General features: G+C 60.2%; 54 protein-coding genes and 3 pseudogenes (1 of these 57 running past the window's edge). 34 read left to right on the top strand and 23 right to left on the bottom strand.

The annotated features are described in order from the left end of the window. The 3 genes from CVS27_RS18930 to CVS27_RS18920 all read left to right on the top strand — a co-directional run. Positions 1-163: the 3' portion of a glycerophosphodiester phosphodiesterase family protein gene (locus CVS27_RS18930; RefSeq protein WP_207767576.1), read on the top strand. The gene continues 62 nt to the left of window position 1, outside the view; only the last 163 of its 225 coding nucleotides appear in the window; its start codon lies off the left edge, out of view; it ends in the stop codon at positions 161-163. Next, on the top strand, positions 139-627 hold the full coding sequence (locus CVS27_RS18925; protein ID WP_103467404.1) for a glycerophosphodiester phosphodiesterase: 489 nt from the start codon (positions 139-141) through the stop codon (positions 625-627). Before CVS27_RS18930 ends, CVS27_RS18925 begins: the two co-directional genes overlap by 25 nt. Positions 628-812: 185 nt before the next feature. After that, positions 813-1,307: an SRPBCC family protein gene (locus CVS27_RS18920; RefSeq protein WP_133162995.1), complete on the top strand. Its 495-nt coding sequence runs from the start codon at positions 813-815 to the stop codon at positions 1,305-1,307. Between the two features lie 487 nt (positions 1,308-1,794). On the opposite strand, the gene CVS27_RS18915 is transcribed toward CVS27_RS18920, so the two are convergent. After that, positions 1,795-3,312, bottom strand: a complete 1,518-nt coding sequence (locus CVS27_RS18915) for an MFS transporter (protein WP_207767575.1) — start codon at positions 3,310-3,312, stop codon at positions 1,795-1,797. A gap of 157 nt (positions 3,313-3,469) precedes the next feature. Here CVS27_RS18915 and CVS27_RS18910 point away from each other — a divergent pair, with 157 nt between their 5' ends. Continuing rightward, a complete protein-coding gene (locus CVS27_RS18910) occupies positions 3,470-4,198 on the top strand; it encodes a TetR/AcrR family transcriptional regulator (RefSeq protein WP_103467401.1) in 729 nt (242 codons plus the stop codon). A 57-nt stretch (positions 4,199-4,255) separates the two neighbouring features. Here the strand turns inward: CVS27_RS18910 and CVS27_RS21695 are convergent. The 5 genes and pseudogenes from CVS27_RS21695 to acs all read right to left on the bottom strand — a co-directional run. Then, positions 4,256-4,923, bottom strand: a pseudogene (locus CVS27_RS21695) (FAD-dependent monooxygenase); the annotation flags it as partial. 93 nt (positions 4,924-5,016) lie between these two features. Next, positions 5,017-5,511, bottom strand: coding sequence for a CoA-binding protein (locus CVS27_RS18900; RefSeq protein ID WP_103467400.1), 495 nt, complete (start codon positions 5,509-5,511; stop codon positions 5,017-5,019). Continuing rightward, complete coding sequence (locus tag CVS27_RS18895) at positions 5,508-6,851, bottom strand: O-acetylhomoserine aminocarboxypropyltransferase/cysteine synthase family protein (protein WP_103467399.1); 1,344 nt, start codon at positions 6,849-6,851, stop codon at positions 5,508-5,510. The genes CVS27_RS18900 and CVS27_RS18895 overlap by 4 nt, the downstream gene beginning before the upstream one ends. Beyond that, the gene (gene sfnG, locus CVS27_RS18890; RefSeq protein ID WP_103467398.1) at positions 6,851-8,029 is read right to left on the bottom strand and encodes a dimethylsulfone monooxygenase SfnG; all 1,179 of its coding nucleotides are present in this window, start codon (positions 8,027-8,029) and stop codon (positions 6,851-6,853) included. Before sfnG ends, CVS27_RS18895 begins: the two co-directional genes overlap by 1 nt. Further along, on the bottom strand, positions 8,026-10,005 hold the full coding sequence (gene acs, locus CVS27_RS18885; protein ID WP_103467397.1) for an acetate--CoA ligase: 1,980 nt from the start codon (positions 10,003-10,005) through the stop codon (positions 8,026-8,028). The genes sfnG and acs overlap by 4 nt, the downstream gene beginning before the upstream one ends. A gap of 306 nt (positions 10,006-10,311) precedes the next feature. Here acs and CVS27_RS18880 point away from each other — a divergent pair, with 306 nt between their 5' ends. Further along, on the top strand, positions 10,312-10,890 hold the full coding sequence (locus CVS27_RS18880; protein ID WP_103467396.1) for a flavin reductase family protein: 579 nt from the start codon (positions 10,312-10,314) through the stop codon (positions 10,888-10,890). A gap of 640 nt (positions 10,891-11,530) precedes the next feature. Here CVS27_RS18880 and CVS27_RS18870 read toward each other — a convergent pair. Both CVS27_RS18870 and CVS27_RS18865 read right to left on the bottom strand, forming a co-directional pair. Continuing rightward, positions 11,531-11,647 carry an NAD(P)-dependent oxidoreductase gene (locus CVS27_RS18870; RefSeq protein WP_279325083.1) on the bottom strand — a complete coding sequence of 39 codons (117 nt, stop codon included), beginning with the start codon at positions 11,645-11,647 and terminating at the stop codon, positions 11,531-11,533. A gap of 454 nt (positions 11,648-12,101) precedes the next feature. Then, positions 12,102-13,166 (bottom strand): LacI family DNA-binding transcriptional regulator, encoded by a 1,065-nt coding sequence (locus CVS27_RS18865; protein ID WP_103467394.1) that lies wholly within the window; start codon positions 13,164-13,166, stop codon positions 12,102-12,104. A gap of 212 nt (positions 13,167-13,378) precedes the next feature. On the opposite strand from CVS27_RS18865, the gene CVS27_RS18860 reads away from it, so the two are divergent. The 6 genes from CVS27_RS18860 to CVS27_RS18835 are packed head-to-tail and all read left to right on the top strand — an operon-like array spanning position 13,379 to position 19,630. Further along, on the top strand, positions 13,379-14,710 hold the full coding sequence (locus tag CVS27_RS18860; RefSeq protein ID WP_103467393.1) for an extracellular solute-binding protein: 1,332 nt from the start codon (positions 13,379-13,381) through the stop codon (positions 14,708-14,710). Next, positions 14,707-15,696, top strand: coding sequence for a carbohydrate ABC transporter permease (locus CVS27_RS18855; protein ID WP_243399958.1), 990 nt, complete (start codon positions 14,707-14,709; stop codon positions 15,694-15,696). The genes CVS27_RS18860 and CVS27_RS18855 overlap by 4 nt, the downstream gene beginning before the upstream one ends. Positions 15,697-15,698: 2 nt before the next feature. After that, positions 15,699-16,589 carry a carbohydrate ABC transporter permease gene (locus tag CVS27_RS18850; RefSeq protein ID WP_103467392.1) on the top strand — a complete coding sequence of 297 codons (891 nt, stop codon included), beginning with the start codon at positions 15,699-15,701 and terminating at the stop codon, positions 16,587-16,589. Positions 16,590-16,611: 22 nt separating this feature from the next. Beyond that, positions 16,612-17,817 carry a Gfo/Idh/MocA family protein gene (locus tag CVS27_RS18845; protein WP_103467391.1) on the top strand — a complete coding sequence of 402 codons (1,206 nt, stop codon included), beginning with the start codon at positions 16,612-16,614 and terminating at the stop codon, positions 17,815-17,817. After that, on the top strand, positions 17,814-18,512 hold the full coding sequence (locus tag CVS27_RS18840) for a ThuA domain-containing protein (RefSeq protein ID WP_103467390.1): 699 nt from the start codon (positions 17,814-17,816) through the stop codon (positions 18,510-18,512). The genes CVS27_RS18845 and CVS27_RS18840 overlap by 4 nt, the downstream gene beginning before the upstream one ends. Beyond that, positions 18,497-19,630 carry a Gfo/Idh/MocA family protein gene (locus CVS27_RS18835; RefSeq protein WP_103467389.1) on the top strand — a complete coding sequence of 378 codons (1,134 nt, stop codon included), beginning with the start codon at positions 18,497-18,499 and terminating at the stop codon, positions 19,628-19,630. The genes CVS27_RS18840 and CVS27_RS18835 overlap by 16 nt, the downstream gene beginning before the upstream one ends. Positions 19,631-19,728: 98 nt before the next feature. Here the strand turns inward: CVS27_RS18835 and CVS27_RS18830 are convergent, their stop codons facing one another. Beyond that, positions 19,729-20,925, bottom strand: a complete 1,197-nt coding sequence (locus CVS27_RS18830; RefSeq protein ID WP_103467388.1) for an ROK family transcriptional regulator — start codon at positions 20,923-20,925, stop codon at positions 19,729-19,731. Positions 20,926-20,929: 4 nt separating this feature from the next. Then, on the bottom strand, positions 20,930-22,231 hold the full coding sequence (locus tag CVS27_RS18825; RefSeq protein WP_103467387.1) for an FAD-binding protein: 1,302 nt from the start codon (positions 22,229-22,231) through the stop codon (positions 20,930-20,932). 216 nt (positions 22,232-22,447) lie between these two features. Here CVS27_RS18825 and xylA point away from each other — a divergent pair, with 216 nt between their 5' ends. The 4 genes from xylA to CVS27_RS18805 all read left to right on the top strand — a co-directional run bounded on the left by xylA (position 22,448) and on the right by CVS27_RS18805 (position 28,211). Beyond that, on the top strand, positions 22,448-23,638 hold the full coding sequence (gene xylA, locus CVS27_RS18820) for a xylose isomerase (protein WP_103467386.1): 1,191 nt from the start codon (positions 22,448-22,450) through the stop codon (positions 23,636-23,638). Between the two features lie 6 nt (positions 23,639-23,644). Beyond that, positions 23,645-25,114: a xylulokinase gene (gene xylB / locus CVS27_RS18815; RefSeq protein WP_103467385.1), complete on the top strand. Its 1,470-nt coding sequence runs from the start codon at positions 23,645-23,647 to the stop codon at positions 25,112-25,114. 76 nt (positions 25,115-25,190) lie between these two features. Further along, entirely contained in the window at positions 25,191-26,372 is a 1,182-nt protein-coding gene (locus tag CVS27_RS18810; RefSeq protein ID WP_103467384.1) for an amidohydrolase, read from the top strand. 312 nt (positions 26,373-26,684) lie between these two features. After that, a complete protein-coding gene (locus CVS27_RS18805; RefSeq protein WP_370739535.1) occupies positions 26,685-28,211 on the top strand; it encodes a stealth family protein in 1,527 nt (508 codons plus the stop codon). A 33-nt stretch (positions 28,212-28,244) separates the two neighbouring features. Here CVS27_RS18805 and CVS27_RS18800 read toward each other — a convergent pair whose 3' ends face one another. Continuing rightward, positions 28,245-29,186: a phosphodiesterase gene (locus CVS27_RS18800; RefSeq protein ID WP_103467383.1), complete on the bottom strand. Its 942-nt coding sequence runs from the start codon at positions 29,184-29,186 to the stop codon at positions 28,245-28,247. A 304-nt stretch (positions 29,187-29,490) separates the two neighbouring features. On the opposite strand from CVS27_RS18800, the gene CVS27_RS18795 reads away from it, so the two are divergent. Beyond that, complete coding sequence (locus tag CVS27_RS18795; RefSeq protein WP_103467382.1) at positions 29,491-30,948, top strand: MFS transporter; 1,458 nt, start codon at positions 29,491-29,493, stop codon at positions 30,946-30,948. A gap of 121 nt (positions 30,949-31,069) precedes the next feature. Here CVS27_RS18795 and CVS27_RS18790 read toward each other — a convergent pair whose 3' ends face one another. From CVS27_RS18790 to CVS27_RS21400, 3 genes are read right to left on the bottom strand one after another with little or no spacing between them, the layout of a single operon-like run. Continuing rightward, positions 31,070-32,005 (bottom strand): carbohydrate kinase family protein, encoded by a 936-nt coding sequence (locus tag CVS27_RS18790; protein WP_103467381.1) that lies wholly within the window; start codon positions 32,003-32,005, stop codon positions 31,070-31,072. Between the two features lie 41 nt (positions 32,006-32,046). After that, positions 32,047-33,177, bottom strand: a complete 1,131-nt coding sequence (locus CVS27_RS18785; RefSeq protein ID WP_279325129.1) for a glycoside hydrolase family 32 protein — start codon at positions 33,175-33,177, stop codon at positions 32,047-32,049. Positions 33,178-33,195: 18 nt separating this feature from the next. Further along, positions 33,196-33,417: an oxidoreductase gene (locus CVS27_RS21400; protein WP_243400276.1), complete on the bottom strand. Its 222-nt coding sequence runs from the start codon at positions 33,415-33,417 to the stop codon at positions 33,196-33,198. Between the two features lie 168 nt (positions 33,418-33,585). Here CVS27_RS21400 and CVS27_RS18780 point away from each other — a divergent pair, with 168 nt between their 5' ends. Then, on the top strand, positions 33,586-34,188 hold the full coding sequence (locus tag CVS27_RS18780) for a TetR/AcrR family transcriptional regulator (protein WP_103467380.1): 603 nt from the start codon (positions 33,586-33,588) through the stop codon (positions 34,186-34,188). Positions 34,189-34,458: 270 nt separating this feature from the next. Here the strand turns inward: CVS27_RS18780 and CVS27_RS18775 are convergent, their stop codons facing one another. Then, the gene (locus tag CVS27_RS18775; protein WP_370739534.1) at positions 34,459-34,659 is read right to left on the bottom strand and encodes a hypothetical protein; all 201 of its coding nucleotides are present in this window, start codon (positions 34,657-34,659) and stop codon (positions 34,459-34,461) included. A 190-nt stretch (positions 34,660-34,849) separates the two neighbouring features. Here CVS27_RS18775 and CVS27_RS18770 point away from each other — a divergent pair, with 190 nt between their 5' ends. The 8 genes from CVS27_RS18770 to CVS27_RS18735 all read left to right on the top strand — a co-directional run bounded on the left by CVS27_RS18770 (position 34,850) and on the right by CVS27_RS18735 (position 42,165). Next, positions 34,850-35,323 (top strand): DUF6153 family protein, encoded by a 474-nt coding sequence (locus tag CVS27_RS18770; RefSeq protein WP_243400277.1) that lies wholly within the window; start codon positions 34,850-34,852, stop codon positions 35,321-35,323. Positions 35,324-35,429: 106 nt separating this feature from the next. Then, positions 35,430-36,029 (top strand): DUF305 domain-containing protein, encoded by a 600-nt coding sequence (locus CVS27_RS18765; RefSeq protein WP_103467377.1) that lies wholly within the window; start codon positions 35,430-35,432, stop codon positions 36,027-36,029. 138 nt (positions 36,030-36,167) lie between these two features. Further along, positions 36,168-37,007: a F510_1955 family glycosylhydrolase gene (locus CVS27_RS18760; RefSeq protein ID WP_306418516.1), complete on the top strand. Its 840-nt coding sequence runs from the start codon at positions 36,168-36,170 to the stop codon at positions 37,005-37,007. Between the two features lie 187 nt (positions 37,008-37,194). Next, on the top strand, positions 37,195-37,800 hold the full coding sequence (locus CVS27_RS18755; protein WP_103467407.1) for a helix-turn-helix domain-containing protein: 606 nt from the start codon (positions 37,195-37,197) through the stop codon (positions 37,798-37,800). Next, entirely contained in the window at positions 37,793-38,512 is a 720-nt protein-coding gene (locus CVS27_RS18750) for a B3/B4 domain-containing protein (RefSeq protein WP_103467375.1), read from the top strand. Before CVS27_RS18755 ends, CVS27_RS18750 begins: the two co-directional genes overlap by 8 nt. Then, positions 38,509-39,399, top strand: coding sequence for an EamA family transporter (locus CVS27_RS18745; protein ID WP_103467374.1), 891 nt, complete (start codon positions 38,509-38,511; stop codon positions 39,397-39,399). Before CVS27_RS18750 ends, CVS27_RS18745 begins: the two co-directional genes overlap by 4 nt. 105 nt (positions 39,400-39,504) lie before the next feature. Then, entirely contained in the window at positions 39,505-40,401 is an 897-nt protein-coding gene (locus CVS27_RS18740; protein WP_103467373.1) for a dihydrodipicolinate synthase family protein, read from the top strand. A gap of 912 nt (positions 40,402-41,313) precedes the next feature. Next, on the top strand, positions 41,314-42,165 hold the full coding sequence (locus CVS27_RS18735; RefSeq protein WP_103467372.1) for an NAD-dependent epimerase/dehydratase family protein: 852 nt from the start codon (positions 41,314-41,316) through the stop codon (positions 42,163-42,165). Between the two features lie 295 nt (positions 42,166-42,460). Here the strand turns inward: CVS27_RS18735 and CVS27_RS21395 are convergent, their stop codons facing one another. Together CVS27_RS21395 and CVS27_RS18725 are read right to left on the bottom strand one after the other, a co-directional pair. Beyond that, complete coding sequence (locus tag CVS27_RS21395; RefSeq protein ID WP_243400274.1) at positions 42,461-42,610, bottom strand: NUDIX hydrolase; 150 nt, start codon at positions 42,608-42,610, stop codon at positions 42,461-42,463. 327 nt (positions 42,611-42,937) lie between these two features. Beyond that, complete coding sequence (locus CVS27_RS18725) at positions 42,938-43,807, bottom strand: DUF1295 domain-containing protein (protein WP_103467371.1); 870 nt, start codon at positions 43,805-43,807, stop codon at positions 42,938-42,940. A gap of 146 nt (positions 43,808-43,953) precedes the next feature. Between CVS27_RS18725 and CVS27_RS18720 the strand changes: the two genes are divergently transcribed. The 4 genes and pseudogenes from CVS27_RS18720 to CVS27_RS18705 form a co-directional block, all read left to right on the top strand. Further along, positions 43,954-44,415, top strand: coding sequence for a MarR family winged helix-turn-helix transcriptional regulator (locus CVS27_RS18720; protein WP_103467370.1), 462 nt, complete (start codon positions 43,954-43,956; stop codon positions 44,413-44,415). Beyond that, on the top strand, positions 44,412-46,280 hold the full coding sequence (locus tag CVS27_RS18715) for an AMP-dependent synthetase/ligase (RefSeq protein ID WP_103467369.1): 1,869 nt from the start codon (positions 44,412-44,414) through the stop codon (positions 46,278-46,280). The genes CVS27_RS18720 and CVS27_RS18715 overlap by 4 nt, the downstream gene beginning before the upstream one ends. Then, positions 46,277-46,717 (top strand): DUF2177 family protein, encoded by a 441-nt coding sequence (locus CVS27_RS18710; RefSeq protein WP_103467368.1) that lies wholly within the window; start codon positions 46,277-46,279, stop codon positions 46,715-46,717. Before CVS27_RS18715 ends, CVS27_RS18710 begins: the two co-directional genes overlap by 4 nt. A 199-nt stretch (positions 46,718-46,916) precedes the next feature. Beyond that, positions 46,917-47,037: pseudogene (locus CVS27_RS18705) on the top strand (transposase); the annotation flags it as partial. Positions 47,038-47,343: 306 nt separating this feature from the next. Here CVS27_RS18705 and CVS27_RS21580 read toward each other — a convergent pair. Then, the gene (locus CVS27_RS21580; protein WP_306418513.1) at positions 47,344-47,700 is read right to left on the bottom strand and encodes a hypothetical protein; all 357 of its coding nucleotides are present in this window, start codon (positions 47,698-47,700) and stop codon (positions 47,344-47,346) included. Positions 47,701-47,855: 155 nt separating this feature from the next. Beyond that, a complete protein-coding gene (locus tag CVS27_RS18695) occupies positions 47,856-48,968 on the bottom strand; it encodes an MFS transporter (RefSeq protein WP_306418512.1) in 1,113 nt (370 codons plus the stop codon). Between the two features lie 238 nt (positions 48,969-49,206). Here CVS27_RS18695 and CVS27_RS18690 point away from each other — a divergent pair, with 238 nt between their 5' ends. After that, a complete protein-coding gene (locus CVS27_RS18690) occupies positions 49,207-50,205 on the top strand; it encodes an alpha/beta hydrolase (RefSeq protein WP_103467366.1) in 999 nt (332 codons plus the stop codon). Positions 50,206-50,613: 408 nt separating this feature from the next. On the opposite strand, the gene CVS27_RS18685 is transcribed toward CVS27_RS18690, so the two are convergent. Then, complete coding sequence (locus CVS27_RS18685) at positions 50,614-51,210, bottom strand: SOUL family heme-binding protein (protein WP_103467365.1); 597 nt, start codon at positions 51,208-51,210, stop codon at positions 50,614-50,616. 191 nt (positions 51,211-51,401) lie between these two features. Further along, a complete protein-coding gene (locus CVS27_RS21690) occupies positions 51,402-51,569 on the bottom strand; it encodes a group II intron maturase-specific domain-containing protein (protein ID WP_133162994.1) in 168 nt (55 codons plus the stop codon). Between the two features lie 645 nt (positions 51,570-52,214). Here CVS27_RS21690 and CVS27_RS18675 point away from each other — a divergent pair. From CVS27_RS18675 to CVS27_RS18665, 3 genes are all read left to right on the top strand, one after another. Beyond that, a complete protein-coding gene (locus CVS27_RS18675; RefSeq protein ID WP_103467363.1) occupies positions 52,215-52,586 on the top strand; it encodes an Ohr family peroxiredoxin in 372 nt (123 codons plus the stop codon). Beyond that, positions 52,579-53,070 carry a DoxX family protein gene (locus CVS27_RS18670; protein WP_103467362.1) on the top strand — a complete coding sequence of 164 codons (492 nt, stop codon included), beginning with the start codon at positions 52,579-52,581 and terminating at the stop codon, positions 53,068-53,070. Before CVS27_RS18675 ends, CVS27_RS18670 begins: the two co-directional genes overlap by 8 nt. 334 nt (positions 53,071-53,404) lie before the next feature. Next, positions 53,405-54,598: an AI-2E family transporter gene (locus CVS27_RS18665; RefSeq protein ID WP_103467406.1), complete on the top strand. Its 1,194-nt coding sequence runs from the start codon at positions 53,405-53,407 to the stop codon at positions 54,596-54,598. Positions 54,599-55,048: 450 nt separating this feature from the next. Here the strand turns inward: CVS27_RS18665 and CVS27_RS18660 are convergent, their stop codons facing one another. Continuing rightward, positions 55,049-55,300: a hypothetical protein gene (locus tag CVS27_RS18660; protein ID WP_103467361.1), complete on the bottom strand. Its 252-nt coding sequence runs from the start codon at positions 55,298-55,300 to the stop codon at positions 55,049-55,051. Positions 55,301-55,598: 298 nt separating this feature from the next. Then, positions 55,599-56,037, bottom strand: a pseudogene (locus tag CVS27_RS18655) (recombinase family protein); the annotation flags it as partial. A gap of 229 nt (positions 56,038-56,266) precedes the next feature. On the opposite strand from CVS27_RS18655, the gene CVS27_RS18650 reads away from it, so the two are divergent. Next, positions 56,267-56,824, top strand: a complete 558-nt coding sequence (locus CVS27_RS18650; protein WP_133162993.1) for a DUF4160 domain-containing protein — start codon at positions 56,267-56,269, stop codon at positions 56,822-56,824. Positions 56,825-56,858 lie beyond the last annotated feature (34 nt).

The following is a 56,858-nucleotide window of genomic DNA, read 5'->3' as shown; positions in this document are numbered from 1 at the left end:
CACCGCGACCCACGCACCTGAAAACAGCATCGCATCGTTCCTGCTCGCCGAGCGCAGCGGAGCCACGGAGCTCGAACTGGACATTCGCATCCCGCGCGACGGCGTCCCCATCGTCTTGCACGACGCCACCCTGCACGGGTGGCCGGCGAACCTGGCCCGATAACCGACACTCCGGTCCTCGAACTCGATCTTGGGCAACTACGCACCGTCCTGCTGGATTCCGGACAGCCAACACTGACCTTCAGCGAAGTCGTGGACGCAACCAGTGTTGAACTTCACGTCGAAATCAAAGACCCCGGCGCAGTCGCGACCTTGGCCGAACTGGTCCTTAGCCGGCCTGCAGACGCAGCAGGCATTAGGTTCACCAGCTTCCAGACCGAGGCGCTGTCCTTGCGCCGCCAGCATGCGCTCTCGGTGCCCCGCGGTCTCATCGTCAGCCGTTACGCTGACACCCAGCAGCACGAAGGTGGCCTGGACGGCATTCTTGAAGCCGTTGGTGCCAGCACTTTCTACAGTGGTTTCGAGGGCCTCACTTCCCAAGAGGTGGAGCGACTGCACCAGGCTGGCTACGAGGTTCATGTCTGGCCACTGCGGTCGTTGAGCGACGTCGAGCAAGCAGTTAGCTAGCTCAGTGGGCATACGCCGAGGGTGGCCTCTGTTTCTTCTAGACAGAGAAGCCCCGCTCACCGTTTTTCATATTCCATCAGGCGTTCCTCGTGAACGCTTACAATCGGTTCAGGGGCTATTCGCCCCAGTAATGGGCACTCAATTTTTGGTTTGTCTACTACCAGCTCTACCGCTGAGGAGAAACGGTGGGATATAGCTCGTTCAGTAATTCAGGATATTTTTCAGGAAGGCCAGAGACCCTTTGGGCTTCCTTCGTTGACCCTGCAATATCAGCTGAGTATGTGGAACACAAGACCACATTTTTTGCGAATAAACATTTCGCGCTGGAAGCAGGAAATAGCTGGAGCGAACACCATGGCGAGGAATGTGACTTCGACGTGGTCACGTGGACGATTACGAACTACGTTCCCGAGTCAACCATGGATTTTCACGGCAAACAGCGTGGGATTCGACAGCGTGTTCGAATGACCATTGAACCCGTTGATGCTGGCTACCGACTCACAGAGACAATTCGCTTTTCACCGGCGTTCAAGGGAAAGTTCGGACCCAGCGTGCTTTCGTGGCTATTACTGGTCACCGGGCTTCTGGCCAAATTTGGCGACGATAAAGGAGAGTCCTTAGCGCGACTCCAGGATTACCTCGATGGCGTCAAGGAGCTCTCGTCGCAAACTGACGCATAGCTCCTGTCCTCGTCACACGCCGTCGAGACGCTTGAGCATGGCGGTCGTAGCAGCTTCTCAGTCCGTGAAGTCACAGGTGACGTGTCTGAGTTTCGCTTGACCGGTTGACTGGGTCGGGGCCGCTGCATTCGAGGACTATCTGGGGCTGGAGTCTTGCCATGCTCCGAGCGATGCCTCATGCACCCGCCAAACTGTCGGCAAGCGGACCCGTATATGGCCTTTCGAGTTCCTAACGGCAGCTGATGCGGGTTGCGGACCTGCGATTTCATTCGATCTATAACCCCGAGGGCTCTTCCCGCCGCGAGCTGGAGACCGGGCAATGATTTGTGGCGACTCGTGACAAGCATTGACACATCACTAGTGCACGATGGCGCGCAGCCATGAAGGTTTCAAGAAATTCGGCAACGTCAAAAAGGACGCCCTGCCAGCCGCTTGTGCGCGGCAGCCAGGGCGTCCTCCTTACTTCGGTGGCGTTCAGGCCAGTCCACTACATGTGGACGGCTGTCTGGCCCGTGGAAACAGCCGTATGCTCGCGGCGGCGGTACATGAGTGCAGTCACCACCGCGCCGATCACCAGCAGGACAGCGCAGGCCACGTAGGCTCCGGAGTAGCCACTGACGAGGGAGTCAAGGTGACCCTCGCCAGAATCGATCGCGGAGATGGTTGCCCCTGCGACGAGAGTGTTCAACACGGCAAGGCCGATGGAGCCACCTAGCTGCTGGGAAGCGTTCACGGCTGCCGATGCCGCCCCGGCATGGTGTGGGTCGACCCCGAGAGTGCCAACGCTCAGCGCCGAGGAAATAATGGCACCGAGACCGATGGCCACGATGAACATGGGCACCGCCACATGCAGGGTGTAGCTGCTGTCGGCGTTGGCAAACGCTAGCAGAAGCGAACCTAGAGCGGAGATTGTCATGCCAGCTGGCACCAATACCTTGGCTCCGAGCCGCGCCATGAGCACCGAGGTCGACAGCATCGCTGAAATCATGATCCCCAGACACAGCGGCAACACGGCCAAGCCGGTCTGCAACGGGGTAAAGCCAAGAACAATCTGCAGGTAATAGACCAGGTACAAGTTCACACCAAAAATCACGGCACCGGCAACAAAAATCGCCAGCATGGAAGCACCTCGATCTCGGTGAACCACAATGTGCAGCGGGAGCAGCGGGGACTTTCCACGCCGCTGAAGCATGACAAAAACAACCACGAGGACTACGCCGATGCCCAGGCAGCCCCACGTGCCAATGCTGCCGAAACCATGTTCTTCCGCATTGGTGAAACCAAAAACGAGGGCAAAGAAGCCCAACGTTGCGAAGATTGCCCCAGGAACATCCAGCTTGATCCCGCGCTCACGCACGGTCGGGGCAATGGCAATGACACCAACAACAAAGGCAACAGCAGCAAAGGCAATGTTTACGTAGAGAGTCCATCGCCACGTCATGAATTCGGTGAGGACACCTCCAAGCAGAAGGCCAACAGCACCGCCGGCACCGGCCAGGGCGCCGTAAATGCCAAACGCCTTGCCACGTTCTGCAGGATCAATGAACGTCGTAGTGAGCAAGGACAGTGCTGCAGGCGCCAAGAGCGCCGCAAAGATGCCCTGCAAAACGCGCGCTGCCAGCAGTATGGCGAAGCTCGGTGCGGCACCGCCAAGAGCGGAAGCCACGGCAAAGCCCACCAGGCCGATGAGGAAGATCTGTTTGCGGCCCATCAGGTCGGCAATGCGGCCACCCATGAGCAACAGGCCGCCGAAGGACAGTGCGTAGGCCGTAATGACCCAGGGGCGAAGTGAATCAGAGAAGTTCAGCTCGAGCTGTGCGCTTGGCAGCGCCACGTTCATGATGGTGGCATCCAGAACCACCATGAGCTGGGACATGCCGATGGCCAGCATTGACCACCAGCGCAGGGCAGACCTGCCGGAATCGGGAACTTCCGGGACGGTCCGGGGATCAGAACCCGCGCGGATGCCCCGGCTCGACTCTTCCATTTTTGTAGCAGTACTCATATACCTATTGCCTTTTGCGAATGATGAAGCTGAACAAGCGGAACAGCTATTCCTTAGAGTCTATACCGTGCGGAATAGCTATTCCGGCGTGTTTAATTTCACGCTACACTTGAATTGACAACATAAGCCCCATGCCATCACCGAAAGCACCCACCGCATGAAACAGCTTCCACCTCGCGAAAACCACGAATCCTCCACGGGACGCCCTCACCAGGATGCTGCCGTCCCGGCAGGTCCCGCACCGCATCCGGAAGCCGCAGGTGAAGTTTCCAGCTCTCGTGACGATCACCTGCGCCTGGCGGCTCATGAACTTTTTGCACGCAACGGACTGGGCGTGCCACTGGCCGACATCGCCAGAGCGGCAGGCGTGGGAGTGGCCACACTGTACCGCAGGTACAAGGACAAGGACATCTTGATCCTGGACGTTTACCGAGACCATATGGCGGACGGTGAAAAGTTTGCACTCACGGCCAACGGCTTCGCAGAACCATGGGATGGCATTGAGTACTTTCTGCGCCGTTCCACATATCAGCTGCTTCATGACCGTGGCATGCGTGAACTTGTCTTGGGGGGCTACATCGGCGGGGCGGGCTGGGCGCGCGGGTCCACGCATGAAGAACTCATCGCCGCTCTGGACGCCATGGAAGCGAAGGTTACCGCCCAGCTTGAGCTGCTCGTGACCCGCGCCAAGGCGGCCAAGGCTGTTCGTGAAGATTTCCAGCAGCAGGATTTACTGTTGATCTCGGCCATGGCCCAGGCCGCGCTACCCGTCGATCACCGCGGCACGACCGCCGTGAGCCAACGTGCCCTGCAACTGCTTATTGAGGGTTTTCGCCCGATCTGCACGTCCCCGCAAGCAACGGATGGCATGCCCACAGAAGATTAGAAACATCAGATGAGAAGTGCCCGCCTCGATGTCGGGGCGGGCACTTCCTTGTCTCAATTAGCCTGCAAACACTTCCCTACCCGGCTCATTCGCCGCCGGGACACCGTCGCCTTCCTGACCGTAGGGCCAGTCGTTGTAATGGTGGTTGCCGTTGCCGCGACTCTTGAACAACAGGTTGCGGAGCGTTCAGGCCAGGCCGGAAACGTACCATGGCTCGCCCCAGACGCGGGCCGTGCGGCCGGCCCTGGCCTCATTGAAGTCATTGAAGTCATCTTCCCGGGCGCTGGAGTCGATGCCTTCGTCGGTGCAGATGGTTGCCTGCGTGACTTCCAGCAACACGGCAGCATTTTCAAGTGCCTGGCAGGCACCTTGGGCCAGGTGCTGGAGCATGGGGTGGGCGGCCTCGCCAATCAACGTCATGCGGCCGCTGACCCAATTCTCGATCGGGTTCTTGTCATACATGGGCCAGCGGATGCCAGTTGCCAGGTTCTTCAGGGCTTCCCGAACAGCCGGAACACAGTCACTACAGGCCTCTTCCAGCTCGTCAACGCCACCGTACTGCTACTCGCCACGCTCAAACGACGGCGACGTGAAACGGCAACCGTGTTCAGCAGCTCACCCTTGCGCAGCGGGTACTGGACCAGGTGGCAGTGTGGGCCGAGGTAGACGATGACGTCTTCCAGGTCAGCCTTCGGGGTAGCGTCCGTGAGGGGCACCGTGCCGCGGCAAGGCCCACCACAAGAGGAAGGTCCCCAGTTCAGTGACGGGGACCTTCCTCTTGTGGTGTGCAGCGGTCGCCACGGATCAGGTACTGATACTTAAGCCAGAACCTGGCGCTTGGAGGAGATGACGCCGGTGTCAAAACCGGCCAGGTGCAGCCCCCCATGGAAACGGGCGTGCTCAATCTTCACGCAACGGTCCATGACCACTTCAAGCCCGGCTGCCTCGGCCTGGGCCGCGACCTCTTCATGCCAGGACCCCAGCTGCAGCCACAGCGTCTTGGCACCCACGGCAATCGTCTCCGCCAAAACACTGGGAAGGTCATCGTGCCGACGGAACACATCCACCAGATCCGGAACCTCCGGCAAATCGGCCAGTGACTTGTACACGGGCTGGCCCAAGATCTCCGTGGCCACCGGGTTTACAAAGTAGACCCGGTAACGGCTGGAGGACAGCAAGTAAGTGGCAACGAAGTAGCTGGCGCGGGACGGCTTGTCCGAGGCACCGACGATCGCGATGGACTGTGTTTTGTGCAGGACGGCCAGCCGTTCGGGGGCCGTGGGGCCCACCCAGGTGCGTTCAACAGTGCTCATGCGTGTGCTCCGATCGTGCAGGACTCAGCTGCGGCTTCTGTGGCTGGTTCACCGGAAGACTGCGCCACGGTGAGCGCCTGGTCAAGGTCCCAGAGAATGTCGGCCAGATCTTCCAGGCCGACGGAGATCCGGATCAGGTCCTCGGGCACGCCGGCCGCGTCGAGCTGATCGGCGGAGAGCTGCTGGTGCGTGGTCGACGCCGGGTGCAGGACCAGGGTGCGTGAGTCACCAATGTTGGCCAAATGACTGGCCAACTGGAGGGAGTCGATGAAGACCTTGCCCGCCGCCCGGCCACCGCGAACACCGAAGGCGAACACGGAGCCAACGCCCTTGGGCAGGTACCGCTGCCCACGCTCAAAATCAGGGTGGCTGGGCAGTCCGGCGAATTTAACCCACGAGACTCGCTCGTCGGCCTCAAGCCAGGCAGCCACGGCCGCGGCGTTGCGCAGGTGTTCATCCATGCGCTGCGGCAGTGTCTCCACTCCCTGCAACAGCTGGAAGGCCGATTGGGCGGACAGCGCCGGACCAATGTCGCGCAACTGCTCCGAACGCAGCTTGGTCAGGAAGCCGTATTCGCCAAAGTTGCCCCACCAGGAAACGTCGCCGTAGGAAGCGACGGGTTCGGTCATGGCGGGGAACTTGCCGTTGCCCCAGTTGAACTGGCCCGATTCGACCACGACGCCACCGAGGGTTGTGCCGTGCCCGCCCAGGAACTTGGTGGCGGAGTGAATCACAATGTCGGCACCGAACTCAATCGGGCGGATCAAATACGGCGTGCTGAGGGTGGCGTCCACCACGAGCGGGACGCCGGCGTTGTGGGCCACAGCAGCGAGCCCCTCCAAATCGGCGATGTCGCCGGAGGGGTTGGCCACGATTTCCGTGTAGACGGCCTTGGTGTTCTCCCGGATCGCAGCGGCAAAGTCCGCAGGGTCGTTGGAGTCGACGAACGTGGTGTCCACCCCAAAGCGTCGCAGGGTCACATCCAGCTGGGTAATGGTGCCGCCGTACAGCTTGGAGGACGCCACAATGTGGTCACCTGCCCCGGCCAATGCCGCGAAGGTGATGAACTCGGCAGCCATGCCCGACGACGTCGCCACAGCCCCTATGCCACCCTCCAGGGAGGCGATGCGCTCCTCGAAGGCTGCCACGGTGGGGTTGCCGATGCGTGAGTAGATGTTGCCGTACTTTTGCAGCGCAAACAGGTTGGCGGCGTCGTCGGTGCTCTTGAACACAAACGAGGTGGTCTGGTAGATCGGCACGGCGCGGGCACCATGCTCGGCGTCGGGTGTGCCGCCGGCGTGCAGTGCGCGGGTGCGGAAACCGAAGGAGTGCTCGGCCATTAGACGGACACCTTCTCGAAGTTCGTTTCGGTCAGCAGGGAAAGGTCCAGCTCTGTGCCGTTCGCCCGGGCCAGATCGGCCTCCAGTTCGCGAACAATGGGCATGACGTCCCTGCCAAATGCTGCCACTTCCTCTTGGAAGTGCAGGTATCCGGTCAACAGCAGGTTCACGCCGCGTTTCTTGTATTCCACGATGCGGGTGGCGACCTGTTCCGGCGTACCGATCAGCTGGGTCTTGAAGCCGTCGTTGTACTGGATGAGGTCCTCGAAGGAGGAGTCAGCCCACATGCCCTTGCCGTCCTTGGTGGAGGCGCCGGCCTCCTTGACGGCAGCGGCGAAGCCTTCGACGGCGGGGCGGTGCGCCTTTTCCACGATCTCGCGCAGCGTGTCTCGGGCTTCTTTTTCCGTGTCCCGGGCAATGACGAAGCCGTTCAGGCCAAAGCGCGGCTTACGCCCGGACTCGGCGGCTGCTGCCAGGACGCCGTTGACGTTTTCGGTGTAGCCCTCCAGGGTGCGGCCGTTGGAGAAGTACCAGTCGGCGACGCGGCCGGCGGTGGCCTGCGCTGCTGTGGAGTTCCCGCCAAAGAAGATCTCCGGGTGGGCGCGCCCGGGCACGTCCACGGGGGCCGGCTTGAGTGTGAACTCGTTGATGTTGTAGTACTTACCAGCCTGGGAGAATTCCTTCTCGGTCCACAGCCCGCGCAACACCCGAATGAACTCCTCCGTGCGCACGTAGCGTTCGTCATGCTCCAGCCAGTCAAGGCCAAAGTTGACGAACTCGTCCTTGAGCCAACCGGAGACGATGTTCACGGCGGCACGGCCGTTGGAGAGGTGATCGGCGGTGATCATGAACTTGGCGAGTACGCCAGGGTGCCACATGCCAGGATGGACGGCGGCAATGACCTTCAACCGTTCGGTGGCGCCAAGCAAGGCGAGGGAGAAACTGGTGGCTTCGTGCTGCTGATCGGCGCCGTAGGAGGCCGCGTAGCGGGTCTGCGTCAGCGCATATTCAAAACCGCTGTTCTCGGCAATCTGGGCCAGCTTCTTGTTGTACTCAATGCTCCAGTCGGTGCGCTGCTCAATCGTGCTGACCACCAGGCCGCCGGAAACATTGGGAACCCAATAGGCAAATTTCAGCGGGGTGGAGAGGTCTGCGACATTTTCCGGTGTGTGGCTCATGAGAGTTCCTTTGTTTTGTACTGTTCAACAGCGGCAATAATGCCCGCCAGAGATTCTTCGTTCTGCAGCGAGGTGGTGTCCCCCAACGGGGTCCCCTCAAACATTTGGGTGAGCAGCCGACGCATGATCTTCCCGGAGCGGGTCTTGGGAACATCCGGCACAACGACGACGGCGGAAGGTTTGGCGATCGGTCCGATCATGTGTGCCACGTGGGCCCGCAATTGCGCTTCCACCTCGGATGGACTGTTTTGGCAACTACTTTGCAGCACCACAAACGCGACGACGGCGTGTCCGGTCAACGCGTCCGTCACCGGGGTGACGCCAGCCTCGACCACGGCGGGGTGGGACACTAGCGCCGATTCAATCTCGATGGTGGAGAGCCGGTGGCCGGAAATGTTGATCACGTCATCGACGCGGCCCAAAATCCAGACGTGACCGTCGGCGTCGTAACGGGCACCATCGCCTGCCAGGAAGTAGCCCTGCTGAGCGAACTTGCGCCAGTACGAGTCCAGGTAGCGTTGCGGGTTGCCCCACACCGTCCGGGCCATGGCCGGACCAGTACCGTCAACCACAATGAAACCCTGCTCATCGCGCCCGACATCAGCTCCGGCGTCGTCCACTATGCGCACGCTCACCCCGGGCAGGGCGCGAGAGGCGCAACCGGCCTTAAAGCCGGTGTCACTGGGCCGCGGGGAGAGGATGGTGGCGCCGGTCTCGGACTGCCACCAAGTGTCCACCATGGGTACTGTCCCTCCCCCGAGCTGGTCGCGCAGCCAGTGCCAGGCCTGCGGGTTCACTGCCTCGCCCACGGTGCCCAGCATACGGATGGAGGAAAGGTCGTGGTGGGCCGGGACACCGTCAGGGAACCAGCCCATGAGCGAGCGGACCAGGGTGGGTGCCGTGTAGTAGCTGGTGACCCCGTAGCGTTCGATGATTTCAAAGTGGCGCCCGGGATGCGGGGTGTTGGGGGTGCCCTCGAAAATGACCTGAGTGACGCCGTTGGAGAGCGGGCCGTAGATTTCGTAGGTGTGCGCCGTGACCCAGGCCAGGTCTGCCGTGCACCAGTGCACATCGGTGTCACGCAGGGCCGGATCGGGGTTGCTGAACAGGAATTCGTGACTGTAGGAGGCCTGCGTCAGGTAGCCGCCGGTGGTGTGGACCAAACCCTTGGGCTGGCCCGTGGTACCGGAGGTGTACATGATAAACAAGGGCGTCTCGGCGTCGAAGTACTCGGCCGTGTGCTCCGGGCTGGCCTGCCCGACGGCGTCGTGCCACCAAATGTCCCTGCCCTCGGTCCACTCAACTTCCGAGCCCGTGCGGCGCACCACCAGGACGTGCTCAATGGAGTTTTCCCCTGAGACCGCCTCGTCCGCATTAGCTTTCACGGGGATAGCCTTGCCGCGGCGGAACTGACCGTCGGTGGTGACCAGAAGCTTGGCCCCGGTATCTTCGACGCGGAATTTCAGCGCCTCGGCGGAGAATCCCCCGAAGACGAGGGAGTGGATGGCGCCGATGCGGGCCACCGCCAAGGTGATAATGATGGTTTCGGCGATGACGGGCAGGTAGATGACTACCCTGTCGCCCTTGCCAATGCCCAGCGCCTCCAGCGCATTCGCGGCACGGCAAACCTCGTCTTGCAGTTCACGGTAAGTGATGGAGCGGCGGTCTCCGGGCTCGCCTTCGAAATACAGTGCCACCTTTTCGCCCTTGTCGGCGGTGACATGCCTGTCAACGCAATTCACGGCTGCGTTCAGTTTTCCGCCAGCAAACCACTCGATGGCGGGGACGCGGAGCTCCTGCTGGCCGGGAACAATGGCCGGTTCAAAGGTGTGGGTGGTGTGCCACTGCTCAGCCCAGTCCAGTCGGAGGGCCTGCTGCGCCCAAAAGTCCACGCGGGCGCCGTCATCGACGGCCTTGGCAGGCGCAGGCTCGCTAAGGTCCAGTGGTGTGGCAGTGGGTAATAAGGACAAGCTCATGAAAAAACTCCATCGATCCTGGCGGGAGCACCATCCCACACTGACAATGCCTATTGGAAGTGGGGTGGTTGCTGCGGCGTCATTGATCCAGGTCTCTGCGCCACTCGGGATGGTCTTTCTCTACTAAAACCCTTGACATCGCCATCGACCAAATTATTTGTTAACAAAATGTCACCTCGCGAAACATATAAGCCATTTTCAGCCACCATGGGCTGAAAAATCGTCAACAAATACGGTGAAGTGGTAATTTGCAATGAGTAGTGGCCGTCGCTGCACCTGGCCACAGCCGTAATTCAAGGAGAAGTCATGCGTCAATCAACAGTCCTCGCCACGGCCGAACAGGATCCAGCAATCCCCCACGGCTTTGTCGACATGCTCAGTGCTGACGACTTCAAATCCGCGTTCCGCAATCACCCCGCAGGTGTTGCCGTCATAACCGCCGATATTGGTGCTGGCCCCGTTGGCCTGACAGCCACCTCAGTCATTTCCGTATCGGCCAACCCGCCGCTGGTGGTGTTCTCACTGTCTTCGGCATCCTCATCGACCCCGACACTTAAGAGCGCCGAAACGGTCGTTATTCATTTGCTCGGTGCCGATCAGATAAAGCTTGCTAAGACTTTTTCCACCAGTGGCATCGACAGATTCGCTGACACCTCCACCTGGTCGCGCCTGATCACCGGCGATCCATATCTACCCTCGGCCAACGCCTGGATGCGTGGCCGGGTTGTCAATCAAATGGAGGCCGGAGATTCCACGGTGGTGGCCGTTCAGGTTCTGCAGGTTGATCTGCCGTGCGACGTCGGCCGCTCCGCCGCCGAATCGCGGCCCTTGGTGTACCACAATCGCACCTGGCACTCCCTGAGTGAGACCTCCGCCGTCAAGTAAAAGGCTCCCATCCCCGGAATGTTTGTCCGGTGATGGGAGCCTTTTACTTTAATCCCCACAAGATCCTGCGCTGGAGCGTGGCCGCCGCCCCAACAGAATCTGCACCCGCACGATCGCTAGCAACGGGCTTGCCGTGGCCCAGCGAAGCAGCGAGTACAGCAGCTGTGTGGCTCCGGGCATGAAGCCACAACCGTGGTGGTGCCAGTCCGTGGCCCGCTTGGTGAAGTAATCCCACATCGGGTCCTTCGGTAGGCGCAAACGAGTGCCAGTGTCGGCGCCGGTACGCCATGCCCAAAAGACGGTGGGCCGGAAGATGAAGCACAACTGCGGTAACCATTGCTCAACGGTATTCTCCCCCAACACAATCACCGTCTTGCCCGGATCCTCCAAAGTCGCCCGTAGTGCAGCAGCCCGATGAGTGGGGGCCTCACGCGTTTACTCCTTCGCGCGAGATCAATTCATCCGTGCTCAATTCGTGCGTGGTGGAACGCCCGGCAGTGGCGCCTTCAAACCAGGCCACTTGGTTGAGGCCCATGCTCCGCCTTGAATAGCGTTCGTCACAGAACCCCTCTAAGTCCAGTCCGCCGCGCACAAGGACCTCACCGGCACCGAGCGGGTAGGAGTAGTCCAGCGGCAGCGATTACGGCTCAATCACATCAAGAACGGCACTGATGCGCCCCGATACGGTTTCGACCCGCAGCGCTTGATGATCCACCAGCATCCCGCGTGCTGCGTTAATGACCGTTGCCCCGTCCAGGATGACCTTTTTGCCCCACGGGTTGCCGCAGTTCGATCACGCGTCCCCCGATCTTTGAGACGCCGATCTTTGAGACGTCGATGATGTCACCATGATTGCTCCCAACGAGGACTTTAGCGATGGAGCATCCAGCTCTCATGGTGTTTCTGCAGGGCCAAAGCCCAGAGTTCATCTCAGCGTTGTGGGCTTTTCGGGTTACAAACAGCAGCTCATGCGGAATCCACGATTGAAACTACAGCTGCTACGGGTGGGTCTGAGGCGAACTACACCAGAATTGGAGCATCGGCGGCCCTTTGTGGCGACCCGTGACAAGCAATGGCACCCTGGACTCTCTCCGGACGCCATTTTTCGCGTCTGGTCAGGCTCCTCGCGTTCGGCAGGAGTCAGCCTCCCACTGCCGCCTGTCACCTTCGCTTGTCCAATACTGTGGGCGTTACGCCGGGGCCCAGTGCAATCATAAATCCGAACCAGCGGGCACGTGGTTTGTGCGCGGCGGGGCCGTGGAATCCCGGATGACAAGTTCGGTGGCCAATTCCATGTGCGAGGAATCAAGCATCTCCCCCTGAGCCAGGCGCAAAACCGCACGGAGCGCAGCTCGGCCCATCTCCTGCAGCGGCTGGGCCACTGAGGTCAACCGGGGCAGGGTTTGTTCCGTCAGGGGTGTGCCGTCAAAGCCCACAAGACTCAAGTCATCAGGGACACGCAAACCCCGGTGCCGAACCTCCTCCAAGACACCCAACGCTGTTGCGTCACAGCCGGCAAAGATGGCCGTGGGCGGTTCAGCCAGGTCCAGAAGCTCTCGCGCGCCGGCCAAGCCGAACGCTTTGCTGAACTCGCCGACCAGCACATATTCCGGCCGCGACGAAATTCCGTGTCCCATCAGCCCGGCCAGATACCCGTGCAGCCGGGCAACACTGCATTCGGCAGCTCGAGGCCCACCCAAAAACGCTATACGCTGATGACCCAAAGAGATCAAGTGCTCAGTGGCGGCCTTGCCACCGGCCCAGTTCGTGGCCCCTACGCTGGTGTAGCCATGGCGCGGCGGATTCAAGGGATCAATCACGACCACCGGAATATTCCTGTTCGCGAAAGAGTCGAGTTGCTGAGTCGTCATCTCGGAGGTCACCAAGATCAGGCCCTTGCGCCCGGACTCAACCATCCGTTGCGCCCATTCTTCATGGTTCGCCCGGTGCAATTTCGCGGGCGTGACGCTGCCGACCACCACATCGACATCCTCGGTGGCCGCGTAATCAAGGATGCCGGTGAGGATTTCCATGGAGTACTGGGTGGCGGAACCGTCAATCACCAGATCCACCATGGCCGGCCCGGTGGACCTGGCTCTGCGCTGCATGGGAGATTCGTAACCCAGTTCCGCCAGGGCAGCCTGAACGCGAGCCCGGGTGGATTCTGCAACATCGTCGCGGCCGTTGATTACCTTGGACACCGTGGGCGCTGACACTCCTGCCAGCGCCGCAACCGTGGCAAGCACGGGTTTCGTCTTCGAACGTGCTTCGCGCATTGACCCACCAGTCCTTTCGAAATGTTTCTGTTCTCGCCAGTGTGCCGGAATGTAGAGCTGGCAGTCAAATGGTCACATGAAACCCTTGACGTGTGAGCCTAGTCACGATTAGATTCTACACAGCTACAGAATTAGTTGCGAAATATTTCGAAAGTGTTTGCAAGCATTGTCACACATCAGCCACGCAGTGGCTCTTTTCAATGGAGATAAGAATGGAACACAGCACCGCCTCTCGCCGATCATTTTTGACACTTGCAGGACTGGCCCCTCTCGCCGTGTGGGGCCTCACCGCCTGCGGCACCTCTGGCCCCGGCGGTAACTCCGGCGGCGCCGGATCTGCCAGTATCTGGTCGCTGACCGGAGCTCCCGGTGAGACTATCCGCACGGCCACTGTTGACGCATTCAACAAGTCCAATCCGGACAATCAGATCAAGCTCACCTTGTTCCAGAACGATGCCTTCAAAACCAAGATCAAGACGGCCATCGGCGCTGGCGAAGCTCCCACCATGATTTACGGGTGGGGAGGCGGAGGATTGAAGACCTACGTCGAAGCCGGCCAGGTGGTGGATCTGACCCCGTGGCTCGAGGAAAATCCTCAAGTCAAGGACCGGCTGTTCCCGTCCGCATTTGGTGCCGCAACTGTGGACGGCAAGATCTATGCGCTGCCCAACGAGACGGTTGCCCCGATCATTTTCTTCTACAACAAGGAACTCTTCGCCAAGGCCGGCGCCCAGCCTCCCAAAACGTGGGATGAGCTGATGGCCTTGACCAAGACATTCAACGATCTCGGCATTGCACCCATTTCGCTCGCAGGCCAGTCTCGCTGGACCTCCATGATGTGGCTGGAATTCGTGTTTGACCGGGTTGGGGGCCCAGAGCTTTTCAACAACATCTTTGCCGGCAAGGACAACGCGTGGTCGGATCCATCAGCGCTCGAGGCACTGACCAAGATCCAGGAGCTGGTCGCCGCCAACGGCTTCATTAAGGGCTTCTCCTCGATCACCGCCGATTCCAACGCCGATCAGGCGTTGCTCTACACGGGCAAGGCGGCCATGATGCTGCACGGCGCCTGGACCTACGGCAGCATGAAGAACGACGGCGGCGACTTCGTTCCGAACGGAAACCTGGGCTGGTTTGACTTCCCCACCGTTGACGGCGGAAAGGGCGACCTGAAGAACACCGTAGGCAACCCCGGCCAGTACATGTCCATCTCCGCCAAGGCAAGCGCCGAGGAGCAGACAACTGCCAAGAAGTACTTCGCCGAGGGCCTGCTGACCCCCGCCGAGGTCACTTCCTGGATCGAATCCGGCGCCGTGCCGATTGTCACGGGCATCGAAGATCAGCTGGCGGCCACCGATGCTAAGGAATTCTTGACGTACGTGTACACCACGGCCAAGGACGCGCCCAACTTCCAACAGTCCTGGGACCAGGCACTGAGCCCCACCGCCGCCGAGGCCTTGCTCAACAATATCGACCAGTTGTTCATTAAATCCATCACGCCTGAGCAGTTTGCCAGCAACATGAATGCGACTCTTGGCCAATGAGCTCCACCATGACCGTTGCCGACAGGAGCGCTGGCGCCGGACAGGGAGCCAAACGGGCCCGACGCCGCAACAGTAAAGGCACGGGAAACCCGGCAGATGGCCCGCAACGAAACTCCACCGTGACGGGGCGCTTGAATTGGCTTGTTGTGCCGGCGCTCATCATATTCTTGGCGTTCGCCATCTTGCCGTTGGCCGGGGTGTTTCTGCTGAGCTTCACCGACTGGGACGGCATTGGCTCCATAACTTTCGCCGGTGTAGAGAACTGGATGCGTGCCTTTGCCGATCCCACCATGTACCACGCACTGTGGCTCACGTTGGTGATCATGGCCCTGTCCTGGATCATCCAGACGCCCATCAGTCTGCTCCTGGGAACTTTCACGGCGGGCTCACAAAAATACCGGGCCCTGCTGGCAGTCCTGTACTTCCTTCCCCTCTTACTGTCCTCGGCGGCGATCGCCATCGCCTACAAGTCGCTGCTGGACCCAAACTTCGGTCTTGCCGCTGGTTTGAACATGCCGTTTTTGGCACAGGACTGGCTCGGACACCCCCAGCTGGCCTTGGGCGTGGTGATCTTCGTGGTGTCCTGGCAATTCATTCCCTTCCACACGCTGATCTACCAAGGCGGCGTGCGCCAAATCCCCAAATCCCTGTATGAGGCTGCCTCCATTGATGGGGCCGGGCGGGTCAAGCAGTTCTTTTACATCACGGTGCCTCAGCTGAAATACACCATCATCACCTCGTCAACCCTGATGGTCGTGGGTGCTGTGACCTACTTCGACTTGATCTTTGTGATCACCGGTGGCGGGCCAGGCAATGCCACCCGAAATCTGGCACTGGACATGTATCTGACAGGATTCAAGGCCAACCAAATGGGCCAGGCCAGCGTCACAGCTGTGATTCTGGTGCTGTTGGGCCTTGGCATCGCCTTGTGGCTGCAACGACTGGGCGGCAAAGACAAAAACGGCAGCCAATTGGAAGGCATGTAACCATGGCAACAACTTTGCCCTCACCAACATCCCCTGCTCAGCGGTCACGCCGGCCGGCCACCGTGGCGGGTGCCCGAATTCGCAAGCTCAACCTGCCGGCGGGAGCTGCCGGGTGGATCTGGCTGGCCGTCATCATCATCCCCATCTACTACATTGTTGTCACGTCCTTCAAGAGCCAGGCCGGCTACTTCAGCCAAAACCCGCTGGCCCTACCCGCAGAACCCACCTTGGACAACTACAAGATGGTGCTCGCCAATGACTTTGGGCGGTACTTTCTCAACAGCGTCATCGTCACACTCGGTGCCACCGTGCCGGCCGTCGGCTTCTCCTTCATGGCGGCGTTCGCGATCGTACGCGGCAGGGGACGTTTCCTAAAAACTGTCAATGGCCTATTCCTGATGGGCCTTGCCATTCCGCTGCAGGCCACCATCATCCCGGTGTATCTGTTGATCATCAAGCTCAACCTCTATGACTCGCTGTTGGCCCTGGTACTGCCCTCCATCGCGTTCGCCATCCCGCTAACGGTGCTGATCTTGTCCAATTTCATCCGGGATGTCCCCAATGAACTGTTCGAATCCATGCGCCTTGACGGGTGCAGCGAATGGCAGACCATGTGGCGGCTGGCGCTGCCATTGACCAAACCGGCCATCGTCACCGTCGCTATTTACAACGGGCTGGGGGTTTGGAACGGTTTCCTGTTGCCGTTGATACTCACCCAGAGCCCGGAGCTGCGGGTACTCCCCTTGGCGTTGTGGACCTTCCAGGGCCAATACTCCGTCAACATCCCGGCCGTGCTCGCCTCGGTGGTGCTGACTACGCTGCCCATCTTGGTGCTGTACGTGATCGGCCGCCGGCAACTGCTCAGCGGGCTCACCGCCGGCTTTAGCAAATAACCACCGAAAGGACTCTCACTCCATGCCGAGGCAACAAAAACCTGCCCTCCGGGTAGGGATGGCTGGCTATGCCTTCATGGGCGCCGCCCACTCCCACGCTTGGCGCAACGCCCACCGCTTCTTTGACCTGCCACTGACCCCAGAATTGACGGCGATCGCTGGACGGAACCAATCCGCCGTCGAACATGCCGCCGAAAAAATGGGGTGGGCTTCCACGGAAACCGATTGGCGGGCGCTCATTGAACGCGACGACATCGACCTGATCGACATCTGCACCCCCGGAAATACGCATGCCGAAATTGCCATCGCCGCACTCAAGGCCGGCAAGCACGTCCTGTGTGAAAAGCCGCTCGCCAACAGCGTTGCCGAAGCCCAGGAGATGACGGCCGTCGCCGCCGAAGCTGCCAACAACGGGGTATTTGCCATGTGCGGTTATTCCTACCGGCGCACCCCGGCCCTGGCACTCATGAAATCCATGATCGACGACGGCAAACTTGGCACCATCCGCCACGTCCGGGCTCAGTACCTCCAGGACTGGCTCTCGGATGAAAACGCCCCGCTGACCTGGCGGATGGACAAGTCCAAGTCCGGTTCGGGGGCACTGGGCGACATTGGTGCGCACAGCATCGACGCCGCCCAATTCGTCACCGGACAACACATCACCGGCGTCTCGGCCCTCATGGAAACCTTCACCACCCAACGCCCCACAGGCGGGGACTTCGTTGGTCTCGGGGGCACCGGAACTGTCGACGAAAACACCGAAATGGGCCCCGTCACAGTCGATGACGCTGTCATCTTCAGCGCCAGGTTCGACGGCGGCCCCATCGGCGTGTTTGAAGCGACCCGCGCCGCCTTGGGCAGGAAAAACGCGATGCGGCTGGAGGTCAACGGCTCTGCAGGTTCGCTGGCCTTCGACTTCGAGGACATGAACTTCCTGCAGTTCTATGACGGACGGGATGAGGCAGGTGTTCGCGGCTTCCACCGCATCATGGTCACCGAACCCGAACATCCTTATGTGGGCAATTGGTGGCCCACAGGTCACGGTCTTGGCTATGAGCACGGCTTCACACACCAAGTGGTGGATCTGGTGACCGCGCTGGGCAACAAAACCCAACCCACGCCCTCATTCACTGAAGCCCTGGGTGTCCAGCGCGTGCTGGCCGCCGTAGACGAAAGCGCCACCAATAACAGCCACTGGACCACTATTAACCAAGAGGACACCCCATGACACCATCAAAAAACGCACTTGTGGTACGCGGCGGCTGGGACGGCCACCAGCCCGTTGAGGCCACCGAGCTATTCATCCCCTACCTGCGCGCCAACGGCTTCGAAGTCCGTGTCGAGGAAAGCCCCGCCATCTATGCCGACGCCGATTACATGGCCGGCGTGGATCTCATCGTCCAATGCAACACCATGACCACCATCGAACCGGAGGAATTTGAGGGCCTGCGCGACGCCGTCGAGGCCGGCACTGGCTTGGCCGGATGGCACGGCGGCATCGCCGATTCGTACCGCAACAACTCAGACTACCTGCACCTCATCGGGGGCCAGTTCGCCTGCCATCCGGGCAAGCACGCCGATGAACGCGTCGGCGAACAGTCCGATAATTATGTTCCCTACACTGTCACGATGACCCCGGAGGCCGCCGGCCACCCCATCACCGAAGGAATCGGCGACTTCGAGCTGGTCACTGAACAATACTGGGTGCTGGCGGACAGCTACATCGACGTCCTCGCCACCACCACACAAAAAGTACGGGAGTGGGACCCCTGGCACCGTGAGGTCACCTCCCCCGCCATCTGGACCCGCCGGTGGGGCAACGGCAAAATCTTCGTCGCCACTCCCGGCCACCATGTGGACATTCTGGAAAATCCCAACGTTAAAACCATCATTGAAAGAGGCATGCTGTGGGCCAGCCGCTAAACGTACTGAACATTGGCATTGTGGGCTGCGGAAACATCGTCGCCCAATATTTGGCCACCCTCCCCTCGCTGGAAACCCTTAAGCTTGTTGCCGTGGCTGATCTGGATCTGGCCCGTGCCGAGGCTGTGGCTGCGGAGCTTCCCGGCGTCCGGGCACTGTCCGTGCAGGAGTTGCTGGACGACGGCGAGGTGGAGCTGGTCTTGAACCTCACCATTCCTGCCGCGCATGCGCAGGTCGCCCTGGCGGCCATCGCCGCCGGTAAGCATGTTTACGGTGAGAAACCTCTGGCGGCCACCTCGGCTGAGGCCGCCGAGGTGCTGGCTGCCGCGGCTGCCGCCGGCGTCACGCTCGGTTGCGCCCCGGACACCGTTTTGGGGACCGGCACACAGACGGCACGCCGAGCCATTGACGACGGCCTGATTGGCCGCCCCATCTCTGCAACGGCCACCATGATGTGCCCCGGGCATGAGCGCTGGCACCCCAATCCGGACTTTTACTATGTGCCCGGCGGTGGCCCGCTGCTGGACATGGGACCGTATTACGTCTCGTCGCTGGTGACGCTGCTGGGTCCGGTTCAATCCGTTATTGGTGCAGCCAGTCACACTCGGGACTCCCGCACCATCGCCACCGGGCCCCGGGCCGGGGAGCAGATTCCGGTGTCAACAGATACCCACGTCAGTGGCGTGCTGATCCACGAATCAGGTGCGCTCTCCACACTGGTCATGAGTTTCGATGCTGTGGCCACGCAGGCCGCCAACATTGAAGTCCATGGTGAAACGGGTTCCTTGATAGTTCCCGACCCGAATATCTTTGACGGCGAGGTCAAGCTGCGCCGCCTCGGCGATTCTGAGTGGGAGACGCTGCCTGTTTCCGGTGGTTACGTGGATGCTTCCCGTGGCATTGGCCTGCACGATCTCGCCACCACTGCCCCAGGCCGTGAGCCGAGGGCAGGAGGCGCCCTAGCCTTCCACGCGCTGGAGGTGATGGAATCGGTCCTGCGCTCTGCCCACACAGGCCAGCTGGTCAAAATCGAGCGCACCTGCCCCCGCCCGGACGCCGTGCCGCTAACGCAGACGACGCTCACCCGCGAGGCCCTGTCAAGCCCCGCCCGCGCGTAGTTTTTCTGGCAATAAAAGAGGACCAACCCGTTGTGCGATGCTGACGCACAACGGGTTGGCTTTGCTCTTTCCGTGTCCCTCTGGTGGAGCTGGCCGGCTCAGTGCGCCTCCATGAATCCGGCGGGGTCGGTCAGGAGTTGCGCAAAGGCAAGTTCCGCCGCGCCCACCATCATGAGGTCTGCACCCAACGCTGCCGGATGGATGGTCACCTGAGCGCCCGGCTCCCGCATGGACTGCGCGGTCACTGCCGCCAATAGCTGTTCCGGCGCGGCCGCGTACAGGGCGGCTAGGAACCCGTCCAGCACCACAGCTTCCGGGTTAAAGACGTTCACCACATTCCGCAAAGCGGTGGCAAGGTAGGCCACCTGGCGGTGCACCTCAGATGTCACCGCCGGATCATTCGTGGCACTCAGGGCGCGTGCCAGCGCTGCGGGATCACCGGCGTCGAGCTTAAGAGCGGCCAACAGTGGCGCCTGGCGCACCTCGGTCTCCAAACAGCCAAAAGCACCACAATGGCAGCTCGTGCCGTCGCTGCGCACCAGCGTGTGGCCGATCTCCCCCGCATATCCACACACCCCCGTTAGCAACCTGCCGTCGGCAACAATGCCGCCGCCGATCCCGCTGGCGCCACCGTTGAGGTAGATGAGATTCGCAATCCCGGTGGCCGCCCCGAAAGTCATCTCGGCCTCAGCCGCTAGGGAGGCATCGTTGGCCACCCTGACGCGATATCCGGTGGCCTCGGCCATCATCTGTGCCACCGGTTCGTTGTTCCAGTCCAGGTGCGGGGCGTGCCGCACGACGCCGTCGGCCACTGTGACCAGGCCGGGCACTGCCACACCGATCCCCACCACGCGGTACTGCGCATCGAGTTCTCCGCGCATCCCGGCAATCACGGCCGCGGCAATGTTGACAGCCTCGGCCGCAGTGGGAATCCGCTGGGTGGGGTAGCGAACCTTTCTCAATACCCGTCCACCCAACCCCACCAAACCGATGGTGACCGCGTCCACTTCAGGGTTGACAGCCAGGGCCGCCACGGCAGGATTCGGGTGGACCTCCGGACTGGGCCGGCCCACCTGGGCCTCACCCGCTGGCGCCGCTTCGAAGACCAGGCCGTGGGCTACCAGTGCCGCTATCAGCACGCCCACAGTTGATCTGTTCAACCCCGTCAGCTTCGTCAATTGGGCACGACTCAGGGAGCCATGGCGGTGGACCAAGGTCAGGATCCTGGCCGGACTACTGGAGCGGGCAAGCTCGGCCCCCGGTTCGAACACGTGGGAAGATTCCGTAGAAGACATGACCCTATTTTCTCTCATGGGTGCCTGCTGAGCCGCCAAAGATGGTCCGGTCCAAGAAGTCGTTGCGGAATTTGCCACCCGGGTCAAGAGAAACTGCGAGCGCCAAGAAGTCGGCCAACTTGGGGTAGAGCGGAACTACGGTGACGGCGTCAGCGGCAAAGACCTTCCCCCAGTGCGGGCGCGCGGCAAAGGGTGCCAACGCCTCCTCGATGAGCGGCAACACCGCTTGGACGCCTTCTGGGTGCAACCTCCAGGTGAAGTGCAAGCCAATGCCGTCGCGGCCATAGTTGGGGCTCAGCCACAGATCATCGGCAGCGATGGTGCGAATCTCGGCGACCAGCAACAACGGCGAGATGGTGGCGGACAGCTCGCGCATGGCGTTGATGGCGGCAACGGCGTGTTCGCGGGGCAACAAATATTCGCTTTGGATCTCATTGCCGCTGCTGGGCAAAAAGTCCATGCGGAAGTGTGAGAGCCGGTCCGAGCCCTGCCCGGCTATCCCCAGTTGCGGGGTGCAGTTCACGGCGGAGACTCCCGGCAACGGATGCATTTCGAAGGTTGCGGCCGTACCTCCCAGGAACGACGCCGGGTAGTCACCGGTGCGGCCGTCCTCCAAGCGCTGCTTGAACCAGACCTGCCCCACAGTATCCCCACGCCAGTCGGTGAACAGACTCACGGAATAGGCGCGTGAGGTCACCTCGTCAAAATGGGCCAAGACAGCATCCCAAGGCAGCTCCGTGTACACATGCTGGGCCACCTTGAAGTCGGCCTCGATCTGCAAGGTCACCTCCGTAACAATCCCCAGCAAGCCCAGACCCACCACGTAGGCAGCAAAGTCAGGGGTCCGCTGGCGGGTGACGTTGTGCAACTCACCGGCAGCGTCCATAAACTGCAGAGCAACGACGGCGGTGGCAAGGTTTCCATTGCCGTCCCCTGACCCGTGGGTTGCCGTGGCTATTGCACCGGCAATGGAAATGTGGGGCAGGGAGGCCAGGTTGTGCAGTGCATAGCCTTGGCGCTTGAGCTCAGCAGCAAGGATTCCATACGTGGTTCCGGCACTCACCGTGACCGTGCTTTGTGCTGCATCAACGCGAATGTCAGGCGCCAGCGCTGACAGGTTGACCAGCACCCCGTCGGTATCAGCGAGGGAATTAAAGGAGTGTCGGGAGCCAAGTGCACGCACCTTGGCGGCCCCGGCCACCAAGGTGCGGAGCTCCTCGAGCGTTGTCGGCTGGTGAATCGTGGTGGCCCCGTAGCTGTAGTTGCCAGCCCAGTTCCATTCGATCGTGTCCGCTTGCACTGCCATGAGTCGCTCCTTCGGGTGTCCAACCACGCTAATTTGATGTGAATCACAACATAACAGCTTATGTGGCTTGATTCCAGAGCATTGAGCAACAGAACTGCCGCAGGAGGGCCACTGCAATTTCCACTGTAGTGGGGGTTGACATCGTCGGAAAATCTAATATGTTTGAGTACAGAACTTATTACTGAGTGATCCCCACCACACCATCGGAGTAACCACATGGCACTGCAGCCAACACGCGACGACAAATTTTCCTTCGGCCTCTGGACAGTGGGATGGGAAGCCCAGGACCAGTTCGGTTCAGCTACTCGCCCCAAGCTGGCCACTGTTGAGGCAATTAACCGCCTCAGCGACCTCGGCGCCTATGGTTTGACGTTCCACGACAATGATTTGTTCCCTTTCGATGCCACGGCCGCTGAGCGCCAGCATGAGATCGACCGGCTCAAGGGTGCGCTGGATTCCACCGGTTTGATCGTGCCGATGGTCACCACCAACCTGTTCAGCCACCCCGTCTTTAAGGACGGGGGCTTCACCTCCAACGACCGCGGTGTGCGTCGCTTTGCCTTGCGCAAGGTCATTGAGAACATTGATTTGGCCGCCGAGCTTGGCGCCGAAACTTTTGTGATGTGGGGCGGGCGTGAAGGCAGCGAATACGATTCGGCCAAGGACATCCGCGGCGCGCTGGAACGCTACCGCGAAGCCGTAAACCTGCTCGGCGATTACGTCACCGACAAGGGCTACAACATCCGCTTCGCCATTGAGCCCAAGCCCAACGAACCCCGCGGCGACATCTTGCTGCCCACCCTGGGCCACGCCATGGCGTTCATCGAAACGCTCGAACGCCCCGAAATGGTGGGCATCAACCCGGAGACTGGCCACGAGCAGATGGCGGGTCTGAACTTCACCCACGGCATCGCCCAGGCCCTCTACCAGGGCAAGCTGTTCCACATTGACCTCAACGGCCAGCGCTCCATCAAGTTTGACCAGGACCTGGTCTTTGGCCATGGCGATCTGCAAAATGCTTTCTCCTTGGTGGACCTGCTGGAAAACGGCGGCCCCAATGGCGGCCCGTCCTACACCGGCCCCCGCCACTTTGACTACAAGCCCTCACGCACCGAGGACATGGATGGTGTGTGGGATTCGGCCGCCGCCAACATGCAGACCTACCTCCTGCTCAAAGAACGCGCCACCGCCTTCCGTGCCGATCCCGAAGTACAGGCCGCCCTCCTGGCCTCCCGCGTGGAGGAGATTAACGAACCCACTCTTAACCCGGGCGAAGGCTGGGAAGCCCTCCGCGCCGACAAGGCCTCCTACGAGGACTTCGACACCGACGCCTACTTTGGCGGCAAGGGCTTCGGCTTCGTCAAGCTCCAGCAGCTCTTCATCGAGCACCTGCTCGGCGCACGGTAGAGATCGATGACACTCGTTGCCGGCGTCGACTCTTCGACCCAAAGCTGCAAGGTCCTGATAGTCGACGCCGGCACCGGGCACATAGTCCGTGTGGGCAAGGCAGCGCATCCTGATGGCAGTGAAATAGCTCCCGCCCACTGGTGGTCTGCCTTGCAGGACGCCATCCACGACGCCGGCGGCTTGGCCGATGTTGCCGCCGTCTCGGTGGCGGGCCAACAGCACGGCATGGTGCTCTTGGATACCGAAGGCAGGGTCCTGCGCGACGCCCTACTGTGGAACGACACCCGCTCCGCCGGGGCCGCAGCTGACCTGATCACCGAAATCGGGGCAGCCGAACTGGCTCAGCGCTGCGGTTCGGTACCCGTCGCCTCCCTCACCATTACCAAGGTGCGGTGGGTGCGGGATCACGAACCCGCAATCGCCGCACGCGTTGCTGCTGTTGCGCTACCCCATGACTGGCTCTCGTGGCGGCTGCGCGGCTACGGACCGGCGGACCAAAGCCCCTTGGGGTCGGATCTGGAACAACTAACAACAGACCGTTCCGACGCCAGCGGCACCGGCTATTGGTCACCCCACACAGGATCCTACGATCTGGACTTGTTCCGGGCCGCTTTTGGTCGGACCGCCCGCGTGGCCGGCTCCGCTGAGCACGCTGGGACGCACATTGTCCTGCCCAAGGTGGCAGCGCCGTCGGACATCACTGGCACCGTGCACTCCGACCTCTTTGTGGGAGCTGCGGCGGTGACCGTCAAGGTCGGTGCGGGGGCCGGAGACAACGCCGCCGGCGCCCTCGGACTTGGGGCCGCGTCAGGCGATGTGGTGATCTCGGTAGGCACCAGCGGCACTGTCTTTGCCGTCAGCGCCCATCCTTCCGCGGATGCTACCGGGACCATTGCCGGATTCGCCGACGCCTCCGGCGCCTACCTCCCCATCGCGGTGACGTTGAATGCCGCCCGCATTCTCAGCACGACGGCGGGATTGCTCGGCATTGACTTCGAGGAGTTTGCGACACTGGCCCTTGCAGCGCAACCCGGCAGTGCCGGCGTCGTACTTGTGCCCTATTTTGAGGGCGAACGGACCCCGAACCTGCCCGACGCGACAGCCAGTTTCCATGGTCTGAGCATCACCTCGACCACCCGCGAAAACATTGCGCGGGCATCCATCGAGGGCATGCTGTGCGGGCTGGCCGGCGGGCTGGACGCCATCAAGGCCTCAGGCACGGCAGTCGAGCGGGTGCTGTTGATCGGTGGGGCCGTACAAAATACTGCCGTCCAGATAGTGGCCGGGCAGGTGTTTGACGCACTCGTGGTGGTGCCCACGCCAGGAGAATATGTGGCCCGCGGCGCGGCTGCTCAGGCGGCCTGGCTGCTGACTGGCACCAGGCCGGACTGGGCATTGGAGACCATTGCAGCTCCCCCGGCAGACTATCGGCCCGAGATCCTTGGGCAGTATCGCGCCGTCGCCGGTGCCGCGTAGCAGCTAACCGCATGCGAGAAGTCTGCGTTTCGATACTGTGTTGTGTTTGGAGAGGCGGACGCGGCAGGATGAGTCCATGACAATCGAGGAACTGTATCGTGACCTGCACGCCCATCCGGAACTCTCCTTCGAGGAGATGCGTACGGCCGCGATCGCTGCCGCGGAACTACGTGCCGCGGGGTTCGAGGTCATCGAGGGCATTGGGATCACCGGGGTTGCTGGGGTGCTTCGCAATGGTGATGGACCGACAGTCCTCTTGCGAGCTGACATGGATGCGTTGCCCGTCCTGGAGGACACCGGCCTTGCTTATGCCAGTACCGTCACCGGTGTCATGCACGCGTGCGGGCACGACGTGCATGTCGCGTGTCTGATCGGCGCAGCCCGCGAGCTGGCCGCCACGCGAGCGGAATGGAGCGGCACAGTCGTTGCCGTGTTCCAGCCCGCTGAGGAGGTTGGCGGCGGCGCTCAGGCGATGCTCGACGACGGCTTGTATGAGAAAGTGCCGGTGCCGGATGTGGTGCTTGGCCAGCATGTCGGTCCCGCACCTGCCGGGACGCTCGGCGCCCACCCCGGCGCGGCCTTTGCCTCGGCCGACAGCATCGACATCACCGTGCGTGGGCGGGGCGGCCACGGTTCGCGGCCCGAGACCACCATTGATCCGATCGTGATCGCGGCGGCCGTCGTGGGCCGGCTGCAGTCGATCGTCTCCCGGGAGATCGCACCACAGGAGACCTCCGTTGTGACCGTCGGGCGGATTAACGCTGGCACGAAGAACAACATCATCCCGGAGAGCGCCGAGCTCGGGCTGAGCATGCGCGCCTACAGCGAGGAAGTGCGGCTGCGCATGATCGCCGCGATCAAGCGGATCGCTCGCGCCGAGTCCGCGGCGTCGGGAGCGCCTGAGCCGATAGTTGAATTCGCCGAATCATTTCCGGTGACCGTTAACGACCGGGTTGCCACCGAGCGCACGATGGACGCGTTCCGGTCGGTGTTCGGCGAAGAGGCGGTTATCGACCCGGGCCCGGTCTCCGGCAGCGAAGACGTGGGTCTGCTCGCGACAGCTGTGGGCGTTCCTTTGGTCTATTGGATACTCGGTGGCGCAAACACGGAAGCGTACCTGACAGCTGCGAACGCGGGGACCATCGACCGCGACATTCCCTCAAATCATTCGTCCCATTTCGCTCCAGAGATCCAACCGACGCTTGACCGCGGGGTCGCGGCACTGGTCACCGCCAGCCGCGAGTGGCTGCGCTCGTAAGGCGCGGTGGACGACCCCGGAATTGATCCGGTGACGACTCACCACATTCCATGGGCGCACGACACAGAATGTGCGAAACATCTGCTGGCAAAACAACGGCATCATTTCCGGGACGGTTCATCCACCGCGACCGTAGCGGCCGGCACGGTTCGGCTGCGCCTGTCTTTTTGGTCCGCCCCCTGGCTCGCAAGGTCTATTATTCAAGGAGACCCCACTTTTTCAACACAGCAATTGGAGCGCCCCATTACAGATGTGACCGCCGCACATGATGTCTTCTACGGCAATCCGGCAACTGACGATGACATTGACCTCGTGGAGGAAACCCCGCGGTCCGCTGTCGCCCGCTTCAAGGACAGGCCCGACGTCGTCCGTCACCGCGGCAGGTACGTCCTGATCAACCGCGACCGCACGCCCAACGAGGCCATGGTGGATGATCTGCTGTTCATCCGCTCCGCCTTGGAGGCCGCACAACTGGACTACCTGCTGGTGCGCGGCAACGACGAGCGTCCCGTAATTTCCGTTGATTGGAAGGACCGGGCCGAGCTGCGCAAAGCACTCGTGGGCGCCTGCGCCAACGAACCGTTCTATGCAATGACCGTGGACGCGCGCAAGAAGTCGGCGTTGCTGGTGGCTGACGGAACACTGGCCAAGAACCGTAAATCCCGGATTCTGCGGCTGTACCGTCCGCGTTGGGAGCCCGACGGCGGCCTGGGCTACGGCGCATCGCTGGGGGTGCAGATAGAGCTGTGGAGCTTTGAGGGTGAGCAATTGATTCTGCCGGTGGAAAACTCGCTGACCCGGCGTACTTTGCTGGCTCAGGACGCTGTGCGCGGCACGGTGGAAAGGTACGGGCACGTTTGGCCGACCATTGAGAACATGTTCGCCGACCATGCCTCCGACATCGACTTCGACATCGACCTGGTCTTCTCCTGGGTTGATGGCAGCTCACCTGAATACATTGCCGCCCGGCGCGCCCGGATGAAGGGTGTGGTGGTGGGCGAAGGCGACGACCATGAGGCCCGGTTCCGGCAGATCGACGAGCTCAAGTACGCCCTGCGTTCTGTCTACACTTTTGCGCCATGGATCCGTCGCATCTTCATCGCCACCGACTCCCCCACCCCGTCTTGGCTGGCCGACCACCCCTCTGTGACGGTCGTTCGCAGTGAAGAATTCTTCGCCGACCCGTCGGTACTGCCCACGCACAATTCACAGGCTGTGGAGTGCCAGCTGCACCATATCGAGGGCCTGTCGGAGCACTTCCTCTACTCCAATGACGACATGTTCTTCGGCCGTCCCGTCAGCCCGGACATGTTCTTCACGCCCGGCGGCATCACGAAGTTCATCGAAGCGGAGACGAGGATCGGCCTCGGCGAGAACGACGCCGAACGCAGCGGCTTCGAAAACGCCGCCCGGGTGAACCGGAAGTTGTTGTGGGAACGTTTCGGGAGGATCACCACCCGTCACCTGGAACACGCTGCCGCGCCCCTGCGCAGGAGCGTCATGGCGCAGATGGAACGAGAATTCCCCGCGGAATTCAGTGCGACGGCGGCCAGTACCTTCCGTGCGGCGGAGAACATTTCCGTCACCAATTCGCTGTACCACTACTACGGGTTGCTCACGGGCCGTGCCGCGGTTCAAACCGGTGCCAAGGTGCGGTACATCGACACGACCGCGCGGTCCGGTTTGAACTACCTGCCCAAATTGCTCGCCAAACGCAACATGGACTTCTTCTGCCTCAACGACGGCAGCTTCCCGGAGGTCCCTGCCGCCGAACGCGCCGAATTGGTCACCGATTTCCTGCAGAAGTACTTCCCGATCACGGCGCCCTGGGAAAAGTAGCCCGCCCCTGCCGACCGACACAGCTCTTGGGGTTTAGCGCTGCGCCAGCCCTCGCCGTCGTACTTGGATTGGGATACCCGTGGTGCGCGGCGCATGGTCGGGGATGCGCACGCCGGCCGCACTGAGGCGCAGGCGTGTTTCCTCGGCGCTGACGTGCTCTCCAACGGTCGAGCCGGCGCCGAGCGGCACGGTTGAGTGGACAATGGTGTGCTCATACACGTGGACCAGGTTGAACGCCTGTCCGCCGTCTCGGCCGCGAGTGCCGCCGACCGGCACGTTCAGGTCCTGGGTGTAGCACGTGGCCGACGCGACGGACACTGGGATCCCGGCAAACATGGCGGTGGTCGAGTAGTGCAGGTGGCCGGCCAAAATGGTACGTACATCGGATCCGCGCAACACGGCCGCCAGCTCGGACTGCCGGCGCAGCTCGACCAGCACGGCCAGGTCCAACACGCTGGGGACCGGCGGGTGGTGGAGTGCCAGGATCGTGCCATCCGGAGCGGGAGTGGCAAGTTCCCCGGCCAACCACTCCAACTGGTCCGCACCCAGCTCGCCGTGGTGGAACCCCGGCACCGACGTGTCCAAGGTGATGACCCGCAGCCCGTTCAGGAAATAGCTGCGGTCTATGGGAGCGCTGTCTGCAGGCTCCCCCAGCAAGCCGGCACGGAAGTTTTCGCGATGGTCGTGGTTCCCCATGGCCCAAATCACCTCAGCCCCCATGGCCTTGCAGGCGGGCTCCACGATCCGGCGCAGCTTTGCGTAGGCCTCGGGCTCCCCCTTGTCGGTGAGGTCGCCGGTAAAAATGACCGCTTCCGGCCGGGCACCCGACGCCGTGATTTCGGCGAAGATTTGGCGCAACCGCTCCTCACTGTCCACGGCCCCGTACAGGGGATCCGGGCCGCCCAGCAGGTGGGTGTCGCTCAAGTGAAGCAGGAAGTGGCGCGGCCTGGGATGTTCGGCCTCGATGAAGTCCATGACTGCCTTAATGGTCGGTTGGATGCGGCGACTGCCCCATTCCCCTCATATAGCTCTATCCAACCACCGTCCGGGTGAACTGGAGGCTAACACGGCCGAGAATTTGGAATAACATCTCTGATGCACAGGCTTTAATGTGGCTGGCGCGCCACTCCCTGGCCACTGAACAATTCCAGCCCGTGGACAACAGGCCTGGGCGGGAATAGATTGGGGCAGCAACCGATTGCCAACTATAGAACATCATTGTTCAGCCATCATCACCACTGGACGGTTAGCGGTCCCACCTGCTCCCACGAAAGAAGCAATGCGCCAAACTCTCAACCACGCTATAGTTCAGCGGGCATGGCCGCTCATTGCCGTCTTGGCAGTAGCTGGCGCGTCCGCGTCATTCATGTTCACCTTGGTGGTGCCAATCCAGGCTCAACTGCCGGAGCTGTTGAAGTCGCCTCGGGAAGCAACAGCCTGGGTCGTGACCATCACACTTCTGACCTCGGCTGTGGCAACGCCTATTTCCGGGCGACTGGGCGACCTCTTTGGCAAGCGCAAGGTCATCATGTTGCTTCTGATCGCCTTGATCATCGGCAACATTCTGGCAGCAGCCTCCACCAATTTGACTGTGCTGCTGGTGGGCAGGGGGCTGCAGGGACTGATGACCGGCGTCATTCCGCTGGGCATTGCCGTCCTCCGCGACCAATTGCCGCCGAAGCGCATTGGCGGTGCGGTGGCACTGATTAGCGGTTCGTTCGGGTTTGGGGCCGCACTGGGCCTGCCCATCAGCTCCTTTATCGCCGAAACCATGGACTGGCACGCCCTGTTCTGGACCGCTGCGGTACTCGGGCTGGCCCTGCTGGCACTGGTGGCTTGGATTGTCCCGAGGGACACGGTGTTTGCCACGGGCGGCTTTGATTACATCGGCGCCATTGGCTTGTCGGCTGGCTTGACCGGAATTCTCGTGGCGATCGCGCAAGGCAACGCGTGGGGCTGGGCATCGCCAGCCACCCTGGCCTTCGGGGGTGGCGGTGTCGTGGTGCTCCTGACCTGGGGCGCCTTTGAAATGCGCCTGAAGAATCCGGTGGTTGACCTGCGGGTGGCAGCACGCCCCACCGTTCTCATGACCAATCTGGCATCGGTCGCCCTAGGATTCGCCTTCTTTTCATCAGCCGTGCTGTTTCCTCAAATTCTGCAATTGCCCACCAGCACCGAAATCGGGCTGGGCATGTCCCTGATGTCAATCGGGTTCATTCTTGCCCCTGCGGGTCTGGTTCAGATTGCGATGGCACCGATGGCCGCGCGACTGAACCGCAATGTTGGCGGCCGGGCCACTTTGGTGACCAGCGCCGTCGTCATCTCCTTCGCCTATGTGTTGGCTCTGCTGGCAGCCACCGAAATCTGGCAGATCCTTCTCGCCAACGCCCTTGTTGGGGCTGGCATCGGCATCGGCTACGCGTCCATGCCCATGCTGATTATGGGAGCCGTGCATTCAACGGAGACTGGGGCGGCGAATGGTTTGAATTCCCTGATGAGGGCTTTGGGCACGGGGAGCGCCGCAGCCGTCATGGGCGCCATTCTCGCAGGATCCAGCGCGGGCAATTCAGCACCCACCGCGGCCGGGTTCCAGCTGGGGTTTGCCATAGCACTCGGCGCAACAGTGACTGCCGGAGTCCTTGCGTTGTGCATTCCCAAACCGTTGCCAATCCATGCACGGGCCATGGACGTCTCCGTACGGGAAACGGAGTTGGAAGAAAACGTTTCCCAACACTGACCACTCCTCGCGAGTAGACAGCGAAAAAACCTACCGCCTCATGCTTGCAGGATTCCCGGAGCGCTCGTGGCCGCCCGGGGGCGTCCTCCGCTGCAGAACACCCCGGGATCAGGTGGGCTGGCTACTTGGCTGCCGATGCTTCCAGCTGGGAGCGCAGTTCCTCTTTGGTGGGAGGATTTGCTCCCGGACGCCGCACCGTAATGGCTGCGGCCATGGTGGCAGTCCGGCCCAGCTGGTCCAGCACGGCCGGTGACAGGCCGTCGGTCCCACGGGTCAGCAGTCCCATGATCAGGGCTGCCATATAGGAGTCGCCGGCGCCAATAGTGTCCGCGACGGTGGATTTCACTGAAGGGATGGCCAGTCGGGTCCCGGGTGTGGCGAGCAGTGATCCTTGTGATCCTTGCGTAATGACTGCCAGCCCCGCACCCAAGCCCAGAAGGTGTTTGCTTATGTCCTCCAGGTTCTTGCGGGGATAGAGCCATTTGGCATCCTCATCGCTCAACTTAACGACGTCCGTGAGGTCGATGAGCTCCTCAAAAATCGACAGGGCCTCGGCGTGGCTTCCTAGCAGTGTGGGCCGAATATTGGGGTCGTAGGTGATGGTGCAGGCGTGACGGTACTTCTGCAGGAGTGTTTTGACAGCGCCGGCACCTGGTGAAAGGAATGTGGCTATCGAGCCGGTGTGGAGCACCTTGGGAGTGGATGCCGGGGCAACCGTTCCCAAGTCCCAGATCACGTCGAAGTCGTAACTGGCTGATCCGTCCTCAGCCAGTGTTGCCGTGGCCGAGGAAGTTCTGTCTTGGGAGTAGGAGCCTGGCAGCAGCGTCACGCCGACGCTGCGCAGGTGCGTCTCAATGGCGGCACCGCGGTCGTCGTTGCCCAGGGCGGTCATCAGGCCAGCGGCGACGCCTAGGCGGCCTAGCCCGTAGGCCACGTTGGCGGGTGATCCGCCGGGGTGTTCACTCGTTCGGTCAGGCGAAATAACGACGTCGATGAGGGCTCCGCCAACGACCACCACGTCCAGGACGTCACGGGACGTCACGGGACGGGAAAGCATGCTTGGGGAGGTTCATGTGTTCTCTCTTTGGGGTTCCGCTATCAGGCCCAGCGCGTGAGGTTGAGTCCACACACAGTTGCCGTGCCCTCAGTAGCGTAGAGGGCCACATCAGTGCTGGTGGCCAAGGGGAAAATCAACTCCGTCAAGGTGACGAGCCCGCCCTGAGCGAAAATTTCCACGGAGCAGTGATCCACATAGACGCTCAGTTGGTAGGAACCGTCGATGGGCTGAAGCGGAGCCGAGTCGATTGACGCAAACGATTCGTGAAAGTCGGCCAACCCTGAATCTCGGCGGTCAACAAAGATGCGTCCGTCAGCGGGGCGGATGCCGATGCGGGTCCCCTGCGTTCCGTCACTGCGGACAAGGAGCCCGAATTCCTCCGCTGTTCCCGGCGTGAAAGTCAGCTCGATGTGCTGAACGCTGCCGTCAGCGCCGTCGAGGACGAGTGTCTCGCTGGTAATGCTGGCCTCTTCAAGCTCGAACACAGGACCCCGACCGGACACTGCGGCGAGGTCCAGCGCAAGGTGTTGTGCCAAGCGCAGCGTGCCGTCGATGGCGTGCAGGGAGATTTCACGGGCCAGTGACATGGGGCTTCGCCACGGGGCTGTGGGGATCTCATTGGCGTACTGCCAGTTGTTCATCCAGGCGATCATGAGTCGGCGGTTGTCGGGTGCATCGCTGAAAGATACGGCGGCATAGTAGTCCCGGCCCCAGTCCAGCCACTGGTATTCAGCTAGCCGGGCAGGATCCTGCGTGCCTTCTGTGACAGTGGTGAAAGTAGTGAACGTTGTCCCATCGAAGTCGCCGACGAAATACTGCCCGGCAGAGCCGCCGTTGGGTCCTCCCGGGTTCAAGTTCACGACCAGAACCCATTTGATGTTCTCCGGGTCGCCGTCTACGGGAAGGGGAAAGAGGTCGGGGCATTCCCAGACGCCGCCGGTCGCGTTGGCCGGCCCGAAGCTGCTGAGCAGTTCCCAGTCCTTGAGGTTCTCGGACTTGTAGAGAACGACTTGGAAGTCCGTGGCTTCCACGGCAACCATGACCCAATAGCTTCCGGCGGCACCATCGTAGTGGAACACCTTCGGGTCCCGGAATTCGGCGGATCCGCGGCTCAGCACCGGGTTGTTGGTGTGTTTGGTCCAGGTGTAGCCGCCGTCCAGGCTGTAGGCCAGTGACTGGGCTTGGATGCCTTAGTGGGCGGAGCTGGGCTTGAAGGCGCTGGTGTACACGGCGACCAGCGGAGCCTGGGTTGCGGAACCGAATCCACTGATCTGTCCGTAGTACATGGCGGCAAGGCCACCCGGGGTGCCATCGGGATGGGCACGGTTGCGGGTCATGGGTGCCAGCGCCAATCTGTGCGGAAGCTCCAGACGGCCTAGTGTGAACGGTTGCCAGAGGGAAGACAAAGCCATGGGAATAGTCCTTATGTTCGAGTCGATCATGGACGTCGGTACTCCGGGCCACCCAGATGGGTTATCAGTTCCCTCGTGGGAGAATGATTGAACACATATCCGAGCACACGCGGTACCGACTACACTCATAACTGAGCATAATCATTCTCTATTTCCGGAAGGAACCATATGGCTGTCGCCTCCCAACCAATCGGCCGGCGCGAGCGAAACAAACAGGCCAAACTCGACCGGATAGTGGCTGCCGCCCGCGAGCTCTTTGCCGATCATGGCGTTGATGAGGTCACCACGCAGCAAATCGCCGACAAGGCAGACATTGGCGCCGGAACCCTCTTCCTTTATGCCAAATCAAAAGGCGAGCTGCTACTGCTCGTCCAAAACGCCAGCTACGCGGCAGCACTCAACAAGGGCCAGGCTGCCGCCAAATCAATATCGGACACCCTTGAGGCGGTCATGGCGATCATCCGTCCGGTGGTGGAATGTAACCGCACCCAGGTCGAAAACAGTCGAACCTACCTGCGAGAAATGGTTTTTGGTGACCATGAGGAACCGCACCACCACGACGCCCTGCGGCTCTCGGCCCAGACCGAAGAAGCCATCGCCGAGGTGTTGGGGCGAGACAAGCAAATTCAATCCGCAAATGCGGGCACGCTCGCGCACATCATCTCCGCGGTTATGTTCCTGAGCATGGCCATCAGCATTAACGCCGCCAAGACCGTCAATGAGCTCCTACAAGAACTCAAAATACAAATCCGGGTCTTGCTGCAGGGGTGATCCCGCCGAGGCAACGTAAACCTGCCTCCTCGGCAGACGGATTGAACTGATCATCGCAAAACCTCGCGATGATGGAGGTGATCGATGGACCATGGACAAAGTGGCGAATTGGGCTGTGGGTCCGGCCATGACGTTCACTCATGGCGTACGAGCTCAAGCAATGAAACTAAACTGCTAATTGGACGACAGCCGCAGTCGCAAGCTTCGTCTATTGGTGCCTTCAACGCGAGCCGGTGTGCCCCAAATTCGGGCGTGCACGGTACCTCTTTACTACCATTCCACTGCCATCGGGGACTGCTTTTCCAGCGGGTCTCCTAGGGCGATGGCGCCGCCGTCGTTATTGACAATGCCGTTATCCAGGCCCAGCTGGCGCATCACTGCCAGCGATTGGCTGGCAAAGGATTCGTTGAGTTCGAAGGCGCCTAGGTCAGCCAGGTTCCAGCCGACACGGGCCGAGGTTGGCATCGCCACCGGCGCCGGCACCGATGGCGCCATGGAATCGGCAGGGGTGGCGCTCAACGCCCAACTGCTCCGCCGCCTCAAGCTCAGCCCGGCAGACATCCACTAGGAACGCTTGAAGCTCTCACCCAGCTTGGGCCCGTACAATTCACAACCACTAGATAGCTTCCAGCGGAACAACTGAAAGGACCCCACCGTGCGCATGCCTTATGACTGGCCAACTGCGGGGCCCATCGTGCGCTGGGCCGGGTTGCTCGCCGTCGTGCTAGCCATCATCGGCGGCATCATGGGAATGCATGTGGTCAATGGTCCGCCGGCCGTCTCCGCTGCACCATCAAGCATGACTGCCGCCATGATGACACACACCCTGACCGAGCAATCAAGCACTCCTGTCCACCTCGCTGCAGAATCCGGCCACTCGACCAGTGCCTCCGCACTGGGACAAGTCAATGCCGTGCCCGAATGCGACTGCTCCCCCGCTGGCTGCGCCGCCGCCATGGCAATGCACGGAGACTGCACCCCGATTATCAGCTCCCCTGTGCTCCATGTTCCTCTCCCAGGAACGCTCAGCACCCATGCTCCCGGAACAGGGTTCGCCGTCGTTCCTGGGCCCAAATCGTCGGATCGCATTCCCGATCCTCCATCGCTCGAGAAACTCTCGATCAGCAGAACGTAAACCGATGATCGGCCCGTATATCTTTCACGGGTCCTCATTGACGCGCCCTCAAACGGGGTGCGACTGCCAAAAAATCGAAGAGCTGTAAGTGAAGGACTGTATTGTCATGAAAAAACCACTGATTATTTCCGCAACCGTTGTTGCCGCCATGATTGCACTAGCCGGTTGTTCCACAGGGACAGACGGAGGATCCATGCCCGGCATGAACCACGGCACCTCGACGACATCAACGCAACCGTCGGTCTCCGGCACCGAACACAATGCCGCGGACACGATGTTCGCCCAAATGATGATCCCCCACCACGTCCAAGCCGTGGAAATGAGCGACATCATGCTCGCCAAGAAAGACCTCGACGCCAAGATCAAGGCGCTGGCCGAAGAAATCAAGGCTGCCCAGGATCCGGAAATCACGAAGATGACCACCTGGCTGACCGGGTGGTCCGAACCGACCGCCATGGCCGGCAGCCACTCCATGAACGGCATGATGACCTCGGCCGACATGAACAAGCTCAAGGCCGCTGAGGGCGCGGAGGCCAGCCAGCTGTTCCTGACCCAGATGATCGCCCATCATGAAGGGGCCGTGGAGATGGCCAAAAACGAGGTCACGGACGGGAAAAATGCTGATGCGGTGGCCTTGGCAAAGAGCATCGTTTCCTCCCAGGAAGCCGAGATCAATGTCATGGAAGACCTGCTCGCCACCCTATAGGACCCCGCTCAGTACATTTTTCGGTGGTGGATCTGAAATTCTTTAGATCCACCATCCTCCATCCTCTCTTCCCCAGTTTCTTTGGAGTCCCCTTTGCAACCCCGTACATCCCTTTTTTGTGCCCGCCGATCCGCCGTGGTGTCATTGTTGGCAATCCCACTGCTCCTGGCGGGATGCACCAGCGCCCGGTCCCCGGCTGCTGAACCGACCCCGAATGCCGAAGCACTGAGCCATGTGCATGGCATCAGTGTTGACCCGGCATCCACGAGAATCCTGCTTGCCACCCACGACGGCTTATACGATGCCACCGGGGACCCCGCCGTCAAAGTCGGCGATTCCAACATCGACCTGATGGGGTTCGCTGCCACCGCCGAACCTGACGTGCTCTACGCCTCCGGCCATCCCGGGCCCGGGTCCTCGCTACCGAACCCAGTTGGGCTCATACGGTCCGACGACGCAGGAAAGACCTGGGAGTCGGACTCCAGGGCCGGCGAGTCCGACTTCCACGCACTCACCGTCAGCGGCCACACAATAGTGGCCTTAGACGGTCATTTGCGCACCAGCACAGACGGAACCAGCTGGTCGACGTCCTCAGCGACTTTTACCCGGGCTGCGCTGACCGGCAGCCCGGCCTCAACGGTCGTGTTGGCGACGACGGAGAATAGGGTGCAGCGCTCCACCGATAGTGGCACAACATGGCAAGCTGTGCCGAAAAGTCCCATCATCCAATATGCAGCCCTGGTCAGATCTACGAACAAGGCCCCCACTGACGCCGTCGGCATCGCCCCGGACGGCAGCGTCTTCGTCTCCGACGACACAGCACTGACCTGGACCACGTCCGGCACGATCACTGGACAGGTTGAGGCCCTCACCGCCGCTGAAAGTGAGACGGGAGAGCTAACGATCTGGGCAGCCACGACCACAGCCGTCCAAGTCTCCACCAACGGCGGAGCAACATTCCGCCCCGCTGTTTCCTAGATCCATGAGCACAACGAGACCACCGTCGATCAGGGCCAGAACCGGCCTCCGAAGTCGCCTCAAGGGATCTCCACCGTCAGCCGTACTCCCCGCTGGTATCGCCCCTGAATCAGAACCGCCTGGGTGCCATCCCAACTTAAGGTCGCAAACGTAGCGCACTGCACTCATAGTGCAGTATGCTGCACTCATGGAGTCATCGACAGAATTGCTGGCGCGCACCATTGGTGCCCGGGTGAAGCAGGAGCGACAGTCACGAAAGTGGACCCTTGATCAACTTGCAGGCCATGCAGGGGTGAGTCGGCGAATGGTGGTGAATGTCGAGCAGGGTACCGCCAATCCGAGCGTGGGGACGCTCTTGAGGTTGAGTGACGCTCTCGGCTTGGGCCTTCCGGCGCTCGTTGAGCCCCCGACACCGAAGCAGGTTAAACTCACGCGCAATGGAGAGGGCGCCGCATTGTGGACGGGTGATCTGGGTGGACGTGGCCTGCTAGTGGCGGGAACCTCATCCCCTGATGTTGTTGAGTTGTGGGATTGGACGCTGATGCCGGGAGAACAGCATTCAAGTGATCCGCATACCGAAGGTACGCAAGAGCTACTTCAAATCCTCGCCGGTGAAGTCACCATCAAGGTTGGCTCCCAAACCTTCGTACTCACTCAGGGAGACGCCATGTCATTCCCCGGCGATGAATCCCATGCGTACATCAACGCGGCTGCCCATCCGGCTCGTTTCACCCTCACGGTCTTTGAACCTGGTGTCGGCACGGCGCACAGAACGGAAAACCTCGATGTCTAGAGCAGATTCGCATGAACACTTCTTGGACGCTGCAAGCGTCGAGCCGGCAGTGTTTGCGCTGCGTCCCGACTATCGAGCACTGCTGCTGGTCGTTGATGGATTACAGGCCGCCCCCAGCAATCCTGCCAGCGAGGAACTTCTCGACCTCGCCGAGGCCCACGCACGCACACTCCTGGGTGAATGCGCGGTGGAGGAATTGCCGCACGTCGCTGCCTGGCGTGAAGCGTACCGCGCGTTTGGCGCGAAGCCGCAGCGCACACGCAACAGTCTGGAAGCACTCACCCGACGAGCCGGTGAGAAACTTCCCCGGGTGAATGCGCTCACCGACATTTACAACGCGATCTCCCTTCTGCACCAGGTACCGATTGGCGGGGAAGACCCCGACTTATACCAGGGCCCGGCCCGTCTCGTACGAGCCACTGGCGACGAGCACTTCGAAGCGTTCGCCAACCACGCACCAGTAACCGAGCACCCGAGCCCGGGAGAAGTTATCTGGCGCGATGACCTCGGCGTGACGTGCCGTCGATGGAACTGGCGACAAGGACCCCGAACAGGACTCTCTGACCAAACCGAAACAGCCCTCTTCATCTTCGACGCCCTAGACCCAATGACCAATGAGGCTCTACACGCCGCGGCTGCGGACCTCACCACCGCCCTTACCCTCGCGAGTCCCGGCGTGACCGTGTCCCAGCGATTGATGTCCGCACAATGACCGGTCAAACGAAAACGCCACTACCGCCGTGGTCAATGGCCGTGGCGGCCATGTTCCTGATTCAACTCAGCTCCGCGCTCTCGGTAGGCCTCATTGAGCAAGTTGGGGCGGCGGGGACCGCCTGGCTGCGGCTGGCCATGGGCGGGGTGATCTTCTTGCTGATCGCCAGGCCACCCCTCAAGCGCATACGCCGGCAAGATGTACCCTCGCTCCTCGGGTTAGGAGCCGCAAGCGGGCTGATGTCCGTCGCTTTTCTTTCAGCGATTGAGCACATCCCACTCGGTACCGCCGTCGCGATTGAGTTCCTGGGGCCACTCACCGTTGCCGCCATTCGCAGCGGAAGCGCACGGATGCTCACCTGGCCGGCGCTAGCCCTCGTCGGCGTCGTGCTTCTGACGGAGCCCTGGCACGGGGAAGTCAATCTCCTCGGAATCGGCTTCGCCCTCTTGGCAGGTGTCGGGTGGGGAAGTTACATCATGCTCACTCAACATGTTGGAGACCGCTTCTCCGGGATCAGTGCCCTGTCGATGACCATCCCCATCGCCGCTGTGATGGCAGCATTCGTCGGGGCACCCCAGGTCATCGCTCATTTCGACTGGCGCGTGCTGCTGGTCGCAGTCGGGTTGGCCTTGCTCGCCCCCGTGCTGCCGTTCGGCTTGGAAATGCAGGCACTTCGCCGGATGACGCACACAGCCTTCGGAACGTTGATGGCGCTTGAACCTGCCATCGGCGTGCTGCTGGGCCTGCTGGTGCTCCATCAGGTTCCCTCGGCAATTCAGGGAGTGGGCATTGTGCTCGTTGTCCTTGCCGGGGCCGCCGCACAACGCAGCGGCACCCGCACACCCAAATATGATCCTGTGCCGCCTGCGGTGGGGCCAGCATCATGACAACCAATCCAAGGTTCAGTTCCACGTTCATCGTTGAGGCCAAGCACTTGGACACGGAAATCCATGACTCAGCCTCGAGCATGCAGCACTGAAGGAGTAGCCAACATGTTTACAGGACTCAGCGCCTTTCCCCTCACCCCCTTGGCAAACGATGAAGTGGATTTCCCATCGTTCATTCGAATCATCGAACGGCTCGCGGCATCGGGCACCGACTCGATCACAGCACTCGGATCAACTGGCTCTTACGCATACCTCACCAATGCTGAACGGGCGAAGGTAACGCACCTGTCTGTGGAGCACGCCGGCGGCATACCGGTGTTCATCGGCGTCAGTGCGCTACGTACCTCTCAGGTGTTGACAAACGTCAATGAAGCCCAACGAGCTGGTGCGGCAGCCCTGTTGCTGGCCCCCATGACCTACCAGCCACTCACTGCAGATGACGTATTTGGGCTCTACAAGGCGGTATCAGGGAACACTGATCTTCCCATCATCGTCTACGACAATCCCAACACCACTCATTTCACCTTCACCCGCGAGCTGTATGGGCGCATCGCCCATCTTCCTGGTATCGCTTCGATCAGGATCCCCGGCGTCCCGACATGCCCCGCCCAAGCCAGAAAACACCTTCAAGCCATCCGAGCCATGGTTCCCAGTCATGTCACGATTGGCGTGTCAGGCGATGCCTTCGCCGCACCCGGACTCAATGCAGGATGTGAGGCGTGGTACTCAGTCGTCGGCGGCACACTGCCCCGCCTCGCCCTGCGAATGACCCGCCTGGCACAAGAAGGGCACGCGGATGAAGCGACCGCCGAATCAGAACGGCTCGCACCGCTGTGGAGTTTGTTCACAGAGTTCGGTGGAAGTCTGCGTGTCATTGCTGCCATAGCAGAGCACCTCAGCCTCGTGCAGAACAACAGCCTGCCGTTGCCAATCCAAGGCCTGAACCCGAACCAGCGAACCCGCGTTGCCGAAGTGGTGAAAGCACTGGGCCTTGCCGCGTAACAATGGATACCACCAAGCGGTCCCGAATGAGCAACTACACCGATGCCCAGTGAGCCCAACGGTCCTGTCACATCTGAAGCGACAAATCGGCCCGTCGATAGAGAATTATTACCGATACAGCAGAACGAATACCCGCATATCCGCGACGGCGGCACAGAGCGGGACGGATCCTGGGCGTATCTGCCGAGTCCCCCAAGGGTGCTCAAGTCCTCACACAAAATTCACGCATGGTGGGGAACCAATGGGACAGGATGCAAAATCGAGCTTGAATGACTCCCCAACGCGTCCGGCCAAGGTTCCCCTGCACGACATGGAATCACTGACATTCTTCGTCTAGGTCCTACGGCCTGGCGTCTCGAAATCTGACCGGCTTACTGGACACTTCGCTGGCTATTTCCTCACGGTTCCTTCGTGGTGTTCTCTTGTCTTGCTGGACTGTTTTCTTCCCAAACGACCGCCCCTGAACGGTTGATGACTGCCGCAATTTATCTCCATTCATGGCTAAAGGTAACAAGTGTCTGCTGCCATGAAAAACTGCCCATAGGCGGCCACGAAACTGCCCACTGCCAGCGGGCAAAAAACCTGACCGCTGGTGGATAGATACACATGACCCTTGACAAGCAATCTGACGACGGGATACATGGGTCCTCGCAACGTCCCGTAGCGAGTTCGATACACGGATGCTTGGGTGTGGTCGTTGGCTCCGGGTCGTGAACTGGATCTGAATGTGATTGAGATCAACGCATGGAATCACGGCTGTCACGACGCCTCCGCCTTCCAGCGGGCTCCGCTGCGTACACAAACCGGTTTGTATTGACCTCTGCGCCGGGCAGAGACCCGGTCGGTTAGACGGCCGGATGTCAGGTTGATTTCGATGACTGCGGCGGGGAGGTGTTCTGGCACGATAGTCCCATGACTATCTTGATTGTGGGTTGCGGAGACCTTGGAACGGAAATAGGGCTTCGACTCGTCGCGTCTGGGCAAGACGTTGTTGCATGGCGCCGTAGGGCCGATGTGCTCCCCCAAGAATTTGAACGTGTATCCGTAGATTTGGCTAACCATCTCCCAACTATCCCTAAGAGCGTCCGTACCGTTATCGTGGCCGTCGCCGCTGATAGTTACACCGAAGAGGCCTATCATCTGGCGTATAAGTCAGGGCTGACAAATGTTCTGAATGCCCTCGAGCGGGATCAGATTAAGCCAGAAAAGGTGCTCCTGATCTCGTCTACGACTGTCTACGGAAACACAACTGGCCATGTCGATGAAACCACGCTTGCCACACCTAATTCTTTCAGCGGCAAAATTACTCTGGAATCAGAGGCAATTCTTCACGCCCGATACGCGGATACTTCAACGAACAGTATTGTCTTGCGCCTGGCCGGCATCTACGGTCCGGGCCGGACTCGACTCATCGACCTCGTGAGAAACCAGACAGCCGTCATCCCTGACAGTCCTCGCATGACAAATCGCATTCATCGCGACGACGCCGCAGCCGCAGCAGTTCACCTACTAACGGTTCCCAACCCCAGTGACCTCTATCTCGGCGTAGACGAACACCCCGTAGATCTGGGAGAAGTCTTGCGCTTCCTTGCTCACGAAATGACCTATGACGAACCACCAACAGGGTCGGTGTCCAACGCCCGCGGCGGCGACAAACACTGTTCGAACACTCGTTTGAAAGACAGCGGATTCCAGTTCGCGTTCCCTAGCTACATCGAGGGCTACAGGTCACTGCTAGCCGGGATCGGTACAAGGCACCCCTGATCGGGTCTGCCCCGGCTTCTCTCCAAGAAGTTCAAATTCTCTTCCGACCAACGTCCGCTCTTCAATACGTTCAGGAGTACTGGCCCTAGGTGACAACGCAAGATCCGCCGGCAGGAAATCTAGGACGACCTCTTCAATTTCGGAAGCGAGTAACGGCCGTGCACTTTCAGCCCCGTGAACGGCCCGAACGACCTCACCCAAGAAATTTCAGCGAGCAGCATACCCAGTACCGACGGTGGGGAATCCTCGCTACTGATCACTCTCAGCCTGAAAGGAGGCTACGCCGGAACTCCGGTCACGCAGCAGCGAATGCGGGGTGCAGCGGGCGTTGGGCAACTTCCGGAAGCGACACAGATTCAAGGGCTAGGCTTTTCGGGTCACTGATGACGGCTTCGAAGGGAACCATTGCGTTGACCACCACGGTGGTGTAGCGCCCGTAGTCCACATCGAAGACCTAGGTGAAGCGCCGTTCCACGTTCTCACGTGCAACTCCTGCCACTTCCCACGCAATGCCCGTGCGCGGCGCGTTCGCTTTGGTGGAGCGGCTCCTCCTGGCAAGCTCCAGGTGCCGGCCGTGGTGAGACCAGATAGGCCGGTATTGGAGCAAAACTCCGCGGTCCGCGTCGAACACTTAGAGTCCAGTGGAGCCAAAGGTACCCCAAAACTTCCCAGCCGCACCGTCCACCCAGGCATCGCCAGCATCACGTTTTGCCCCCAGGGGGCCGGGCACTCAGGCCCCGCCGCAGCGTCAAGGAAATGTTCGCCGGTGGGTCTAGAAGAACTTCGGGATCAGCACTGGTGTCTTCCCCTTGTAGTCCTCGTAGTCGGTCTGTCCGCCCCACTTGGATTCCGCCTTCTTTTCCAGCAACGGCACGCCGCTGACCTTGGTCAGCAGCAAGATGACAAAGACCGGTGAGATGAGCGCAATGTTCTGCCAGCCTTCCAGTGCGGGGAAGGCAATGATGGCCACACCGATCCACAAGAGAATCTCGCCAAAATAGTTGGGGTGGCGAGAGACGGACCACAGACCTGTGGCAATGAATTTGCCCCTATTTGCAGGGTCGGCGTTGAAGCGTGATTTTTGCTGGTCAGCGATGATTTCCATGCCGAATCCCAGCACCCACAGAACAAATCCGACGAGTGCGAAGCCATCAAGCGGTACTGATTTTTCGGAAGTCATGGCGACCCACGCCGCCGCGGCCGTGAACGTGACCCATAGTCCTTGAATAGTCCAGACATTCAAGAACCGGACAAAAGAGGGTTTGAGTGCATCAAAGCGATCATCCTTACCGGCCTTGCTGATACGCCGGAACAAGAAGATGCCTAGCCGTAAGGTCCACACCAAAACCAGGGCACCCAAGACCAGGGATCGCGCGTCGAGCTCGGGGGTCGCCAGGAGGATCATCACGGTGATGGAAACATAGGTCAATGTTCCGGTGATGTCATAGAACTTCTCGGTTTGCTTCATGAAGGAGGGAATGAAGACGATCCACTGGATCGCGATGGCAGCTCCTACCGCGAGCGTGAAGGTGGGGATAGCTCCGATGAAGCTACCGCCACTGCTGCCAGCCAGTGCAAGTAGCGCTCCGATCAACAAAACCACGGCAAAGATAGCGAGCGCCTGACGATCGGACTGTTTCATGGGAGGTGACCTCTCTTGACTGCGGGCTGTAGTCGGAGACTCCACTGGTGGCGAAAATCCCCATGCATACACTCTAGCTTCTTCAAATTGGTTTGATGATCAAAGATCATTGAGTATGCTTGAAGCCTAAGAATGTGAGGAAAGCTGTGAGTGAATCGTCGTGCGAGCCCATTGCTGGAACCCTCCGGGCCCTGGTTGCCCTGGTCCGGGAAAGCGAGCGGGAGATGGCGCTGAGACTAGGTCTAAATCTCACGGATTACAGGGCCTTGTGTGCGCTAGCGGAGTCAGGGCCGCTCACCTCCGGGCGGCTGGCCGAGGAATTGGGCTGTACCGCCGCCACCACCACAGCCATCACCAACCGCTTGGAACTACACGGCTATGTGACCCGTGAGCGCAGCGAACCAGATAGGCGCTTGGTGACCTTGTCGGCAAGCCCGGAAGCGTCCCAGCGCATCTTGAACCTGACGTTCCCCTTGGTATCGGTCCTCTCCGAACAACTCCAAGCCCTCCCGGCTGATCAAATCACCACGGTTGTTGCTTTTCTTGATGTAACACAAGATCTCATGCGCACACATCTGCAGATACTTTCCAGCAAGGACGCCATATGAAAGAGATCACTACACCAGCGTTGTCCGGAGCTTCCGATTACCCCAATGCGACTGAACTGCTCATGCAGAGGTTCCGCATCGCGCCAGATCACATCGCCTTTGAGGTGCGTTCCAGCCGTAGTTCCATCACCGATCCGTGGCGGCGGGTAAGCACCCGCGAGTTTGTCACTGAAGTCCGGGCTTTGGCCAAGGGATTGATAGCCGCTGGGTTGGAGCCCGGTGAAACCCTGGCCATCATGTCACCCACCCGGTATGAGTGGGCCCTCATGGATATGGCCGCCTGGTTTGCTTCTGCCGTGGTGGTACCTATCTATGAGACATCAGCACTAAACCAGGTGTCGGTTATCCTGCAAGACGCCTCCGTGCGCTTCGCCGTGGCTGGCACTGCCGAACACGCTCAGCTACTGGAGCAAGGATTTGAGCAGGCCGGCGTGTCCGGCTGGCAGCTCTGGTCCATGGACGCAGGTGCGGGGCCAACACTGACAGAGCTGGTCCATGGCGGCGTGGATATCACCCCAGAAGCCCTAGAGACTCGGCGCCTGCTGGCCACCCTGGATTCGGTGGCCACCATTGTGTACACCTCCGGAACCACCGCAGCCCCCAAGGGCGCACTCATCACACACGGAAATTTTGTGGGCCAGGTGCTGAGTGTTGCTGGCGCCTACACCGAGGTGGTCAAGGAATCCGGGAACACCATCATTTTTCTCCCCATGGCCCATGTGCTGGCCCGCGGCCTGCAGCTTATTTGCCTGGCCAACGGCATGCGCATTGCCCATCTCAGCGAGACCAAAGAAGTAGTGCCGGCGTTGGGGGTTCTGAAGCCAACATTTTTGGTGGTGGTGCCACGAGTACTGCAGAAGATTCAGGCGTCCGCTGCCGGTGCCGCCGCGAAGAAGAACCTTGGGGGCATGTGGTCAGTGGCGCAGGCAACCGCTGTGGACTGGGGGCTTCTGGCGCAGGAGCGCGAGAGCGATCCCAGCCGCAAAGCTGGGCTCTCACTCCGGGTTCGGCATGCATTCTTTGACCGTTTGTTCTACTCCCGCATCCGCAAACTCGTGGGCGGGCGCCTAGAATACCTTCTCTCCGGAGCAGCCGCGCTGGATGCCGAACTTTCGCTGTTCTTCCGGGGGCTGGGCTTGCCGGTCATTGAGGGTTATGGACTAACGGAGACCACGGCGCCGTTGACGGGAAATCTGCCGGGCTCCATCAAGTCAGGATCCGTTGGCGTGCCTATGCCTGGAACCACCATACGTATCTCGGAGAACGGCGAGGTGCTAGCCCGTGGCGTTGGAGTTTTTGCCGGATACAACAGGCCTGCGGATAACACTCACGCGTTCCAGGACGGTTTCTTCCGCACCGGAGATACCGGCGTTCTAGATGATCAAGGACGGCTAACGCTCACCGGCCGCATCAAGGACGTCATTGTTACCGCCGGAGGAAAGACCGTGTCCCCCACTATCTGGGAGGGCTATGTGGAAAGTGACCCGCTGATAGCCCACGCGGTCATGGTAGGCGAGGGCAAACCCTTTTTGGGAGGACTGGTCCTCTTGGATTCCGGCTCCGTCTCAGAATGGGCGCAAAGTAAGGGTTTCACTGATCTTCAAAGCCTGAGAACCCCCGACGACGGCGGGTGCGTGGAAATCGACGACGCTCGCCTGCGCAAAGCCATCAGCAAAGTGGTGGGCGCGGCCAACTCCAAGATTGCCCGCTCGGAACAGGTGCGGAAGATCGTGTTGCTGGTAGCTGACCTCAGTGAAGCAAACGGGCTAGTGACCCCCACCATGAAGCTCAAGCGCAACATCTTTACCGACCGTTCAATGAACTTCATTGACAAAATTTACGCAGAGACAGGGACCCAAGTATGACTTCCCGCAGCAAATCATGGCTCCTGCACTATGTTCTCGCGGCCGTGATTTTCGCCGTCATCGATGTGGTGTGGATTCTTACGGTTGCGCTGCCGCAGTACCAGAGGAACATCCCCGACCTGATGGCCACTGTGCCCCAACTGGCCGGAGCTGGATTCTTTTACTTGATCTTTGTGGCAGGAATAGTGCACTACGGCGTCCGCCCACTCGAGCTGAAAGCACCGCTGCGCCAGCGTTTGGCCGCGGGGGCGCTCTTTGGCTTCTTCAGCTACGCAACCTGGGCCATGACGGCATTTTCAATCCTGAAGGACTTTCCACTCAGTGTTGCTATCACCGACATCCTCTGGGGCACTGGAGCCTCCGCCGTGGTGGTGTGGCTAACACTCATGGTGTCTAGGGCGCTTCGGAAAAGCCGCAAGCGGCAACCCGTGCTGTAACGAGGATCAACTACTGAATGCGTGTGTTCCTAGGCCCTGGCAAGGAACACACATGCAGTATCTAAAAGCCCCCGCCGACCTTTCTGGCGGCTTGGTCATCAATTGCTGACGAGCTTTGCGCCAGCCGCCGTTGACTCAAAATGGTTGATGATCGTGGCGGACCACGGCAGCTCAGCGAGACACCCCCGGGAGCTGAGAGACCACGGCCGGGGATCTGAACCTGACGATCCCCAAGGTGCGGAAATGGCTCGTTCTTCCCTGCGTTGCTCGAACGGCTCCGTCGTGTTGACCATGCCCTCTACGCCGTGGCGATGGAGGCCTAACTGGACGGGGTGAAGCTGGGGATCTCCGACGCCGAACACGTGAAAACCAAGATCGATGAAGTCACCAGGATCCTGAACAAGCCCCATCCTCAAGTCGCGGCAATGCTCGGCGACGCCCGGGAAGCCGGGGACCGCCGCTCCCCGGGACGCAACCCACGAGAGCTACTGGGCGACCCGAGGAATCAACTAGTGCGGCAGCCTCGGCTTTGAACTCATCAGAATACGTTGGTCGAGAAGGCATGGGAACAATCCGTTCAGGAACTGTCCCGCCTCAGTAGTACATCTGAGTCTTAGGTTGTGGAGTTACTGAGCGGTCTCTTCGCTGGGTTCAGCAGTCTGCGCTGGCTTCGCGCCCGAGGGAAGCGAGGGTTTGAGTCTTAGACTTGTCAAGAATCCCAAGGTCAAGACTGCCGCAGCGATCCATGCCGCCACTGATACCCCTTGGGTCAGCGCATTTCGGGCTGCCTCCGCTATAGCCGCGGTCTGTGGATTGCCCGCCAGTGCCGCGATCGTTCCCCCGGAACTACTGGTTACTGAGTCCACCGCGCCCTGCAATTGCGGAAACTGGGAGATGAGCTCGGCAACCTGGTTTTCCGTCGAGTTCTTGAGGGTGCTAAACAATGCTGTGCCCAGAATGGCGATGCCCAATGCAGAACCCACTTGACGGGCCGTGGACTGCGTCGATGCGGCTTGGCCAGATTGCTAGACCGGGACATCAGCCAGCACCACTTGGGTCAATTGGGCAGTGGCAAAGCCCACCCCAATGCCGTAGACAAACAAAATTCCCGATGTCATCCATGTGGAAGAATCAGTCTTCAATAAGAGGGCCAGGGCTGCAACGGAAATGATTTCCAAACCAACACCCAGTTGCACCATCCGCACAGCGGAAAAGACTTAGACAGTGCAGAGACGGTCCCGGAAGCCACAAATGACCCCACTGCCAACGGAACCAGCGCCAACCCGGCTTGTAGGGCATTGAGCCCCAACACGTTTTGGAACCACAACGGCAAAGTGAGAATCAACCCGAACTCACCCAGGCTCACCGTCAATGCCGTGAGGTTGCCACGGGAAAATGAGGAAATGTTGAATAAGGACAGGTCCAATAAAACACTTCGATTGGAGCGCTGCCTCGATCGTTCCCAGAGCAGGAATCCCGCCAGTGCCGCAATGGCAAGGACAAAAGCCGCCGGGACGAGGGAGAGCCCGAAGAGGTTGAAAGGTGCACCGGCGTTAGCGCTCCACCATCCATACTGCCGGCCCTCGATCAGACCAAAGACCAGCGAGCCAAAACCCACCACAGACAGGAGTGCACCAAAATAGTCGTTAAGCTTCCCCGTAGCTACCTCACTGGACTCAGCAACGAAGTACATTACACCGCCGACGGCCACCAGACCCAGTGGAACGTTGATTAAGAAGGCCCAGTTCCAAGAGAAAGAGGAGGTGAGCCATCCTCCAACGATGGGACCAAGAGCAGCCATGCCGCCGATAGTGGAACCCCAAACGGCGAAGGCGATGGTGCGTTCTTTGCCACGGAAGTTGGCGTTGAGCAACGAGAGCGTGGTGGGAAGAATCATCGAGCCGCCGATCCCCTGCAGTGCCCGTGCCGAGATCAGCCACATCCCCGAGGGCGCCAAAGCGCACAAAGCCGAACTAGCCAAGAAGACCAGAAGTCCCACTACAAGGATCCGACGTCTGCCCACCCGGTCTGCGACCCTACCCCAGACCAACAGCAAGGCCGCGAACACTAAGGTGTAGATTTCCTGGATCCATTGCACCTCCGTGGTGCTCAGGCCCAGATCCTTGATGATCGCAGGCACAGCAACCGCAACAATGGTGCTGTCCATGATGATCAGCGCCACCGACAAGCTGATGGCGCCAAGTCCAAACCAGCGTAGTTTTACGTATCTGCTGCCATTGTTTGCTTCCACGCGTGCAAGACTACTCCAATATAGTTCCATGATGGAAGTATCTTTAATTGGGTCATTTCTTTCTAAAAATCTTCAGCATCGGCAACACCGTCCGGTGACTTCCAGCGCTCTGTTCTTGTGAACTCCCAACTGCCCTTGCCGAAACTTTTCTCATCCAAGGAGTGGGCAAGGCGCCTCTTAGCGGTCCTCTTAGAGGGAGAATGAAGTCCAGTATTAGTCGTCAGTTTGGAGCGAAAAAATGACCATTGAGGAACCGAATACACCCGCAGAATTAGCTGCCGGGAGCAACAGGGCCATAACCCGCATCGATACGGTCTTTTTCTGGGCAGTCCGCAGCATATCCAGCCTCGGCGTTATTGTTGCAGTCTGGGCGGCCATCTCCACCGGCGGAATGCTCGTCCATGGCCACCCCGCATATGCGATTCTCTTGGGAATTGTTTTCATCAGCTGCGCGGTGGTTGCCGCGCGCTCCTTGCTTAGTCGCGCAACCACCCGCCGTAGGTTTAAAGTCATAAGAGGGATCGGCCTGGTGGCGTCGTGTGCGGTCTTAGCCCTTATATGGTGGCTGGTTCCTTACAGTGCCGCACCTCCTGCCCTCGCGGCCATGACCTCAGATGACACCGTCACCGTCACCGAGACCCCGAGTCAGATAGTGATGACACCAACAAGCTCCCCAAGCGAGGTAGGGGTGTTCTTCCAGCCAGGAGCCCTCGTTGATGCCCGAGCCTACGCCGCAGTCTTACGACCATTAGCGGAGGACGGGCACATTGTAGTCATTCCAAAACAGCCTTTAGGTATCGCTTTTCTGTCCACCGGCACATTCACCTCAGCGCGAACCCAGTACCCACCCGTAGCGCGGTGGGTACTCGGTGGCCATTCACTCGGTGGCGTCGTGGCTGCCAATGATGCCCAAGCGTTCTCCAAAGATCTAGCTGATCCTGTGGCTGGCATAATATTCTTCGCATCCTACCCAGCCTCAGACATGAGCACTTTGCCCACACCCGTGCTCTCCATCTCCGCGTCCAACGACGGATTGGCCACCACAGAAAAGATCAATGCCTCAAAGGACACCCTTCCCAAGGACACCAACTTCACGGTGATAGAAGGTGGTGTCCACGCAAACTTCGGTGACTACGGGCCACAAGCTGGCGATGGCAAACCAACCATTTCCAGCGATGACGCCCGCACCGAAATTTCACGTACCAGCCTCGCCTTTGTGGAATCGCTAAGCAAGTAACACCATCAGTTCCACGGCGGCCTCACGCCGAGCAATAGAAAGCTGGAAAACCGGCGCAGTCTCTACCCCTTCAGAATGGAAAGTTCAAGCCTACGAATCAGTTACCGGTAATTCCTCTCGCCAACAGCGCACCAGATCGAGGTTCGCGATCGCAGTAGTTCTTGCCGCCAATAAGCATTTAGTGCAGGTCATCTCTGAGGAGCCGGTTCATAACTGAGGTGACAGCAAGGATCTCCAGGAGAGCCTCACGTGCATCGGCCTCCCTGTCAGCTGGTACTTCACATCCTTGGCCTCCGCCGCTGGGACTAGCCCCTTGGGTGAGCCGAGCCAATGCACGGCACTCCAATCGGTGGTCGCTGGCATCAACAGACTTAGCACTTTCCAAAATATCCGTGTGCCTCTGTGGTGCTAGTCCTTGCCACTTGGGCTAGGTTCTTCAAGATCGAGGAGGATCTCGTTATGACGCATAGACCATGGCTTGAACGGCGGATCATATCTGGCTAATCGAGGTGTTCCCAAGGAGATCAGTCCGGTTTCCTTCAGTGCAATTCTCAGCATCTGTAGGTGTTGCTGAAAGTTCCGAGTGCTCCAGCCTCCACTGAAGCGGATAACTGCAACAAGGCTGACGGGGACCGGTCTTAGGTGAACGTTCGGGTTGGTGGGTGAAGGCGCGTTCTGCAGCGTGAAACCTTCCGGCAAAACGAAAGCAATCCGGAACTCTGATGTCCTCTGAATATCGTCGTGGGTCGCAAACTCCTGCTGCAGAACCGGAGCGGTCATCTCCAGCAATTCTGAGGAGAGGTCCTGCACCACGGGCGCCGTCATCGAGATTTTTTGGGTGACTTGATTCTCTCCGCTGATATAGGCGAAGAGGTAGCGGAACCCGCGATTGCCGGCGTCTTCAAAGCTCTCCCTATTGATCTCGGCAAGTAAGTGCTCGGGATAGCAGCGCACCTCAAATTGATCGTATTCTCGAACCATTTGGTAAGGCTGTTGTTCAGTCATGCCACCACCGTACTCCGGCAATGCCGGGCACCGGCTGATTCCGATCCGTGCAGAATATTTGGGACTGCCCAGGCCTTCGAAACCCTCTGGAGAATTCCATGACCCATCAAGCCCATCCAGGTTGAGTCGTACCGCCGATACTTGTTGCGGATCCAGCGGACCAGGTAGGCATTGATGCGCGCTAGTAGGGGCTACAGTGGCGTGCGATAGAACCGCCCGCAGGACTGCATCCACCCGGTGACGATCGTGTTGATCGCCCGGGCCAATTCATCAAGGGTGTGATGGATCCGCCGGCGCAGCCGCCAATGACGGACTTCCCGGGCAATCCTTTTCAAAGACTGCCTACTGATGACCGGCATGAGCGCAAGGAAAGTTATCACCGTGCGGCCCGTGACCGAAACGTGTAGCCCAGAAACGTAAACGAAGTCCGTTCATGCGGTTTCTTACGCTTATCGTCCTTGCAGTACACATTCCTAGCCTTGGCAGGATGCAGGACCAACCCCAACTCCCTCATTCGCTCAGCAATCGCCTGGCACAAGCATTTAGACGCGCAGTAAATCCGGGCTTTTTGGCCCTGCTAATACGCTGGGCCCCTATCAAATTCGAACTGATGACCCCCGCTTGCGATTCAGGGGTCAATACAAAGCTGCCAATAGGCCGTCTTGACCTGTTGCTGAATGGCATCGTTGCAACAATGCAAGATACTAAATAGAGGTTGTTCTCCCTTCAGAAGTATGAGTTCTGTATGACGTGGTAGGAACTCCCTGCCGACTGATCCACGACCGCGAGCATAGCCAGTCAGCCCCCAATGCTGCCCCTATCTTTTTGCTCTTGATTCACCCGAGCTGCCCGGTTGGCCTCACAACCCATAGGTTTAGAGGCACTTAGGTTATGAGACAGCACGCCCCTGAAGAGTATGAGCAAACCTACTATGCTCGTGAAATCAGCTCGTTATCCGACGGCGCCGCCAGCCACGAAAAGCAAGAATCCGAAAGGTATTAATCATGAACGCTCTATACACTGCCGAAGCGCTTTCCACCGGCCTCGGGCGGGAAGGAAGGGCTTCCACCTCGGATGGAACCTTCAACGTCCCCTTAGCTCCTCCACGTGAATTGGGTGGCTTGGGCGGAGGTACCAAGCCCAAACAGCTCTTTGCTGCAGGATTCGCGGCCTGTTTCCATTCAGCCCTGCATGCGGCGGCCCGCGGCAAGAAAATCAATATCGAGAACTCGACCGTCGGCGGCCGGATGCAGATCGGGAATAACAACGTGGGCGGTTTCAAACTGGCCGTCGAACTGGAGGTCACCAGCCCGGACCTGCCCTATGAGCAGGCCCAAGAGCTCGCCGACGTCATCGTGCTGGTGTCCAATGACTGATCACGGCAAGACATTCCTGGCACGACTCGTCGCGCCGTCGGGACGGACATCCACGGGACGCACGATCGTTCGTCTAGTACTGGGGGCAATGCTTGCGTTCGCCGGCGTCAGCCATCTGACAGTCGCCCGCGAGGAATTCCAAGCGCAGGTCCCGAAGTTCGTGCCCCTTGATGCCGACCTGGTCGTCGTAGCCTCCGGCATTGCCGAGATCACCCTTGGTGCCGCGCTGATGTTGCTCGCGCGGCGGCGCGTCCTTGTGGGTTGGGTGGTGGCACTGTTCTTTATCGCCGTCTTCCCCGGGAACATCGCCCAGTGGCTGCATGCGCGCGACGGCTTTGGGCTCGACACTGACTCCAAGCGCCTGGTGCGACTCTTCTTCCAGCCAGCGCTCATCGCGGTGACCTTGTGGTCCACCGGCGCTTGGAAAGACAGACCCCGCGTCTCCTCACCGCACTCCGACACCCCTCAGGCCGACCGAAAGTAGCCCCGGAGGCATTCCTTTCCTTCGAAAGAAAGGCTAGCCATCCGCATTCAAAAACTGCGGCAAAGCCGGGCTATCAAGCACAGAAGCACCACCCTGTCACGACGAAAAGGCAACACAGACCATCTTGAGGGGTGTTGTAACGCATGGGCTTCGAGACGCATAGGTTATGAGACAGTCGACGGCAGTTTCTGGTCAATCGCGGGCGGCAGCAGGCCTAGCGACGAAAAATCGTTGTCCATAACCCTATAGGTGGAATTCCGGCAGTCGGGTTCCCTGCGGTACGTGCCCGAAGGGGAAACGTTCTGCGGCTAATCGAGGCCTTAGAGTGGACACCATGAGCTTTCGTCCCTTCCGCCGACGGGCCACCCGCGGTGCCGAACCAGCTGCGCCATTGAGCGCCGTCGCCCAACAGGCAAATGACAACCTCCCCGATCCACCCGACACATTGGCGGCACCTGCCAACCGTGTGGCGTTGCTCTGGTCCGACCCGCTCGGGCGCGCCGCGATCCGAGCCGCTCAGGTGCTGCTGGTCTTGGCACTGGTCGGCGCGGCGGTCCTAGGGCTGTCTCAGGTTAGCCTCGCTGTGCTGCCACTTTTGATCGCATTGATTCTCTCCAGCGCTCTGTGGCCGCTGGTGCGGTTGGCTCGCAAGGCTATGTCCGCCATGCTAGCCGCTTGGACCGTGTTTCTAGGCTCTTTGGCGGTCATCGGTGGCGTAGTTGCGGGTATCGTCTTTGCCGTCCGGGCCGAGTGGCCCGGCCTAGTGGACCAAGCTGTCGAGGGATTTAAACAGTTACAGGGAATGGTGAAAAACCTGCCGCTGCAGATTAGCCAGCAACAGATTGACGACGGCGTGACTGCCGTGACGGACTTCCTTACCAGCAGCCAATTTGGTGCCGGCGCCCTGACCGGGCTGTCAGCCGCCGGAAGCTTCTTTACCGGGTTGGTTCTGCTGCTCGTGATCCTGTTCTTCTTCCTCAAAGACGGTGACCGGATCTGGGCCTTCTTCCTGTCTTGGATACCGCGCCGCCACGAGGCCAAGTGGCGGGCAAGCGGCACGCGCACCGTTGAGACGCTGGGAGGTTACATCCGCGGCACGGCCGTCATCGCCTTCGTTGACGCCGCGGGCATCGGCATCGCTCTATGGATCCTGCAGGTACCGCTAGCTCTACCGCTGGCGGTCATCGTCTTTATTACCTCGTTCATCCCGATGGTCGGCGCAACGTTCGCCGGCATCCTTGCCACGCTCGTGGCGTTGGTGGCCAACGGACCTGTTGTCGCACTGATCGTGCTCGGTGTAGTGATCCTGGTAAATCAGCTTGAGGGCAACTTCCTGCAGCCAGTCGTGATGGCACAGGCCCTGAACCTGCATGCCTTGGTCATCCTGCTTGCACTGACGATAGGTACCGTTTTGGCCGGTCTTGTGGGCGCCGTGCTCTCCGTGCCCATAACCGCCGTCGCGTGGGCCATCGTCAAGATATGGACCGGCCGTGATACCGAGGCGATCGAGGGGCCAACCAGAGGCTAGCTGGCCACGATCCACCGGGGATTTGCCTTCCAGTTCCCCGCCGCAGGGGCCTTGACGTTACGCCCGTCTACGCTGAGATCCCCGGTTCTAATACGATGATGCGGCTATAGGACTCCGAACATAGTTACCCACGCGCTGGGAGGATTGCGGCGCTGATCCCCTCGCAGCACCGTGGCGGCCGGGCAGTCGTCCTCGTCCCGTCGATCAACAGAATCTCCTGTACTTCAACTGCAACACGATGACGTCTCATGTCCCTATGGATATGAGACGTCTCGTTGCCATTGACCAGCTCCCTTGGCGTCCGCTCCAAATCCCGCGGAATTACAGCAGGGCCTATCCTGGTAGATATTCTCGAAACTGTGTCTCGAAACTTGTTGATTAAATTGGTGCAGTCCTCACTAGTTACGAGACATGTTGGAGCTACCCGCAGGTTAGGACTCAGCGGATCAATCAGTTCAACTGGCGTTTGTAGTCAAAGCTCCAGGTGTTGCCTGCGAACGAATGGCAGGCGGTGGTCAAATACCCTTTCTGCGCATACTGGTTCTTCCAGTAGGCGCAGGCTTCATAGGAAACCCGTGGCCACGCCGTAAAGCCGGCCGGTGTCGCGGACGATGCCGGGGCGACGGCCGCCCCTAGACCCATCAAAAGACCGCATGCCAAGGTGATAGCTGAGAGGCGCTGGCGGGAACGAGAAGTTTTCATGTTGACTCCTTAACTGATGCTGCGAAGGTATGCAAGCTCAAGGTGCGCTCCTTGCCGAGTCTATGGACGACCAAGACACATTGACATGGGCAGCGCTACCCATTCCCAAAAATGCGGCCCAGCCCCGGTGCTTTGCTTCCGGTCGCTACATAGATCGGTGGGATCGCGGTGCTGGTTGTGCTGCGTGCAGCGGCTGAAGTGCGGCTACCGGACATCCGCAATCGAATGGGTTACGAACTCTCCATCGAAATACCGGAAGGACCAGACATCAACTGCGGTATGGGGTGCTGCGGGGCAATCACTGAATTCGTTGGACGATGCGATACACGGTATTCCGGGCAACTATGAAAAGTTCAGCGATTTCAGTGGTGGCGTGTTCTCACCCCCTGTTACAAGGAGACGAGATGGGATTCCTTGGTCTTGGAGAGTTTGGGCTGTTTGCCGCGAAGCCGGCCCTTGGCCTTAGCGACCTGCATTCCCTCTCGGGTACGGGCGCGGATGAGATCAGATGCGAATCCGGCGACCATGGCTAGGACATTGAAGAGGAGTCGACCGACGGGGACGGCGGGATCGTGGATGGATCCGCCGATGCTGAATTTCACTTCGCGGAAGGTGAAGTCATCGAAGATGTCCTTGGCATCAGGCAGGCGCCGTGCGAGCCGGCCCAGTTTGGTGACGCCGAGGGTGTCACCGGCACGGACGGCAGCAAGCGCCTGGCCTAATCCCGGCCGTTCCCGATAATGTGCGAAGCCACAGGTGCACCTGTGGCGATTGAGCCACCGAAGTGAGACAGTTTCGCGGGCAGGGTATAAGCGATTCCGAAGGCCTCCTGCACATTTGGGGTCATTCAGCGTGAGAGGACGCCTCGAATGCGTCGCGATCCGGGACCGTCTTACGGGACATCGTAGATGGCGTGAAACACGCTATAAAAGGGGCGATCAAGCCCTCCTTTTGTAGACTGTGCAAGTGAAGGATGATGATCTCACGCCCTACGAGCGGGCGGGACGTAACCTCGGTGAACCCGCTGGATGGCAGTTGGCTGAGGCCGAGGGGCGCCTAGAGGCTCAGGACGTCCTGGACCGACTCGCCAGCATGGCGTTGTATGAATTCGGCGAGAACAGAGACGACTGGCCGACTGCTTTCGACGAAGAGGGATTCTTCCCCGCTTTGGCTGCGGAGGGGAAGAGTTTTGATGGTGGCATCAGCTTTCACGTGTGGCCGAATGACCATCCGCCGCCACATATCCACTTTCTGAAGAAATCTGAGCCCGACAGTCAGTACGTGAAGATCAACCTCGAGACTGGCGAATCCGAGGGCGCCCTTCAGTCCTGGGCAAACCAGAAGCAGCTCAAGAAAATCAAAGCGCTCATCGTCAAGCACCATGAGCTTTTCGAAGGCTGGTGGCAGAAAAACCATGGAGACACCGTCGCAATCCTCGATTGGAGCTTCGGTTCGTCGTCTTGTACGAAGGTACATCCCCAGCTGTTAACGCCAACCGAAAATAGGGCCAGTGGTGCTATTTGAAAACAGGGCCACTGGTTGTGTTTTTCTATTGTGC

The sequence above is a fragment of the Arthrobacter glacialis genome (genome assembly GCF_002909445.1).
Classification (GTDB): domain Bacteria; phylum Actinomycetota; class Actinomycetes; order Actinomycetales; family Micrococcaceae; genus Specibacter; species Specibacter glacialis.
This window is presented reverse-complemented; position numbering and strand designations above follow the sequence as displayed.

What these genes read in the sequence shown, in the direction of transcription:
- CVS27_RS18915 (WP_207767575.1), bottom strand. Translation starts at nt 3,312, where the DNA reads ATGAGTACTGCTACAAAAATGGAAGAGTCGAGCCGGGGCATCCGCGCG.
- CVS27_RS18910 (WP_103467401.1), top strand. Translation starts at nt 3,470, where the DNA reads ATGAAACAGCTTCCACCTCGCGAAAACCACGAATCCTCCACGGGACGC.
- CVS27_RS18900 (WP_103467400.1), bottom strand. Translation starts at nt 5,511, where the DNA reads ATGAGCACTGTTGAACGCACCTGGGTGGGCCCCACGGCCCCCGAACGG.
- CVS27_RS18895 (WP_103467399.1), bottom strand. Translation starts at nt 6,851, where the DNA reads ATGGCCGAGCACTCCTTCGGTTTCCGCACCCGCGCACTGCACGCCGGC.
- sfnG (WP_103467398.1), bottom strand. Translation starts at nt 8,029, where the DNA reads ATGAGCCACACACCGGAAAATGTCGCAGACCTCTCCACCCCGCTGAAA.
- acs (WP_103467397.1), bottom strand. Translation starts at nt 10,005, where the DNA reads ATGAGCTTGTCCTTATTACCCACTGCCACACCACTGGACCTTAGCGAG.
- CVS27_RS18880 (WP_103467396.1), top strand. Translation starts at nt 10,312, where the DNA reads ATGCGTCAATCAACAGTCCTCGCCACGGCCGAACAGGATCCAGCAATC.
- CVS27_RS18865 (WP_103467394.1), bottom strand. Translation starts at nt 13,166, where the DNA reads ATGCGCGAAGCACGTTCGAAGACGAAACCCGTGCTTGCCACGGTTGCG.
- CVS27_RS18860 (WP_103467393.1), top strand. Translation starts at nt 13,379, where the DNA reads ATGGAACACAGCACCGCCTCTCGCCGATCATTTTTGACACTTGCAGGA.
- CVS27_RS18855 (WP_243399958.1), top strand. Translation starts at nt 14,707, where the DNA reads ATGAGCTCCACCATGACCGTTGCCGACAGGAGCGCTGGCGCCGGACAG.
- CVS27_RS18850 (WP_103467392.1), top strand. Translation starts at nt 15,699, where the DNA reads ATGGCAACAACTTTGCCCTCACCAACATCCCCTGCTCAGCGGTCACGC.
- CVS27_RS18845 (WP_103467391.1), top strand. Translation starts at nt 16,612, where the DNA reads ATGCCGAGGCAACAAAAACCTGCCCTCCGGGTAGGGATGGCTGGCTAT.
- CVS27_RS18840 (WP_103467390.1), top strand. Translation starts at nt 17,814, where the DNA reads ATGACACCATCAAAAAACGCACTTGTGGTACGCGGCGGCTGGGACGGC.
- CVS27_RS18830 (WP_103467388.1), bottom strand. Translation starts at nt 20,925, where the DNA reads ATGTCTTCTACGGAATCTTCCCACGTGTTCGAACCGGGGGCCGAGCTT.
- CVS27_RS18825 (WP_103467387.1), bottom strand. Translation starts at nt 22,231, where the DNA reads ATGGCAGTGCAAGCGGACACGATCGAATGGAACTGGGCTGGCAACTAC.
- xylA (WP_103467386.1), top strand. Translation starts at nt 22,448, where the DNA reads ATGGCACTGCAGCCAACACGCGACGACAAATTTTCCTTCGGCCTCTGG.
- xylB (WP_103467385.1), top strand. Translation starts at nt 23,645, where the DNA reads ATGACACTCGTTGCCGGCGTCGACTCTTCGACCCAAAGCTGCAAGGTC.
- CVS27_RS18810 (WP_103467384.1), top strand. Translation starts at nt 25,191, where the DNA reads ATGACAATCGAGGAACTGTATCGTGACCTGCACGCCCATCCGGAACTC.
- CVS27_RS18800 (WP_103467383.1), bottom strand. Translation starts at nt 29,186, where the DNA reads ATGGACTTCATCGAGGCCGAACATCCCAGGCCGCGCCACTTCCTGCTT.
- CVS27_RS18795 (WP_103467382.1), top strand. Translation starts at nt 29,491, where the DNA reads ATGCGCCAAACTCTCAACCACGCTATAGTTCAGCGGGCATGGCCGCTC.
- CVS27_RS18790 (WP_103467381.1), bottom strand. Translation starts at nt 32,005, where the DNA reads ATGCTTTCCCGTCCCGTGACGTCCCGTGACGTCCTGGACGTGGTGGTC.
- CVS27_RS21400 (WP_243400276.1), bottom strand. Translation starts at nt 33,417, where the DNA reads ATGGCTTTGTCTTCCCTCTGGCAACCGTTCACACTAGGCCGTCTGGAG.
- CVS27_RS18780 (WP_103467380.1), top strand. Translation starts at nt 33,586, where the DNA reads ATGGCTGTCGCCTCCCAACCAATCGGCCGGCGCGAGCGAAACAAACAG.
- CVS27_RS18770 (WP_243400277.1), top strand. Translation starts at nt 34,850, where the DNA reads ATGCCTTATGACTGGCCAACTGCGGGGCCCATCGTGCGCTGGGCCGGG.
- CVS27_RS18765 (WP_103467377.1), top strand. Translation starts at nt 35,430, where the DNA reads ATGAAAAAACCACTGATTATTTCCGCAACCGTTGTTGCCGCCATGATT.
- CVS27_RS18755 (WP_103467407.1), top strand. Translation starts at nt 37,195, where the DNA reads ATGGAGTCATCGACAGAATTGCTGGCGCGCACCATTGGTGCCCGGGTG.
- CVS27_RS18750 (WP_103467375.1), top strand. Translation starts at nt 37,793, where the DNA reads ATGTCTAGAGCAGATTCGCATGAACACTTCTTGGACGCTGCAAGCGTC.
- CVS27_RS18745 (WP_103467374.1), top strand. Translation starts at nt 38,509, where the DNA reads ATGACCGGTCAAACGAAAACGCCACTACCGCCGTGGTCAATGGCCGTG.
- CVS27_RS18740 (WP_103467373.1), top strand. Translation starts at nt 39,505, where the DNA reads ATGTTTACAGGACTCAGCGCCTTTCCCCTCACCCCCTTGGCAAACGAT.
- CVS27_RS18735 (WP_103467372.1), top strand. Translation starts at nt 41,314, where the DNA reads ATGACTATCTTGATTGTGGGTTGCGGAGACCTTGGAACGGAAATAGGG.
- CVS27_RS18725 (WP_103467371.1), bottom strand. Translation starts at nt 43,807, where the DNA reads ATGAAACAGTCCGATCGTCAGGCGCTCGCTATCTTTGCCGTGGTTTTG.
- CVS27_RS18715 (WP_103467369.1), top strand. Translation starts at nt 44,412, where the DNA reads ATGAAAGAGATCACTACACCAGCGTTGTCCGGAGCTTCCGATTACCCC.
- CVS27_RS18710 (WP_103467368.1), top strand. Translation starts at nt 46,277, where the DNA reads ATGACTTCCCGCAGCAAATCATGGCTCCTGCACTATGTTCTCGCGGCC.
- CVS27_RS18690 (WP_103467366.1), top strand. Translation starts at nt 49,207, where the DNA reads ATGACCATTGAGGAACCGAATACACCCGCAGAATTAGCTGCCGGGAGC.
- CVS27_RS18685 (WP_103467365.1), bottom strand. Translation starts at nt 51,210, where the DNA reads ATGACTGAACAACAGCCTTACCAAATGGTTCGAGAATACGATCAATTT.
- CVS27_RS21690 (WP_133162994.1), bottom strand. Translation starts at nt 51,569, where the DNA reads ATGCCGGTCATCAGTAGGCAGTCTTTGAAAAGGATTGCCCGGGAAGTC.
- CVS27_RS18675 (WP_103467363.1), top strand. Translation starts at nt 52,215, where the DNA reads ATGAACGCTCTATACACTGCCGAAGCGCTTTCCACCGGCCTCGGGCGG.
- CVS27_RS18670 (WP_103467362.1), top strand. Translation starts at nt 52,579, where the DNA reads ATGACTGATCACGGCAAGACATTCCTGGCACGACTCGTCGCGCCGTCG.
- CVS27_RS18665 (WP_103467406.1), top strand. Translation starts at nt 53,405, where the DNA reads ATGAGCTTTCGTCCCTTCCGCCGACGGGCCACCCGCGGTGCCGAACCA.
- CVS27_RS18660 (WP_103467361.1), bottom strand. Translation starts at nt 55,300, where the DNA reads ATGAAAACTTCTCGTTCCCGCCAGCGCCTCTCAGCTATCACCTTGGCA.